Origin of the sequence: Bordetella flabilis (genome assembly GCF_001676725.1) — a bacterium.
In the GTDB taxonomy this organism is placed as follows: domain Bacteria; phylum Pseudomonadota; class Gammaproteobacteria; order Burkholderiales; family Burkholderiaceae_B; genus Bordetella_C; species Bordetella_C flabilis.
This window is the reverse complement of sequence record NZ_CP016172.1, coordinates 2,914,168-2,971,048: the sequence shown is the minus strand read 5'-3', so window position 1 is coordinate 2,971,048 and position 56,881 is coordinate 2,914,168. Positions and strand designations below refer to the sequence as shown.

The following is a 56,881-nucleotide window of genomic DNA, read 5'->3' as shown; positions in this document are numbered from 1 at the left end:
GAAACCGCCGGTGTAACGGTGGGCCGCTGCGCCGTGAAGGCGCTACCCATCGAGGCGGCCACGATCAAGGCGATCGCGATCCACTGCGTCGCGCCCAGGTGCTCATCCAGCAGGGCCAGGGCCAGCAGGGCGGCCATCGCGGGTTCCATGCTGAGCATGATTCCGAACGCCTGTTTGGGCAGCCGCTTCAGCGCCACCATTTCCAGCGATATCGGAATGGCGCTGGAAAGAGCCGCCACGCCCAGTCCCACAACCAGGACGGTGGGCGACAACAGCGCCGCACCCGCCTGCGCCACGCCTATGGGCACGGCCACCAACGCGGCCACGGTCAGCCCCAGCGAGACGGAGTGGCCGGCGTGCAAATGCCCCACACGCTTTCCGGCGACGATATACGTCGCCCACAAGACTGCGGCCGCCAGCGCGAACATGACGCCGGACGGATCGAGCGTGCTGACGCTGTTCACCATGGGGAGCAACAAGCCCAGTCCGGCGACGGCGAGCAATACCCAGACGAAGTCGAAGAGCCGGCGCGAAGCCAGCAGCGCGACCATCAATGGTCCGGAGAACTCGATCGCCACGGCGATGCCGAACGGAATCGTGCGCAGGGCCAGGTAAAAACACAGATTCATCGCGCCCAGCGCCGCGCCGTAGCATAGGATCCCTATGGCATCCCTGGCCCGCAAGCGCCAACGCCATGGACGCCACAATACGAGCAGCAGCAAGGCCGAGAAACCGACACGTACCGCTGTCGTGCCCTCGGCTCCCACCAGCGGAAAAAGCGTGTGCTTCGCCCAGGAGGTTCCCAGCGCCAGGAAGGTCACGGAAGCCAGGACAGACAATAGCGGTACCAGGGGAGTGCGGGCGGCGAGCATGGGGAACCTGTCTACGGGACCGCGATTTTGCCGCATTTTCGCGGTGATGTGGCGCCTTCTGGCGTGGCGATCTTGCGGGAAGGCGGCGTCATGCACACCTGCACGGGCTACGCCGCCTTTCATCGCGGCCTGGGCGCGTTATGGCGGACGTCATGGCGGGATCAGAACAGCTTGCGCCAATCTTCCGCTTCGTCCTCGCGCGTATTCACCTCGATCATCACACCCTCGGGCGTGCGGCAGAAGAAGCGTGAGCCCCGCGAGTTATTGAAGACCTCGGTCTCCATATGGACGCCTTCCGTTTTGAACGCCTGTTACAGCGCCTCGACCTTCCGCAGCGTCGGCAGCTCGAAGCGGAAATGGAAGCGGCCCGGCCATGCGACGGCTTCGCTCGTGCTATCCAGCACGATGTCGCAGCCGTCGCGCTTCCGGGGCGGACTGTTTTTCTCGGGTTCGGATGGTCATCGATCTGGATTCATGGCGGCGAATATTTCCTCGTAGCGCCCGTCGCGCTCTGCCCAGCGTTTACAGGCGTCAACACCGCGCCTCCGTTGCCGGGCCTGTTGCCTGTGGCCCGCTGCCCCTTGCCATGCCTTTAGAAAACACTACAGGCGGCATCGGCTGCTTCGGCGCGAAGCGCTTTCGGCAGGTGCTGCGGTCAGTGGCGCCGCCGCCGCATACGCTTGCGCCAGCGGCTCACCCACAAGGCCGCTTCAATAACCCACGGGGTATCCGTCCTTGCGGTGATCCGAAGCCGCCAGGTAGCTGTCGCCCAGTCGCATCGCCATCTGCGCGCTGCCGAATTCCAGGTTGAAGCGCGGCGCGAGTTCGATGTCGTGCCCCATCTCGCGCAACTGCGCCACCACTTCCGGCGGCGTGTTCCACTCCACGGCTACGCTCAGGTTGTCGTCCGTGATCCGCCAGCGCGGCGCATCGCTGGCCGCCTGGGGATTCTGGCCGAAGTCGGCGATGCGGCTGACCACCTGCAGATGGCCTTGCGCCTGCATGGACCCACCCATCAAGCCGAAACTCATCAATGGCTGGCCTCCCTTCATCAGGAAACCCGGAATGATGGTGTGGAAGGGCCGCTTGCCGGGCGCGACGACGTTCGCGTGCCCGGGGCGCGTGCTGAAGCCCCAGCCGCGGTTATGCAGGGCGATGCCGGTATCCGGCACCACGACGCCCGAGCCGAAGCCCTTGAAGTTGGACTGGATGAACGACACCATGGTGCCATGGCGATCGGCCGCCGTCAGGTACACCGTGCCGCCGCTATGGGGCGATCCCGGGCGCGGCGCGCCGGCGCGGGCGGGATCGATGAGCCGGGCCCGCTCGGCCAGGTAGGCGGGATCGAGCAAGTGCTCCGCGGTGATCGGCATGTGGGCGGGGTCGCCGACGTACTCGTACATGTCGGCGAAGGCCAGTCTCATCGCCTCGATCTGCAAATGCAGGGTCCGGGCCGTGTCGAGCCCCGATTCCCGCAGATCGAAATGGCTCAGCATGCCCAGCGCCATCAGGGCGCCGATGCCCTGGCCATTGGGCCCTATCTCGTACAGCTCGTGGTCGCGGTATTGCACGCGGATGGGCTGCACCCAATCCGCCGTATGCGCCGCCAGATCCGCCTCGGTCATCAGGCCGCCGGTATTGCGCGCATGGGTCGCGATCGCCGCGGCGAGTTCACCGCGATAGAAACTTTCGCCCTTGGTCCGGGCGATCGATTCCAGGGTGGCGGCCTGCCCGGGGCAGCGGAAGCGCTCGCCGGGCAGCGGCGCACGCCCATTGGGCGCGAAAGCCTCGCGGTAGCCGGGCTGGCCGCTGAGTTCGGGCACCTGCTTCTGCCATTGCCGGTGGACCGTGGGGGAAACCACGTAGCCGTCGCGCGCATAGCGGATCGCCGGTTCGAACAGATCCTCGAAGGGCAGCGAACCGAACTTCTCCCAGATGGCGCGCCACCCCGATACCGTGCCCGGGACCGTGACGCTGCCCCAGCCGATCTTGTCCATGCCGTCCATGCCCGCGAAGCGCGAGGTTTCCCACGCCGCCGGCGCACGCCCGGAGGCGTTCAGTCCATGCATTTCGCCCTTGTGCCAGACGATGGCGAACATGTCCCCGCCGATGCCGTTCATGCAGGGCTCGACCACGGTCAGGGCGATGGCCGTGGCCAGCGCGGCGTCGATGGCATTGCCTCCTTTCGCATACATCTGCAAGCCCGCCGAGCTGGCCAGCGGTTGGGAGGTGCTGACGACGTTGTCGGCCAACAGCGGCATGCGTTGGGAAGGGTAGGGGAGTTTCCAGAAGGGATCGGCGAAGGGCATGGCGGCTGATGGCAAAAAGGAGGTTGATCGGTGGCCTGTCGGCCCTATTGGGCGGCGCTGATATGCAGACTCTGCACCTTCTGCTTCCAGAATGCACGTTGGGCCTGGATGAAGCGTGGCGTATCCGCCCCCGAAATCTCGCTGATTTCGAAGCCCGGACCCTCGATGGCTTTCTGGAATGCCGGGTCGGCCTGGACCGTCTTGAGGGCCTTGGCGACGATCGCGACGCGATCGGCCGGTGTCCCCTTGGGCACCATCAGGGCAAAGAGGTTCTCCGACTCCAGCCCCTTGATGCCCAGCTCGCTCAGCGTGGGCACGTCCGGCAACGAAGCCAGGCGCTCGGCGGAGGCGACGGCCAGCACATTGATGCGGCCGGCCTTCTGCTGGGGCAGCGAACTGGAGGGGCTGTCGAACATGAAGATGGATGATCCGGAAATCACCTCGGGCAGCGCCTGGCTGCTTCCCTTGTACGGAATCTGCACGGCCTGGACACCTGTCTGTTCCTTGAAAATCTCGGCCTCCAGGTTCGACAGCGTACCGGCGCCCATGGACGCATAGTTGGCCGCGCCCTGTTTGGCCTTCAGATGCTCGACCAGGCCTTTGACGTCCCGGATGCCCGACTGGGCGGGCGTGACCAGGATGTGCGGCGCGCTGGCGATGCCGCCGACAGCGTCCAGATCGTCCAGCGTGATACGTTGAACGCCGTTGATCGCTTCGTTGATGGTGGTCGAGCCGACGGACGAGATGTAGAGCGTGTAGCCGTCCGGGTTGGATCGCGCGGCCGCCTGCATGCCGATCAACCCGGCGGCGCCGGGGCGGTTCACCACGACGATGCTCTGGTCCAGCACCGCGCCCATCTTGATCGCCAGTTCGCGCGCCAGCACATCGGTGGCGCCGCCAGGCGGAAAGGAAATGATGAGCTGGATCGATTGGCTGGGATAGTCAGCCGCGGCGGCGCGGCCAGCCATGGCGATGCCGATGGCGGCTGCGAGGGACGCGAACAAGCGGCGGCGGATGGAAAACCTGCGGTCGCCGGCGTCCTGACGAGCACCGAGTGGTGAGCACTGCACTGTTAATCCCCTTGAGTGTTTGTACGCGGCATCCTCAGGATTCTCGTCCCTGCCTTGTTGGCATGCCGCCGAAAATTCTACGAATTGCGATTTCAGCAATCAAATTCTATATTTCGAATCCCTATTGCTTTTTTGTGAACCGGCCGCGCCGCTCGGCCGACACTCGCCTTCGCCATGCTGGACACCGCCCATCGCTATTTCCTCGAAGTGTTCAGAACGGGCAGCGTGAAGCAAGCCGCTGCCAACCTGCATGTGGTGTCCTCCGCGGTCAGCCGCCAGATCGCCAAGCTGGAGGAGGAAAGCGGAACGTCCCTGTTCGAGCGACGCCCCAACGGCATGGTGCCGACGCGGGCTGGTGAACTGCTTTTCGACTACGCCCAGCGCACCGCGATGGACGCACAGCGGGTGCGCCATGAATTGCGCAGCCTGCGCGGGTCCGAGTCCAGCACCATCCGTATCGGCGTCAACGAAACCGTGGGCCGCAATGTGCTGGCCGGCATTCTGGCGGCATACCGCGCCGACCATCCTGACGTCGTGTTCCGGTTGCGGAGCGGCTCGTCGGCCAGCGTCGCCCAGGCCGTGGCCGACGGCAGCGTCGATATCGGCCTGGCGTTCCGGATCAAGACGGGCGGCGTCAAGGCCAGCGGGATCGAGGTGCGCCATGAAATAGATTCCCCGCTGAGCGCCATCATGGCGCCCGGCCATCCCCTGGCCAGTCGTACACGCGTGTCGCTCGATGACTTGAAGCCTTATCCGATCGCGCTCACCGATTCCGGCGCGACCGTGCGCCTGCTGTTCGACGCCTGCGTCCGCAACGGTGAAGGGCAGCCCTTCGACGTGGCGTTCTCCAGCAACTCGTCTTCCATCAGCTATTCGATCGTAAAGACGGGCCATGCGATTACCCTGGGCGGCGAGATAATCTTGCGCGGCGAGATCGAGCGGGGAGAACTGCTAGCCGTACCGCTGGCTGAACCGCAATTCGCCCGCCGCACCCTGCAGGTCCAGACGGCGGCTGACCGGCTGTTGCCCGAGGCCGCGGAACGGTTCATCGCGGCATTGATCGCCGCGTTATAGCCTCCCTGCCTGACGCGCTGGCCGGTGCCGGGGCGATTCCGATGCCGCTGTGTATTTGTTGCATGAGGACCGCGTCGCGCCGGACGATCGCGAGGACACAGGCCGTCTCGCGCGAAGCGCCTGCGCCGGCTTGCGGCGATCCCGAAGAACCATTACTTTGTGCCTGGACCGAACGCCGCCCGGCGACTGACTGGAGGTTGAAATCTTGAAACTCGCCATCGTGCTGTTTGCCGCGTCGACCTTCGTGTTGGCGTCCTGTGCGCAGGCGCCGCACGCGCCCACGCGCTCCGCCATTGCCGCGTCCGTCGCCTCGCCCGACCGGCCCGCCGCGGACGTACAGCGCGATGCCGCGCGCAAGCCCGCCGAACTGCTGTCCTTCGCCGGCATCAAGCCGGGAGACCGCGTGGCGGACCTTATTCCGGGAGGCGGCTACTTCACGCGTCTCTTCAGCAATGCCGTCGGCCCGACCGGCCATGTATATGCCGTGGTACCCGCCGAGATCCTGAAGCTGGCGCCCAAATCGCTGGACACCGCCCGCGCCATTCCCACCGGCACCGCGTTTACCAACGTCACCGTGATCAGCGCGCCCTTGGCCGCGCTGGCAATACCGGAACCGCTGGATGTGGCCTGGACCTCGAACAACTACCACGACGTGTATGGGTTCGTGGGCGCTGACGCCGCAGCGCAAATGGACGCCGCCGTCTACAAGGCATTGAAGCCGGGTGGCGTGTTCATCGTCATCGACCACGTCGCCAAGGCAGGCAGCAGCGACGCCAGCGCGCATACCCTGCACCGTATCGATCCGGAAACCGTGAAGCAGCAGGCGCTGGCAGCGGGCTTCAGGCTGGAAGCCGAAAGCAGCGTGCTGCGCAACACGCAGGACACGCATGACATGGCCGTGTTCGCGCCCGCGATTCGCGGCCATACCGACCAGTTCGTGCTGAAGTTTCGCAAGCCGGATTGAATAACGAGGGCGCCGCCTGTCGCCTGCGGCATCGCCATGTCGCCGCAGGGCGCCTGGCCTGCCGGGCCTGTCCCTTACGGTAGGCGAGGGCGCAGGCACATCGAGCGCGAGGACTCCTATGCTGGATCTTATTCTGCACGATTGCAGCCTCCCGGACGGGCGGCGGGGCATCGACATCGGTATCCAGGATGGGCGGATCGCGGCCATCGCGCCGGGACTCGCGGCAAACGCGCACCAGAGCCTGGACGCTGCGGGTCACCTGGTGACGCCGCCGTTCGTCGATGCGCATTTCCATATGGACTCCACGCTGTCGTACGGCCTGCCGCGCGTCAATCGCAGCGGCACGCTGCTGGAGGGCATCGAACTGTGGGGCGAACTGAAACCTACCCTGGCACAGGACGCCCTGGTCGAACGGGCGCTGGCGTATTGCGATTGGGCCGCCGCCAAGGGCCTGCTGGCGATACGCAGCCACGTGGACGTCTCCGATCCACGCCTCCTGGCCGTGGAGGCATTGCTGCATGTGCGCGAGCGGGTCAAGCCCTATCTCGATCTGCAATTGGTGGCGTTCCCGCAGGACGGCGTGCTGCGCGCGGCGGGGGCCCTGGACAACCTGCAGCGCGCGCTGGACATGGGCGTGGACGTGGTCGGTGGAATTCCGCACTTCGAGCGGACCATGCAGCAGGGCGCCGAATCGGTGCGGCTATTGTGCGAGCTCGCGGCCGACCGCGGTCTGCCGGTCGACATGCACTGCGACGAAAGCGACGATCCCCTTTCGCGCCATATCGAGACCCTGGCCTGCGAAGCGCACCGCCTGGGACTGCAGGGCCGGGTTACGGGCTCGCACCTGACGTCCATGCATTCGATGGACAACTACTACGTGTCCAAGCTGCTGCCGCTGATCCGGGAAGCCGGTGTGTCGGTGGTCGCCAACCCGCTGATCAACATCACGCTGCAGGGACGTAGCGATACCTATCCCAAGCGTCGCGGCATGACCCGCGTGCCGGAGCTGATGGCGGCCGGCGTGCCGGTGGCCTTCGGGCACGACTGCGTGATGGACCCGTGGTACGGATTGGGCAGCGGCGACATGCTGGAGGTCGCCCACATGGGCTTGCACGTAGCGCAAATGACCAGCCAGGACGCCATGCGGGCCTGTTTCGACGCGGTGACCGCCACGCCCGCGCGCATCCTGGGATTGCGGGATATCGGCCTGGAGATCGGCAAGCGGGCCGACCTCGTGCTGCTTCAGGCGGGCGACCCTATCGAAGCGATACGCCTGCGCGCAACCCGCCTGCTGGTGCTTCGTGCCGGCCGCGTCATCGCCCGTACGCCGCCGGCCACGGCTGAACTGTTCCTGGAGGGCAGGCCCGGGTCTCTATCGTTCATGCCGCCGCGGCCGGCATGACGACGGCCGCCGCAGGTCCGCAAAAGGGGCGCGCATTCCGCGGCGCATGGCTCAGCGCGGCCGGTCGCCCTGGAGGGTGATCCGGTGCATCACCCGGCGGAAGCCGTGATAGTCGTTGATGGGATTGTGCATGGCGCAGCGGTTGTCCCAGAACGCGATCGCATTGGGCGTCCAGGCGAAGCGGCAGGTAAATTCCGGCTTGACCTGGTGCTCGAACAGGAACGATAGCAGCGGCGCGCTTTCCTGTTCCGTCATGCCCTTGATGCCGGCGGTGTGGGCCACGTTCACATACAGGGCCTTGCGTCCCGTTTCCGGATGCGTGCGGACCACGGGATGCTCGGCCACATAGTTGCGCGGCGCTTCCTGCTTGCCGTCCGACTTCATGCGGTCTTCGCGTGTCTTCGACACGTCTGCCTTGGCCGAAGTGCTGATCCCCACCAGGCCGTCCAGCAGGCGCTTCATCGTATCCGACAGCGCCTCGTAGGCCAGGTACTGATTGGCGAACATCGTATCGCCGCCATACGGGGGAATCTCGCGCGACAACAGCATCGACCCCATGGGGGGCACTTCCAGGTACGTTGTATCGGAATGCCAGATGCCGCCGAAATTCAAGCGCTCGTTCTCCAGCTTCTTTACTTCGATGATTTCCGGAAAGCCTTCCAGCCCTTTGACGAAGGGGTATTCGATCGGCGTGCCCATCGCACGCGCGAAATCCAGGAACTGCTGCGGCGTCAGGTTCTGGTCGCGCAGGAAAATAACCTGGTGATCCAGCAGCGCCTGGCGCACCTCGGCAGCCTGGGACGCATCGAGTTTCCTCGTCAGGTCGATGCCGCTGAGTTCGGCGCCCAAGGCACCCGCGATTTTCCGGCTTTTCATGTCGTCTCCAAGATGGGGCCACTGGGCGGCGCCAGCCATTCGCCGGCCGTGGCCCGTGTGTATGATATTAAACAACGATAAATTAAAGATAAATCAAAGATAATTATCCGGAGACATGATGCGAATCTTTCCCTGCCTGGCGGGCACGATGCTCGCCGCTGCCTGTGCTTTGTCGACTGCGGTCGCCGCCGAGAATTTTCCCGACAAACCCGTGCACCTGGTGGTGCCGCAAGCGCCTGGCGGCGCTTCCGACACCCTGGCGCGGATCCTCGCGCAATATCTTGGGCAAAAATGGAAGCAGTCGGTGGTCGTGGAGAACCGCGCCGGCGCCGGCGGCAACATCGGGATGGAATACGTCGCGAAGTCGGGCACGGACGGCTATACCCTGCTGATGAGCTATGAGGGTTCGCATGCGATCAATCCCGCCATTTATCGCCGTCTGCCGTTCGACGTCAAAACGGATTTCTCGCCTGTCGCCACCGTGGCCACCTTGCCCTTCGTCGTGGTCACCAGCCCCAAGTCCGGCGTGAAATCCCTGCAGGACCTGGTGCAGGCGGCGAAGGAAAGACGCATGACCTTCGGCTCGGCGGGCAACGGCTCGGTCAACCATCTGTTGGGTGAGATGTTCAACGACGCCGCCGGCGTGAAGATGGTCCACGTGCCTTACCGGGGCGCCGCGCCAGCGATACAGGATCTGCTGGGCGGGCAGATCGACGTGGTCTTTACCAGCTTCCCCTCGGTCAAGGGTTATATCGACGCCGGTACGCTGTTGCCGCTGGCGGTGACCAGCGCCAAGCGGTCGGCCAGCGCGCCGGCCATTCCGACGATCGCGGAGCAGGGTTATCCGTCTTTCGACGTGAACCCGTGGTTCGGATTGTTCGCGGCCGGCGGTGTCGATGCGGCCAGAATCGACCTGATGAACCGCGATATCAATGCGCTGCTGGCTACCCCGGAGATACGGGAGAAGTTCGCGGCGCAGGGCGCGGTGGTATATGCCACGACGCCGCAGGAATTCGCCACGCAGGTGAATGCAGCCTTGGCGAAATGGGCGGAAGTGGTGAAGACGTCAGGCGCGCAGGTCGAATAAGCGGAGCGGGCTGCGGACCTGGCCGTGGCGCGTGCGCTATCTTCCGCGGGTCCTTTGTATCATCAGGGCTGATACGCCAGAACCGGGCCAGAGGCCGTGACTACGCAAGACCGAGGAAGGGTGTTGCGCGGATCAACGGGAATGGCGCGCCGATACCGCCACCCCACGGAAGCCCAAAGCCCTGCCGCTGGCGACCGCATCCAGCGCGGCGATGCAATCCCGGACGATGCGCGAAGGCCGGCGGTCGGTGGGATAAAGCAGCAGGCTGCGGAAATAGACGGTCGGCGCGAATGGCTTGAGGATCAGCCCCAGCTTGAGGTAAGGGTGGGCGGTCAGCGGGTTCACCAGCCCGCAACCCAGTTCGGCGAGCACCATGGCGCACACGGTGGCGGAGAACGGTGTCTCCAGTATCACCTGCGGCTCGCACTCGTGCTCGCGCAGGATCTGGTCGGCCATGCGGCGGGTGGTGTCCTGCGGCGCCAGCGCGATGAAAGGCAACCCGTGCAGGTCCCGGGGCGTAATGCGTTCGCGCTTTTCCAGCGGGTGCCCGGGATACAGCGCCAAATGCGCCCGGTACTTGCCGTATTCCCGGTGGTCCACCCCCGTCAAGTCGATTTCGTCGGCGGCCAGGCCCAGGTCGAACTGGCCTGTGGCGACCAGGTCGCGCACCTCGGAAGACATGCGCGACTGGAAGCTGATGGCGACGTTGGGATGGCGGCCATGGAAGTCGCGCAGCGCCAGCGGAACCAGGGTGTTGGCCAGCGAAGCGAGCGACGCCAGCTTCAGCTCGCCCGCGCCGAAGTCGCGTATGCGTGCCGCGGCATTGCGCAACTGGTCCATGCCGGTGAAACACCGCTCGACCTCGCGATGCAGCAGGTGCGCTTCCGCCGTGGGGACCAGGCGGCTCTTGATGCGTTCGAACAGAGGGAAGCCGACCTTGCGTTCCAGTTCCTGGATGGCCTTGCTGACCGCGGGTTGCGAAATGCGCAGCACTTCGGCGGCGCGCGAGGCGGTGTGATTGGTCATCAAGGCATGGAAGGCCTCGACCTGACGCAGGTTCATGGATGCGGTTCCGTATTCGGGGGGCTGCGGACGCGGCCATCTTCCGCCAGAAGTGTATAACCTGGGAGAATAGACTTGGCCTTTTTCAATATTAGACTGGATAGAGTACGCATGCTGTAATTTTCGCCATCCGAACCAGGCACAGGCAGCGAAATGAACAGCGATTGGACCCAATGCGCGATAACACCGGCCGTGAGCCATGAGGGCTACGCCAGCCTCGGGGTGGCGGTGTACCGGGCATCGACCATTCCATTCGAGAACGCCCACGCGTATGCGACGCGCCGGGAACGCGGCAGCGAAGGTTATTCGTACGGCCTGTACGGCACGCCGACCACCCGCACCCTGGAGCGCAAGATCACAGTGCTGGAACAGGGCGCGCGCACCCTGCTGGCGCCATCGGGGCAGGGGGCGATCACCACCGTCATGCTGGCGCTGCTGAAGACGGGCGACCAATTGATGCTGCCGGACACCGTGTACCCGCCCGTGCGGGACTTCGCGGATCGGGATCTGGCGCGCCTGGGTATACAGGTCAGCTATTACGATCCCCTGGATACGGCGGACCTCGTCGAGCGCATGGGCGATCGCGTGCGGCTGGTGTGGGTCGAGTCCCCGGGTTCCACGACCATGGAAGTACAGGACCTGCCGCGCATCGCGACCCTGGCACATGCCCGCGGCGCACTGGTCGGCTGCGACAACACCTGGGCGACGCCGCTGAACTTCAAGCCCCTGGCGCATGGCGCCGACATCGTAGTCGAAGGACTCACCAAATATTTCTGCGGCCATTCGGATGTGATGATGGGTTCCATCACCGTGCGCGACCTGGCGCTGGGCGATTCGCTGCGCGCTTTCCTTGGACGGCAGGGCCTGGGCGTGTCCGCGGACGACGCGGCGCTGGTGCTGCGCGGGGTGGAAACCATGGCCTTGCGGCTGGCCTACAACGCGCGCGTGGCGACAACCCTCATCGACGATATCCGCCGCCAGCCTGAAGTGGCCCGGGTCCTTTATCCGGCGTTGCCGGATTCGCCGGGCCATGCCTTGTGGCGGCGGGATTTCCAGGGGGCCAGCGGCGTTTTCAGCGTGGTGTTCACGCCGCAGGCCGCGCCCCATGTCGCGGCAGCCATGGACGCACTGCGCATTTTCGTGATCGGTGCATCCTGGGGCGGCACCCGCAGCCTGGTGGCTCCCATGCCGGTGCGCGCGCACCGCACCGTGCGGCCCTGGGAAGGCGACGACATGGTGCTGCGCATCAGCATCGGCATCGAAGGCGAGGCCGACCTGGCGCACGACCTCAAGACCTTCTTCGAGGCGCTGCGGCGCGAAATGGTTCGCCATGGGACCGCATAGCGGCGGCTGACAGCCACCGGGTCACGGCGGCATCGGCTTTATTTCACCAGCAACAACATCACAAGGGAAAAATCATGACGCAACGGATGGGCAAGACATGGTTGGGCCGACTGTTCGCCCTTGGCGCGCTTGCATGCTCGGTCGCGGCGGCGCCCGCGGCGGGCGCGGCGTCCACCAAGGACACGATCCTGCAAAGCGGAACGGTGACGATAGGCATACACAACCGCGCGCCGTGGGGATTCCGCGATGCGGACGGCCAGGCCACGGGATTCCACGCCGACCTGGTGCGCGCCGCGTTTGCGCCACTGGGCGTCAAGAACATCAATTTCATCATCACGGAATTCGGCGCCCTGATCCCCGGCCTGACGGCACGTCGCTTCGATATGGTGGCGTCCGGACTGGCCATCACGCCGCCGCGTTGCAAGGTCGTACTGTTCAGCGAGCCGGACCTGGCGGTCGGCGACGGCTTGATCGTCGCCAAGGGAAATCCGCTGAAGCTGCACAGCTACGCGGACATCGCGGCGAATCCCAAGGTGCGTTTGGCCGGCGGACGCGGCACGCTGAACTCGAAGAACGCGCAGGATGCCGGGGTGCCGGCCAGCCAGATGGTATTCCTGGATAGTCCCCAGTCGCAGCTGTCGGCGCTCATCGCCGGACGCGCGGATGCGGTGACGCTGTCCGCGCCCAGCGTGGTGTCGCTGCTGCAGGATCCTAACGTACAGGGCGTCGAACGGGCGCGTCCCTTCCAGGGCCTGGTGCGCAATGGCGTGCCGGCGGCGATGTACACCGCGATCGGTTTTCGCCAGGAAGACGCCGATCTGCGCGACCTGTACAACGCACAGCTCGCGAAGCTGAAGGCCGACGGCACGGTCGACAAACTGATGGCCAGGTATGGCTTCACGCCCGACGACGCGCCGCCCTCGGCGGTGACCACGGCGCGGGTCTGCGCCGGCGAATACTAAGGCAATGGACTTTCCCGGTATCCTGGCCGGCATTCTGCAGGGATTCCGCGTGACCGCGCTGGTCACGTTGTACGGAATGCTGTGGGCCGTCCCCTTCGCATTGTGCTTTGGCGTGCTGCAGTACCTCACGCGCGGCGTGACCCGCGCGGCCGTCACGGCGGTGATCGAGTTTTGGCGCAGTTCGCCGGTGCTGATTCTGCTGTTCATGTTGTACTACACGCTGCCCAGCTTCGGTATTTCGCTGTCGGGCATGACGGTCGGCGCCATGGCCCTGGGCTTGAATATCGGCGGATATGGCAGCCAGGCCGTGCGGGCCGCGCTGCAGGCGCTGGACCGCGGCCAGGTCGAAGCCGGCCTGGCGCTCGGCCTGCGCCGTGTGGACGTACTGGCGGCCATCGAGTTGCCGCAGGCGCTGGTGGCGATGCTGCCCACCTTCGTCAACCAGTTCATCCAGTTGGTAAAGGGCACCGCCGTGGTGTCCTTGATCACGCTGACGGACATGACGTTCCGCGCCAAGGAGATCGCCGAGCTGACCTATAACCCCGTCGGTATCTACACGGCCCTCCTGGTGGCGTATCTGATGGTGTGCTATCCGGCGACCCTGCTGGGCCGCTGGCTGGAGAAGCGGGTAGGTATCGCGAGTAGGGGGGCCCGTGAAATTTGATGCCGATTTCGCGCTGTCGGTGGCGCCCGTCATCCTCTCCGGCCTGGGAGCCACGCTATGGGCCGCGGTCATCGCCAGCATCGGCGCGGCCGCGCTGGGCTTCGTGCTGGAGATGCTGCGCCGATCCAATCGCGTGCTGGGCTACGCGATGCGCTTCCTGATCGACGTCATACGTTCCACGCCGGTGCTGGTGCAGCTGTATTTCATCTACTTCGTGCTGCCCGTGACCGGGCTGACGCTGCCGGCGATGACGTCCGGCATCATCGGCCTGTCGATCTACTACAGCGGCTATCTGGCGGAAGTATTCAAGGGCGGCATCGAGAGCATCGACACGGGCCAGTTCGAGGCCGGCAAGGCACTTGGCCTGACCCGCTTCGATGTGATGGCGTTCGTCATCGCGCCGCAGATGCTGCGCAACGTCGCGGCGCCCATGGGTAACTACTTTATTTCCGCGCTGAAGGCCACCCCTTACCTGGCGGTTATTTCGGTCCCGGAAATGCTGGGGCTGGCGCTGGAGGTCGGCTCGAACTCCTTCCGCTATGCCGAACCCGTGGTGGTCGTGGGGGTGATCTTCCTGATACTGGCCGTGGCCATCGGGCAGCTCGTGCGCGTATTGGAAGTCAGGCTGCTGGCTTCCTCCAAACGATAGGATCCAGGACGTCCATGCATAAACAACGGGACCAGGGGGCCAAGGCGCCGCATGCCGGCGGCGGCGCGCTTGCCGTCGAGATCGATGGCCTGAACAAGTGGTACGGCGATTTCCAGGTGCTGCACGACATCCGACTGACCGTGCGCGCGGGTGAAAACATCGTGATCTGCGGGCCGTCGGGCTCCGGCAAGTCCACGCTGATACGCTGCATCAACCAGCTGGAATCGCACCAGTCCGGCCGCATCGTCGTCAATGGGCATACGCTGGGCGCAGACGGGCCGAAGCTGCACGAGCTGCGGCGCGACATCGGCATGGTGTTCCAGCACTTCAATCTGTTCCCGCATATGACGGTGTTGCGCAACTGCACGCTGGCGTTGACGCGGGCGCGTGGCATGGGCCGGCGCGAGGCCGAGGAGATGGCGCGACATTACCTGGCGCGCGTGCGCATCCCGGAGCAGCAGGATAAATACCCCGGGCAACTATCGGGCGGACAGCAGCAACGCGTGGCCATCGCCCGCGCGCTGTGCATGAACCCCAAAGTCATGCTGTTCGACGAACCGACCTCGGCCCTGGATCCCGAGATGATCAAGGAAGTACTGGACGTCATGGCGGATCTGGCGGGCGAAGGCATGACCATGTTGTGCGTCACGCACGAGATGGGTTTCGCGCGCAGCGCGGCGGACCGGATCATCTTCATGGACCAGGGTCGCATCGTCGAGGAATCGACGCCCGACGTCTTCTTCACCCAGCCTCGCCATGAACGCGCGCGGCAGTTCCTGGGCCAGCTGCTTTGATCGGCGCGCGCGCCGGAAAGGGATAACCGCATGACGCATTCCACGAATTCCGTCCAGCCTGCCCATGTCGCGCCGGCCGCCGCGCCTGCGGCAGGCGGCGCCATGACCAGCCGCGTCTGGACCGGCCTGGACTACGAGCGCGACGGCAAGCAGGTCGACGCACTCTACATTCCCCATTCCACGGATTTCTCGGCGTACGGAACCGTGGCCATTCCCATCGTCTGCATCCGCAACGGCGACGGGCCGACGGCCTTGTTGACAGCGGGCAATCATGGCGACGAATACGAAGGCCAGATCGCGCTGTTGCGGCTGGCGCGCGCCCTGCAGACGGAGGACATCCAGGGCCGCGTCATCCTGATCCCCGCGCTGAACTTTCCGGCGGTCCGGGCGGGCCGCCGTGCCTCGCCGCTGGATGAGGGCAACCTGAACCGCTTGTTTCCGGGCGACGCCAACGGCGGCCCCACCGCGATGCTGGCGCACTACATCAGCACGGTGCTGTTCGGCCTGAGCGATCTGGTAATCGATCTGCATTCGGGCGGACGGTCGCTCGATTACGCGCATTGCGCCCTGGCCCAGCATGGCCGCGACGAAGCGCAGCGCGAGGCGGTCGATACGCTGCTGCGCGTGTTCGGCGCACCGCACAGCATCCTGACTTCAGGGCAGGGAGGCGGCGGCGCCACCACGCTGTATGCGGCCGCCGCCCAGCGCGGCTTGCCCGCCCTGACCACCGAACTGGGCAAGGGCGCCACGCTGGACCCCGCCGGCCTGCACACCGCGGAGCAGGGGGTGCGACGGGTACTGCGGCATTACGGTATCGCGCCGCGACTCGACGCCGAAGCCGCGCCGGCCACACGGCTGCTGCGCTCCCTGGGCCCGCGCGCCGGCATTTATGCGCCGTGCGACGGCCTGTTCGAGCCGCATGTCGAAGCGGGGCGGGAAGTGAAGACCGGACAACTGGCGGGATACCTGCACAGTTACGAAGACCCGTTGCGCGATGCGCACCCGCTGTATTTCAGCGCCGACGGGGTGGTGTCCTGCCGGCGCTTTCCCACGCTGACGCGGCGCGGGGACTGCCTGTATCACCTGGCGGCGTAGGGCTGGCCCAGGGTAGGTCGGCGCACGCCGCCCATGTCTCAGCGCCGGCCTCCGCTGGCGTAGAGGATCTCGCCAGTCAACCATCCCGCATCGTCCGACGCCAGGAAGGCGGCGATCGTGGCGATGTCCCTGGGCTGCCCGATTCGGCCTAGCGGAGTCTCGGCGACTGCCGCGGATTCAAAGTCCGAGCCCGACATGCCGGCGCTCTGTATTCCTTCGGTGAGCACCATGCCCGGAGAGAGCGCGTTCACGCGGATTTTGCGCGGGCCCAGCTCGCGCGCCAGCACAGCCGTGATGGCGTCCACCGCGCCCTTGGTGCCGCTATAGACGGCGGTGTCGGGCGATGGGCTGCGGGTGACTACGGAGCCGATGTTGATCACGCTGGCGCCTTCGCCAAGATGAGGGGACGCCGCCTGGGTCATGAGCAGCACGCCCAGCACATTGATGTCGAACTGCTTGCGGTAGTGCTCTTCGGTTATTTCACCGAGGGGGGCGAACTCGTAGACGCCGGAATTGTTAACGAGAATATCCAGCCGGCCGAATTCCGCGAGGGCGGCATCGACAATGGCCCGGGCGTCGGCGGCCTTGGAGACGTCGCCGCCCACCGCGATGGCCCTGCCCTTGGCGTCGGCGATCTCCTGCACGACGGCTTGCGCGCCAGCCTTGCTGGACGCGTAATTGACAACGACGGAGGCGCCATCGGCCGCCAACGCCTTCGCGATGGCCGCGCCTATGCCCTTGGACGCGCCCGTTACGACCGCGACCTTTCCTGCGAGCTTGCTCATGATCGGTTTCCTATTAAAGGATGAAGGGGGACGCGGTAGCAAAGCGGCAGGACGCCGCGTCTCGTCCGGATCACCACGATAAGCGAGCCGCGCGGGCAGATAAACGCCGGCAGATGGGAATGAGCGGACGGAATTTCGGAACAGTACCGGCGGCGCTGTTGGCAGCATCCGCCGCGGGTCCCTCGCGCACCCCTGCGGCCGCTTCCCATTGACCGAGGCCCGCGGCGCATCGGGTACGGTCCACAATGGTAAAGTTTTTGCCCGGCATCCCACCCACCATGAACCGAGCCTATCCCGACATGACTACGGCGCTCGTTGCCGAGAACGACCACAGCTCCGCCCCGGCTGATTTTCCAACGTTCGAATCCACGGACTTTGCGGGCGAGGGGTCGTTTTACTTCGACCTGGTCAGATTGCAGAATCGGCCGGAAATCCCGCGTGCGTTTCCGCACCGGCATGCCTACTATCACATCCTGTGGATGACGCGTGCGCAAGGCACGCATATGCTGGACTTCCAGAACCTGGATGTGCGTGACCGCTCCGTATTCTTTTTGACGCCGGGCCAGCTGCATGCCTGGAGTTCATCGGTCGCGCCCCAGGGCTATGTCATGAACATCAGCACGGCGTTCTTCACGCACATGTTCCCCCGTGCCGATGATATTGCGAAGTTCCCCTTTTTCCATCCTACGCGGGGCAATCCCGTTCTATATCTGAGCACCGGGCAGCACGACGGCATGCTGCCGCTGTTGCGGGCGATGGAAAAGGAAATGCAGGAGCGCAGGCTAGGGCGCTACGACGTTGTGCGGTCCTATCTGCTGATCCTGCTGACGCAACTGCGCCGACTCTACCCGGTGGACGAACGTACCCTGGCTGCGGGTCCGAGTTACTCCCTGGTGAAGCGCTTCACCCTCCTGGTGGAAGAGCGCTACCTGTCTTTCGGCAGTATCCGCGACTATGCGGATGCATTGCATGTAAGCGAGCGGCAACTCAATGAAGCGGTAAAGCGGACCATGGGGCGCACGGCCGGCCAGCTCATCCAGGACCGCGTGGTGCTGGAAGCCAAGCGGCTGCTTAGCAACACCCAGTCGGGGGTGGCCGAGATCGCGTTCCAGCTCAATTTCGAAGACCCCGCCTATTTCACCCGTTTCTTCAAAAAGCATACGGCGCTGACTCCCGGCGAGTTCCGCAGGAACTGCCTGAATCTGCTGGACTGAAGCGCGTGGCGGGGTAGCCCTGCAAGGGGCCGCCGCGTTCGGCAGCCAAGGGAGCGGGCGCCGGGTGCCGGCGAAGAGGCGCGCCGGGCCGCGGCACTGGTGCGGCACAGAGGGTGCGGCAAACAGCGGGGAGGCAACGGACGCTAGCCGCGAAAAAATCCAATTCAAGCACCGATCTGTCCTAACGGTTGCCGGCGCACTCCACATACAGTGTGGTTTCAGGGGATGGCGGCAAGACCCGCGTCAGCCGCCATCCGCGAATACTGATAACACGGTCGCCAAGAAGCGGCCGGATACCGGAGACCGGGATGAAGATCATCCTTGCACGCCTGCTGTCCCCCCGTTCGCGGTCCCGCGCGCTATCCCTGTGCATGCCGCTGGTAATGGCTCTCGCCAGCACCATGGCGATGTGCGGCACGGCTGCCGCCGCGGCCTTCCCCGACAGGCCCGTGCGCATCATCGTGCCTTTCGCGCCCGGCGGTGCAACCGACATCATTGCCCGTACCGTCGCCCAGGAGATGGCCGGCAAGCTGGGACAGCCGGTCATCGTCGAGAATCGCGCCGGGGCCAATGGCAACATCGGCGCCAGCGCCGCCGCGCGCGCCGAGCCGGACGGCTACACACTGCTCATGGCGACATCCAGCCATGCCATCAATGCCACCTTGTATCGGCACCTGGATTACAGCCTGACCCAGGACCTCACGGGGCTGTCCAATCTGGCCTCCGTGCCCCTGCTGCTCGTCATCAATCCGCAGGTTCCGGCCAGCACGGCGGCCGAGATGTCGGCATACATACGCGACAACGGCGGGCGCCTGGCCTATGCGTCGGGCGGTACTGGCACGGCCGCGCACCTGGCTGGCGCCCAGTTCGTATCGCTGTCCGGCGGCCGTGCGACCCACGTCCCTTACAAGGGCGGGGCGCTGGCGCTGAACGATTTGATCGGCGGCCAGGTCCAGTTCATGTTCGCCAACCTTCCGGAAGTGCTGTCGCAGGTCCAGGCCGGTCGTCTCAAGCCCATCGCCGTCACCGGCCAGCAACGGCATCCCGCTTTGCCGGACGTGCCCGCCTTTTCGGAAACGCCGTTCGCCGAGTTGACGGCGCGCTCATGGTTCGGGCTATTTGTACGCACCGGTACGCCGCCGGAACGCGTGGAAATCCTCTCCCGGGCGATTGCCGACAGCGTGGCCGCTCCGGCGGTGCAAGCCAAGCTCAAGGAGCTCGGCGCCCATCCCGTAGGCAGCGGCCATGTCGAGTTCCAGCAATACGTTGTCCAGGAAGTCGAGCGCTGGCGCGCACTGGTTCAAGCCTCCGGCGCATCGGTCGATTGAGCTTCGACCGAGCCACGTGCGCGCTTCTGGCGTGACGCAAGGCGTGCCTTGCCGGCTCCCCGGCGATGGCCCGCACGACATGTCCTGGCGCCCCGGGTCCACAACAAATACGGCGTTCGCCAAATGAACGATCATTCCAATCTCCGCACGGGCGGACAATTGATAGTCGACGCGTTGCTGGCGCAGGGTACGGACACCGTATTCTGCGTACCCGGCGAAAGCTATCTCGATGTGCTCGACGCCCTTTATGCGCAGCAAAGCGCCATACGCGTAGTGGCCTGCCGCCACGAAGGCGCCGCGGCCTTTATGGCCGAGGCCCATGGCAAGCTCACGGGAAGGCCAGGGGTTTGCATGGTGACGCGCGGGCCCGGCGCCACCAATGCCAGCATCGGCGTGCATACGGCCTTTCAGGATTCCACGCCCATGATCCTGCTGGTGGGACAGGTCGGCCGCGACATGATGGAACGCGAGGCCTTCCAGGAAATCGACTACAGGCGCATGTTCGGCCCCTTCGTGAAATGGGTCGCCCAGATAGACGAGGCGGCACGCGTGCCTGAACTGATGGCGCGCGCCTTCGCGGTGGCGCAGTCAGGCCGCCCGGGACCGGTGGTGCTGGCGCTGCCCGAGGACATGCTCACGGAATCGGCTTTCGCCATCCAGACCCGCGTAGTCGAGGTCGCCGAGGCCCATCCCGCGCCCGAGGCGATGCACCGTCTGCAGGCATGCCTGGCCAACGCGCAGCGGCCCTTGATGTTATTGGGCGGCACGGGCTGGCGGCGCGAGGGTCGAGAGGCCATCACGCGCTTTGCCGAGCAGAACGGCTTGCCCGTGGCCTGCGCGTTTCGCCGCCAGGATCTCTTTGACAACCGGCATCCCAACTACGTCGGCGAGGTCGGCATAGGCGTCAATCCGACGCTTGCCAAGGCCATCGGGCAGGCAGACCTGTTGCTCGCCGTTGGCACGCGCCTGGGTGAAATCGTCACCAGCGGCTATACCTTGCTGGACGTCCCCGTGCCGCGCCAGCGCCTGGTGCACGTGCTGGCGTCACCGGAAGAGCTGGGCCGGGTGTACCAGGCCGAAGTCCAGGCCCTGAGCCACATGAATGCCTTCGCCCTTGCGGCGGCGGCGCTGGCCCCGGCGGACCATGCGCCACGACAGGCGTGGCGCCAAACGCTGCGCGGCGACTACGAACGCTATGTGACGCCAGCGCCTCGCAAGGCGCTCCTGGATCCGGCCGACGTAATCGTCACCTTGCGCGAAACGCTGGCTCGGGATGCCATCCTGACCAACGGCGCCGGCAACTACAGCGCCTGGGCGCATCGCTACTTCCAGTTCTCGCATGCGCATTGCCAGCTTGCGCCTACCAGCGGCGCCATGGGCTACGGCGTCCCGGCCGCCATCGCCGCAAAGCTGCGCCATCCGGAGCGCCAGGTCGTCTGCCTGGCGGGCGATGGCTGCTTCCTCATGACTTCGCAGGAACTGGCGACCGTGCGGCGTCATGGCCTGGCCATTGTTTTCATCGTGTTCAACAACGGCATGTACGGCACCATCCGCATGCACCAGGAAAGCAATTATCCGGGCCGGCCCATCGGTACCGACCTCTGCAATCCCGATTTCGTAATGTATGCGGAGTCCTTCGGGCTGCAGGCCGAACGGGTCTGCCGTAGCGCGGATTTCGCGCCGGCATTGCAGCGGGCGCTGGCTGCCCCCGGCGCGGCGCTCATCGAGCTGCAAATCGACCCGGAGATATTGACGCCGCGCAGCACCTTATCCGAACTGCGCCAACGGGCCATGCGATCCGTGGCGTAGGAGCGATACGCCGCAGGCCATGCCGAACGGCAATTCACCACAAGAGGAAGGAGACAACCATGAATCCGATAACGTACCGTCCGCTGGCGCGCCTGGCGCTGCTGGCCGCACTTGCCTTGGGGGGCCTTACGGGAGTCCAGGCGGCCACCACACTGAAATTGGCCCATTTCGCCGCGGAGTCGCACCCCGCCCAGACGGCAGGGCTGCAGTTCAAGAAGAACGTCGAGGCCCGCACCGGCGGTGAAGTGCTGATCGAGCTGTATCCCGCCAACCAGCTGGGCTCGCCTCCGGACCAGCTCGAGCAGACCGTGCTGGGCGTGATCGACATGAACCTGCCGACCCAGGGGGCCCTGGACAAATACGAGAAGGCCTTCGCGACGGTCATGACCCCTTACGCGTTTTCCAGCTACGACGAAGCGCACCAGGTATTGGACGGCCCTTTTTACGATTGGGTCGCGCCTCGCCTGGAAAAGAAGGGGCTGGTGCTGCTTTCCACGTGGGAATACGGCTTTCGCAATGTGACCAATTCCAAGCGTCCGATCAATACCCCCGCGGATATGAAGGGGCTGAAGCTGCGCACGCCGCCGGAACTGCAGATCATCGCGGCGCTCGAAGCAGCCGGCGCCACGACGGCGCAAATCGCCTTTCCCGAGCTGATCGCGGCCCTGAACCAGGGCGTCGTCGATGGTCAGGAGAATCCCATTGGAGTCATGTATCACTTCAAGATCTATGAGGTGCAGAAGAACCTGGCGCTGACACAGCACGTATATAACAGCATGACGCACGTGATCAGCCTGGCCAGTTGGAAGAAGCTGACACCAAGGCAGCAGGCCATCGTGCGCGAGGAAAGCCGCTCGGCCGGCCTGTTGATGCGCAAGCTCGTAGCCGCGCAAGAGGCCGAGGAAGTCGGCAAGATGGAGGCGGCCGGCGTGAAGGTGACTCGCCCCGACATCGCGCAATTCCGTGCGCTCATGCAGCCTGCCTATGACCGGGTGGCGCAGTACGCCGGCAAGGAAAACATGAAGACCTTCCTGGACATGCTGCCGAAATAACCGCGGGGGCGGTCGGCGCTTGGGCGCCGGCCGCCGCGCGGCAATACGGAGAAATTGCTATGCAAGCGGTTCTAGTCGTGGGAGGGTTGGTCGCCCTTATCCTGTTCGGCGTGCCCATCGCCGTGGCACTCGGCATAACGGCCATCCTCGGCTATCTGATAGCCGGCGAAACGCAGGCCCTGACCATGATGGCCCAGCGCATGTTCTCGGCCTCGTCGGGCTTTACGCTGCTTGCCATTCCCTTCTTCATCCTGGCGGGCTCGCTGATGAATACCGGCGGCATCACCGACCGGATTTTCCGTTTCGCGCATGCCCTGGTCGGTCATTTCACGGGAGGACTGGCCCAGGTCAACGTCGTGGGCAGCCTGATTTTCTCCGGCATGTCCGGTACCGCCGTCGCGGATGCCGCGGGCATGGGCCAGGTCGAAATCAAGGCCATGAACGACGCCGGGTTCGAACCCAGGTTCTCCGCGGCGGTGACGGCGGCTTCGGCCACCATCGGGCCGGTCTTTCCACCCAGCGTCCCCATGGTGATCTTCGGTGGACTGACCGGTGTGTCGGTAGTGCAGCTTTTCATCGCCGGCATCGTGCCCGGGTTGCTCCTCACCGGTGCGCTGATGGCCGCCATCTGGGTGATTTCGCGGCGCCGGCGCTATCCCGTGGAACGCCGTGCCAGCCTGCGGGAATTGCGCGAGTCGTTCGCGGGAGCGCTGCTTCCCATGCTGGCGCCGGTCATCATCATCGGCGGCCTGGTCAGCGGCTTGTTCACGCCTACCGAGGGCGGCGTCGTCGCGGTGTTGTATTGCCTGGCGCTGGGCATGTTCGTCTACAAGGAAGTACGGCTGTCCGACTTGCCCGGAATACTGTGGACGACGCTGCAGCACACGATACGCGTGTTGTTCATCATTGCGTCGGCTGGCTTCCTGACCTGGTTCCTGGTCCACAAGCGCATCCCCGACGCCATGATCCAGGCCATCATGTCGGTGTCGACGGTGCCCTGGCAGGTCATCGCGCTGATCATTCTCGTCCTGATCGTCGTGGGCCTGTTCCTGGAAGGGGTGGCAGTCATCATCATCACCGTCCCGATCTTCATGCCGGTTGTCACTCAGATTGGCATGGACCCCGTGCAGTTCGGAATGTTGATGGTCATGTGCTCCATGATCGGACTGCTCACGCCGCCCGTCGGCATCCTGCTGTTCGCAGTCAGCAGCGTATCTGGCGTCAAGGTGGGTGAAATAGTCCGTGAACTATGGCCGCTGTTGATCGCGATCGCGGCGATCACGTTGCTGGTCGCCTATTGGCCTGCGGTATCGCTCTGGCTTCCCGGGAGCCTCCTATGACGGACACTTTGCTTTGCCGACTGGACAGGGCGCTGGGCGCGCTGCTTCGGATCTTCACCATGGCCTGCATGGTGGGCCTGACCGTGCTGCTTGCCCTGAACATCGTCAACCGCGCGGTGGGCATGTTCGGCATGAACTGGTTCGACGAGGTCGTCACCACGGCCTTCGCATGGATGGTCTTCATAGGCGCCAGCGCGCTATGGCGCGAGCGGGACCATTTCATTATCACGCTGGTGTCCGACTGCCTGGCAGGCAGGCGACTGGAGAAGCTGCACCAACTGCTCGTTGCCCTGGCGGGCCTGCTGTTCGCCGTCGTGCTGCTGGTATACGGCTACCGCTTCGTCTCGCTTACCTCGGCGACCACGCCCGTGCTGGAGCTGCCGCAGTCCTGGGCTTATGCCTGCCTGCCCATCGCCGGCCTGCTGATGACCCTGTATGCGACGCGAGATGTCTGGTCGGTATTGCGTTCGATGTGCGTCCGCGAGCCGCACGGCGCCCCCGAAACCCTGGTGCGGTGAGCCAGCCATCGTGCTGGCTGGCACGCGCGACGGTGCCGTGTGCCAGCCGTTGCGTGCCGTCTTCCGCGCGAATGAATCTTTCTTCAACCCCCAGATAGGAGAGCTGCATGCTCTACGATGTCAGGACCTATACCTGCCACGCCGGCAAGATCAAGAAACATCTGGCGCTTTACGCCGAACACGGGTACGACGTACAACGCCGTCACCTGGGTGAGCCATTGGCCTACATGCAAACCGAAAGCGGCGACGTCAACAGCTATGTCCACATCTGGGTCTTCGACGACGCCGCCGACCGCGCGCGCAAGCGCGCGGCCCTGCAAGCCGATCCCGCGTGGGCGCAGTACCTGGCCCGCAGCAGCGATGCGGGCTACCTGCTGTCGCAGCGCAACCAACTCATGACTGCGGTGCCGTTCTTCAAGCCCAAGCCATGACGGCGAGCGAGTATCCGGCTCGTGAAGGCACTTGCCGCACATCGCCGCACATCGCCGCACGCGCTGCCCCGAGCGTGCCCACGCCCCGGCGGACGCGCCTCCCGGGCGTACCGTCCTTCAATCTTCAAGCACTGGAAGATCGACCATGCATAACTACCGCCAACTGTTCGACCTGAGCGGCAAAATTGCCGTCGTACTTGGCGCGGGGTCCGGCATAGGCCAGGCGTCGGCTCACGCACTGGGAGCCTTGGGCGCCCACGTGGTGTGCGCCGATCGTGACGAGCAGGCCGTGCAGGCTACCGCGGCGCAGATCGCCCAAGCCGGTTCCGCGGAATGGCACATCATCGACGGCGCCAGCGGCGAACAGATCGCCGATCTGGCGGCGCGCACCCTGAAGGCGCACGGCCGCGTCGACATTGCGGCCACCACGCCCGCCTTGAACATTCGCAAACTCATCGTCGACTACACCGAGGACGAGTTCGACCAGGTCATGAACCTGAATCTTAAAGGCGCCTTCCGCTTCCTGCGGGCCTTCGGTGCGCCCATGATGAAGCAGGGCAGGGGCAGCTTGATCCTGTGTTCCTCCATGCGGGCCGTTACGGTGGAACCTGGCCTGGGCGTCTATGCCGCCACCAAGGCCGGCATTGCGCAGATGATCAAGGGTTTCGCCGCCGAAGCCGGCGCCTATGGCGTACGCGTGAATGCCGTCATGCCCGGTGTCATCGAAACCCGCCTGACGGCGCCCCTGAAAGAGCGCCGGGAGATCTACGACACCTATGCGGCGCACACCGTCTTCAACCGCTGGGGCCAGGCCTGCGAAGTCGGGTCGGCGGTAGCGTTCCTGGCGTCGGATGCCGCAAGCTACATCACCGGCACTTCGCTGGCCGTGGATGGCGGGTGGACGGCGATAGACGGTCCGCCGACGGGGCTTACGGCGACACGGCCCTCGGAGTGAGGTGACCGGTGCGGTGCGGTGCGGATCGGCGAGCGCGGGCCCATCAAGGCCGCTGGCGCCGGGGACCCGCTATCCGCGCCGCGGAATACGGCGACGACACCTCGCTTGCCTCACCCCTTCGGCGCGATCCGGCCTCATCGTGCGTAGCGCAATAGGAAGCAGCCGCTGCTACATACAAAGTGCAATTGTGCATATGGGGACCCAGCCATATCCTCGTGGGGCCATCCGAGGCTTGCTTCCATCACTGAATCGGCGGGCACGCGGTCCGCGACGCGGGCGGCTTGAAGGCAGCGGCGAACCGGCGTTCATCTTCAGCGAGTGGAGGACCCAATGCAAACGTCACGCATGGATCAGAACCGGAGTCCGATACGCAGGTGGGGACCGATAGCGCTTCTCACGATAACCCTATCGGCGCTGCCCATTTTCGCGCGCGCGGACGAGGCGATCAGCGAGGATATGGCGCGTGCGATTGCGGTAGACGCCTACGTCTATCTCTATCCGCTCATCACGATGGACGTTACCCGGAAACAGATAACGAACGTCGATGCTTCGAACACCAAGCCGGGCTTTGCGCCGATGAACACGATTTCCAATTGGCCGGCGTTTCCGCCGGCCGACATGAAGATCGTCGTGCGCCCGAATTTCGACACGCTGTATTCCAACGGGTTTCTTGATATCACCAAGGAGCCCGTCGTCGTATCGGTGCCGGACACAGGCGGACGCTACTATCTCTTCCCCATGCTGGACATGTGGACGGACGTTTTCGCCTCGCCCGGCTGGCGCACTACGGGCACCCAGGCAGGACATTTCCTTGTCGCGCTCCCGGAATGGAGGCCGGATCTCCGCGATAAGTTCGACGAGTTCGATCTTCCCGAGGGAACGGTGAGAATCGACGCTCCGACGCCTTATGTCATGGTCATCGGCCGCACGAAGACCGATGGACCTGCGGACTACGGCGCGGTCCACAACATCCAGGCGGGCTATAAGTTCACGCCGCTCTCACAGTGGGGCAAGGCTCCCCAGCCCGTGACCGCGAGGGTCGATCCAACGATCGATATGAAGACGCCGCCGAAGACCCAGGTCGACACCATGCCGGCGGACCGGTATTTCGCGTATGCGGCTGAGCTGCTCAAGGTGCACCCGCCGCATCTGACGGATCAACCCATCATTGCCCGGATGAAGCGCCTTGGCATCGAGCCGGGTAAAAGCCTGGACGTGAGCACGCTCGATCCGGCGGTGCAGAAGGCGCTCGCGGCGGCGCCTGAAGCGGGCCAGCAACTGATGCTATGGAAACTCAAGACGCTCGCCCGTGTCGTGAACGGCTGGGCCATGAATACCGATACGGTCGGAGTCTATGGCAACTATTATTTGAAGCGCGCGATCCTTGCGCAGCAGGGGCTGGGCGCAAATCTCGTCGAAGACGCGATCTATCCCCTGAACCTGGCCGACAGCGACGGCAAGCCGCTTGACGGCTCCAGCAAGTATGTCATGCGCTTCGAAAAAGGAAACATGCCTCCCGCCGATGCCTTCTGGTCGGTCACGCTATACGATGCCGACGGTTTCCAGGTGGGGAACAGCCTGGACCGCTTCGCGCTAAGTAGCTGGATGGCGTTCAAGTACAACGCGGATGGTTCGCTTGAACTGTATTTCCAGAACCAAAGCCCCGGGAAAGACAAAGAGGCAAATTGGCTTCCTGCACCCATCGGGCCATTCAACCTGACGATGCGTCTATATGCACCGGCAGCCAGCGCACTGAATGGGCAGTGGGCACCTCCGGCGGTCACAAGGGCGGATTTCATTCCACCGGTGACAGCCCAGTAAATCGTATCCGGGCGGCGAGCGGGCCCGACGTCCCGGGCCTCCTCAAGCAATTCGTCCGCTCGCCGCCGGCCCCCCCAGCACGGCACTGTGCGGGACCGCCCCAAGCGTTCAGGGGCATAAGTTCTTCACGATTTGAGCGCGATATAACCCGTGCCGGCGCATCGAACCGGATCAGCGGGGGCGTTCGCCTTGCGCCTGCGTCAGGATCCACAGATTTTCGGCCACCTGCGCCATTTCGCTGGGCTGGCGAAACAGGCAGATTTCCAGCGGGATGTCCCACTCCGCGCCGCCCGCTCGTACCAGCCTTCCTTGCGCCAGGTCATCATGCACCAGCATGTCGGGCAGCCAGGCGATGCCACGCCCCTGTACCGCCATGGAGCGCAGCAGTGTGGCGTGCGGGCCGACGAACGTTGTTTGTATTCGCGCTTCGCGCATCCCCATTTGACGTAGGTGAAGAGTCACGATGCGGCCCAGGCCGGATGCCGGCCCATATGCCAGGAAGGGGACGGAGCCCTCGCCGGACAGACGGTGAGTCGGTTCGCAGGGCGGGCCGCTCACGAGAGGAGCACTTACCGGCACCAGAACGTCCGTGCCCAGGCGCACCACAGGGTAGGCGGTTTCGTCCAGGCGGCTGGCCACTTGCGGATGCCGGTGGCACAGGAGGAACTGGACGCGACGCTGCGCCATCAGGTCCTCGCAAGCCTGGAAACTATCGGACATCATCTGGATCGCACCGACCTCCATATCCGCTTCCAGACCGGCGAGCCATCTGGGAAAAAACGTCAGCGACAGCAAATGCGTGGCCGCGAAGCGCAGGCTGGCGCCTTCCTGGGCGTGCGCGGCGATCGCCTTGATACGGGCTGCCTCCAGGTCCGCCAATACTTGTTTCAGGAGCGGCAGGAACTTGCGCCCGGCGGCCGTAAGTTCGGTGGGATGGGTGCTGCGGTCGCACAGGTCCGCTCCCACCCAATCCTCCAGTGCGCGAATGTGCCGGCTGAAAGCGGGCTGCGCGATGGCGCGGGCTTCGGCGGCGCGCGAGAAACTCCCCGTTTCGGCCAGCGCGCAGAAATCCTCCAGCCAATTCATGTCCAGAGGTCGGTTTCCAGGTCCCATGAGCAGTGTGTGCAGCGCAGCACAGATAATTCTATGCAATTCGAGTATTGGACGGCCCGAAGGCGTTGCCGCAATCATAACGGCCATTCCCGCACTAACAAGGAGACCCGCCACATGGCTTCCATCTCGAATTACCGCGGCATCATCCCGGCGATTTCCTGCCCTTTCACCCCTGATTATCGTATCGACGAGCCGGCGTTGCGCCGCCTGGCCAGCTGGCTGGCCGGCCATAAAGGCGTGGTGGCCGTCATGACCAACGGCCACACGGGCGAAGTCTTTTCGCTGACGCCGGCCGAGCGCGCACAGGTCACGCGCATCGTGGCCGATGAACTGCGCGGCAGGCTGCCGGTGATTTCGTCCATTGTCTGCGAAGGCATAGCCGAGGCCGCGGAACACGCGCGCGCCGCGCGCACCGCCGGCGCCGCCGCGTTGGATGTGATGCCCCCGCACCACTGGCTGCGCTTCGGCTTCACCTCGGGCCATGCGCTGCAATACTTCCACGCTATCCACGAGGCGGCGCCCGATCTGGATCTGGTCTGCCACGTCTACCCGGCATGGACGCGGGCTTCCTACTCGTCGAACCTGCTGGCCGATCTTGCCCGGCTGCCCTATGTGCAGGCATTCAAGGTCGGCCAGCGCGACATGAACAAATACGCGCGCGACATCCAGGCGCTGCGCGACGCCGATGCATCCAAGGCCATCCTGACCTGCCACGACGAATACCTGCTGGCGTCCATGGTCCAGGGCGTGGATGGAGCGCTGGTGGGCTTCGCCACGTTCATCCCGCAGCTCATCATCGACCTGTGGGATGCGGTCAAGGCCGGCGATCTCAAGCGCGCCCAGGCGGTGCAGTCCCTCATCACTCCGCTCAAGGACGCCGTATACGGTGGCGGGGAACCTACCGGCGAAGCCCACGCCCGCATGAAGGCCGGCATGTACCTGGCGGGGGTGCTGGAAAGCGCCGTGGTGCGTCCTCCCACCGAGGCGCCCGACGCAGCCGATATGGACGCCCTGCGCGTTGCGCTGGCCAACGCAAAATTGCCGGTCCGCTAAAGGCTGTATGTGCATCTGGCGAGGCTCGCCGGAAAGTATGGCCATGCGCCATTTCCTCCCGCGGCGCCGCCAACGAAACCAGAAAGAGGAGACATAGCATGCAGAAGAAAATCCTGTTGCATACCGTCCTTGCCCTGTGCGCCGCAGTTGGCGGCAGCGTGGCGCATGCGGGGGACGACTATCCATCACGGCAGGTCCGGTTCGTCATTCCGTTTCCTCCCGGCGGCACGCTGGACATGCTCGGTCGTGACGTGGCCCAGAAGCTTAGCGAACAGACCGGGCAGGGTTTCGTCGTGGAGAACCGCTCGGGCGGCAATGGCATTATCGGTGCCGACGTAGTGGCCAAGTCCCGGGCCGACGGGTATACGCTGCTCTTCAACGCGTCGACCTTCACCACGGCCCCCATGACCATGAAGTCCGTTCCCTTCGACGTGGACAAGAACTTCGTACCGGTGGCCATGGCGGGCAAGGCGCCGCTTTCGGTCTCGGTGAAGAAGGACCTGCCCGTGACCGACCTGGCCGGCCTGCTGGCGTACGCAAAGGAAAACCCGGGCCGCCTTACATTCGCCGTGGGATCCGTCGGCTCGGCGGGCCATCTGGCCACCGAGTTGCTCAAGCGCCAAGGCGGCCTGGACTACATGGTCATCCCTTACCGCGGCACCGCGCCTGCACTGCAGGACCTTGTGGGCGGACGCATCGACGGATTCATCGACCCCGTGCTGGGCGCCGTGTCCTATTACAAGAGCGGCATGGTCAAGATGCTTGCGGTGACTTCGGACACGCGGCTGCCCAACCTGCCCGAGGTGCCTACAGTCAGCGAAACCCTGCCGGGCTATCAGTTCTACAGCTGGTACGGCCTGTGGGCGCCGGCCGGGACGCCCGCGGCTATCGTCGGGAAGCTGAACACCGAGGTCAACAAGGCTTTGTCCTCCGGCATCAAGGAAAAATACGAACAGCTCGGGATAACGATCACACCCGGCTCGGCAGCTGAATTCGCCCGCTATCAGAAAGACGATATGGCGCGGTCACGCAAGATCGTTGAAGAAGGCCGCATCCATGTCGACTGAGTATGCAGGAGGGATGGCGGTGGTCACCGGCGCCGCCGGCGGCATTGGCCAGGCCATCGTGCAACGCCTGCTGGACGCGGGCTGGAGCGTGACTGGCCTGGACCTGGGACCGGCTCTTGAGCGGCACGCCGCCTACCGGCATATCACGGTCGATCTCTGCGACGGTCAGGCCGCCCGTGAGGCACTGCGCTCGCTGGCGAATGTCCGGGCCCTCGTACACGCTGCCGGGGTACTGCGAATAGGGACGTTGGCGCAGCTGGACCCGCTCGACGGCGAACGAATGTGGAAGCTGCACGTCGATGCCGGGGTCCGGTTGGCGCAGGTCCTTGCGCCCGACATGGCCGCGCGCGGCGGCGGCCGTGTGGTGCTGATCGGCAGCCGTGTGGCCCAGGGCATGCCGGGTCGTAGCCAGTATGCGGCATCCAAGGCAGCCCTGGCGGCGCTGGCCCGCAGCTGGGCCGCCGAACTGGCCGGGCAGGGCGTCACGGTAAACGTGGTGTCGCCGGCGGCCACGCAGACGAGCATGCTGGACGATCCTGCCCGAGCCGCCAGCGCGCCGCGCTTGCCGCCCATAGGCCGGCTGATACAGCCCGCGGAAGTCGCGGCGCTGGTGGCATACCTGCTGTCGCCCGAGGCGGCCGCGATCACCGGGCAGGACATCGCGATTTGCGGCGGGGCGTCGCTGCCGCAGTAACTGCGCATATCCGCCGCCCCGTCGCAATGGCTGTACTGCGCGACGGCCATCCGGCCGGGACATGCGGCGGCCTTCCACGCGGCGGTGTGAAGCCGGTCAGGCCGCGCCGCCGAGCATCCCCTAGGGATTTTCCCGTATGACGCGGAGTATGTATTTGCAGACCATATGGAAAAGGGTACTTTAGCGCCTGTCTATACAGCACTAGCCAGATCGGTCCCGGTTGCGATTGCCGTAGCTCGCTTTTCCGTCCGTCTGCCAGGAGAGTTTCATGTCGGAGTTGGGTTTTCTGCAAGGCGCCTGTGTGTGGAAGGGGGCCGAGATGGTCGACAATCCCCGTTGGGTCAAAACGTTCCCGGGGGTCGTACTGGAGCAGATCGACGCGGCAGTCCGCAACACCGACGGCGTGGCCTGGCGTGCGATCAATCGCCAGAACTTCCCTTTGCCCGATGCCGCTTCCTTCTTCGACGACGTGCGGGAGGAGCTGGAGAACGGCTCCGGCATGGTCAAGATGAAGGGCCTGGACGTTGGCCGGTATGACCAGGAGCAGTTGCGGCGGTTGTGGTATGGCCTGGGCGCCCATCTCGGCACGCCCATGTACCAGAACTACCGCGGCGAAGTCATGCGGGAAATCAAGGATGAAGGAATGGGTGTCGGCGCCAAGCTCTACGGCGCGACGGTCGACGAATCCGGCAAACAGTTCCTGTCCTCCGGGGCCCGGACCTTGACGCCGGGCCAATTGCGCTTCCATACCGACCGGTGCGATGTCGTGGGCCTGTTGTGCGTGCGCCAGGCGGCCGAGGGTGGGGTCAGCAAGCTGGCGAGCAGCGCCACCGTCTACAACGAGATCCTTCGGCGCCGCCCCGACCTGCACGCATTGTTGTGCAAACCTATCCCGCGCAGCCGGTTTGGCGAAGAGGCAGGCGGCGAGCATATCGTCTACGACTTGCCGATCTTCGGCGTGCGCGACGGCAAGCCTACCAGCCACTTTTCCCTGACCTACATCGAGAATGCCCAGATGGTGCCCGGCGTCCGCAAATTGACGGACGCAGAACACGAAGCGATCCGGCTTTTGCTGGCGGTGGCCGAAGAGTCGTGCTTTGAAATGCGCTTCGCGCCCGGCGACATCCAGCTCTTGAACAACCACGTTATTTATCACGGCCGCACGGCATTCAAGGATCAGGTCGAAACGGGCCAGGACCGGCTTCTGATGCGCCTCTGGCTTTCTGTGCCAAACTCCCGTGCCTTGCCGGCGGATCACGCGGTGCTGTGGGGCGACGTCGGGTCGGGCAAGCCGCACGGCGGTATCGCGCAGCCCGCCGCCGCCATGAATGCCTAGGCGGCATATACACATACACGCATACAGAGATCCGCTTCAATCGCGAACCATCCGGGCTCGCCCGGACAGGCTCTGCTTCATATTCCTCGGGAGATCCCAATGAAACGGCACGCAATCAGACAACCAGGATGGTTTCGCACCGGCGCCAGCTTTCTGCTCGCGCCGCTTCTGTTCGGCTTGACCGCCGCGACCGCGGTCGCAGCCCAGTTCAGCAATTGCGAAGTCAGCGGCACGCGCGGTTCGGTCAAGCTGGAAACGGTGGTGCCGGGCGCGCTTTCCGTGCGTCCTGTGCTGCCCGCGCCGGGATGGTGGAATGGCGACTCTCCGGAAACCATCAACGGGGGCTTCGAATACTGCATGGCTGCCAATATGGCCTATCGGGCCGGGCTGGACCGTGTGATTGTCGTGAGCCGTTCGTTTGCGCAGATACTCACGGGACAGGCAAAGGGCTTTGACATCGCGCTCAGCGAAATCACCATTACCGACGAGCGCAAGAAGGCGGTGAATTTCACCGATCCGTACTTCGACTCCGACATGGGGGTCCTGGTCAGGGCCGGTGACAAGATCACCGCTGAAAATATCAAGACCAAGCGGCTGGGCGTCAAGCAGGGCACCACCACGCACCAGTTCCTGGAAGACCACGTCAAACCCACCCAGCCGCTGAAGGTCTATCCCGAGGTGGCCGCCATGTACGCTGCCCTGGCTGCCGGCCAGGTAGACGCGGTGGTCTACGACACCCCGAATGTACTGGCGCGAGCCAAACAGTCGGAAGGCCGGTTCGAGGTCGTGGGGCGCTACGACACCGGCGAAAGATGGGGCGGATTGGTCAACAAGGATTCGCCCAACATGGCGGTCTTCAACAAGCTCATCCAGGAAATGAAGGACGACGGAACCTTCGACCGCCTGGCCGCGCAATACCTTGCGCCCAGTCTGGGCATGGATCCGAACAAGGTGCCGATCTTCAAGCCGTAAGAGCACCGCAGCCATGCGCAATCCTATCGATCGAGTGTCCGGCGCGGCGGACGGGGCCGGCCGTGAACGCCGTCTGGACATGGGCGGCATGCCGTCCATGCCGACGGCGCTGTTTCTTTCCGCCCTTGTGGCGGTGGCGCTCACGATAGCGTCCAGCTGGTACACGATCGGCGCGCTGCGTGAAGTCCTTCTGGCCAGCAAGGTCGATGGCTGGTGGGTCCCCGCCGGGGTGGCGCTCCTGGGCCTGGCGTCGGCGTGGGTCGCGTTCCCCTTGTATCGCACCTTCAAACGATGCCTGGAGGTTCGGGCCGCTGCAGCCCGCGGGGACATTGTCGCGGCGCGTGTGGCCAGATCGCAGGCGCGCGTACTGGGCTGGATCGTGCTCGGGTACACGCTCAGCCAGTTCATCTGCGTGGTGGGTGTGCAGTTCCTTCTGGCGAACAACCAGGCGGTGGCCAAGACCTTCTTCCTGGTGCCGCTGATCGTCAAGACCTTTCCCCTGGTGCTGCAGGCGTTCTGGATCAACGTGAAGATCTTCATGATCGCCGAGGTTTTTGTGTTGATCTGGGGGCTGATCGTGGCCCTGGCCATGCTGGCGCCCGGAGAAGCCGGCAAGCCCTTGCGCATTCTCGCCACGGCATATGTCGACATATTCCGCGCCATGCCGGCCGTATTGGTGATCTACCTGGTCGGGTTCGGTTTGCCGTTGACCGGCGTACCCATCCTCAAGGACCTGTCCTTGACGACATATGTCGTCATTGCATTGACCCTGACGGTCGGCGCCTACGTGGCGGAAATCTATCGTGCCGGTATCCAGGGCATCCATTGGAGCCAGACCGCGGCCGCCCGCTCGCTGGGGTTGTCGCACATGCAGACGCTGCGATTCGTGGTCCTGCCGCAAGGGATCCGGAACATCATCCCGCCCTTGCTGAATGCCTTTATCGCGCTGCAAAAAGATACGGCGCTGGTCAATGTGGTGGGCGTGATCGACTCCTTCAACCAATCCATGGTGCTGGCGTCGAACTATTACAACCTGTCGGCCGCAACGACGGTCGCGCTCCTGTTCATCATCATTTCCGTGCCACAGGTCCGCCTGGTGGAACGCATGGCAAAACGCGATCGCGCCCGCATGCGCGCAAGCGGCGCTTAAGGAGCCGTGGCGTGTCGTTCATCGAAATTCGCGAGATCTCCAAGTCGTATGGGCAATTGCCGGTCATCGATCGCCTGAGCATGACGGTGGAAAAGCACCAGGTTGTCTGCCTTATCGGCCCTTCCGGGTCCGGCAAGTCCACCTTGCTGCGCTGTATCAATGGCCTGGAACCCATCGATGATGGCGAGATCCTGGTTCACGGCGACCGTATCACCGGGCCAGGGGTCGATGTCGATGCCTTGCGGCGTGACATCGGTATCGTGTTCCAGGGCTACAACCTGTTCCCCCACATGACCGTGATGGAGAACGTGACCTTGGCGCCGGTGCAAGTGCTCAAGCAGCCCCGCAGGCAGGCCGAGGAGCGGGCGATGGCGTTGCTCACGCGTTTCGGCCTGGCGCAGAAGGCGCACGAGTATCCAGACCGGATGTCCGGCGGGCAACAGCAGCGGGTAGCCATCGTGCGGGCGCTGGCGATGGACCCCATGGTGCTGCTGCTGGACGAGATAACGTCTGCACTGGATCCGGAACTCGTTTCGGAAGTCCTGAATATCGTGCGCGACCTCGCAAACGAGGGCATGACGATGCTGCTGGCCACGCATGAGATGGGCTTTGCCGCCGAGGTGGCTTCAAAGATATGTTTCCTGTGCGACGGCGCCGTCTACGAAGAAGGGCCGCCGGAGCAGATTTTCCGCGATCCGCAACGCGACCGGACCCGCGCATTCCTGCGCAGTATCCGGGAGGCCGGCCGCATATAGCCATGAATCAGCCACCCGTCGAGCGTCTCGCCATGGCCGCCGCGCCCGGGAAACAGGAATCCGCGGCGGGGAAGGGGCCCTCCGCGGGTATCAAAGGCGGCACGGCGACCACGCTACATGAACGGATCAAGACGTATGTGACTCGCGGCATCCTGGATGGCACATGGCCGCCCGGCGCGCGCCTGCCGTCCGAGCATGAACTGGTCTCTCTGTTGGGCGTGTCGCGAATGACGGTCAACAAGGCACTACGCGAACTCGCCGGCGCGGGGCGGATCGTCCGCATTCCGGGCGTGGGCACGTTCGTGGCAGAGGCCAAGCCGCAGTCGACCCTGCTGCAGATCGCCAATATTGCCAACGAGATCCGCTCCCGCGGGCACGAGCACCAATGGCGTTGTATTTCGCGTGAACGGCTCGCCGCCGCGCCGGATGTCGCTGTGTGGCTCGGCATGCTGCCGGGCCAATCGGTTTTCCACATGGTCAGTGTCCACCTGGAGAATGGGTCTCCCATCCAGCTCGAAGACCGCTACGTCAATCCCAGGATGGTTCCCGACTTCATGGACCAGGATTTCGCGCGCACCACGCCCGGCGAATACCTGCTGGCGTCGATACCTGCCGATCTTGTCGAACATGTCGTCGATGCCGTCATGCCGACGCCCAAACAGGCGCGCATACTCGATATGAAGGTCACGGAGCCCTGCCTGCAGCTCACGCGCCGAACGTGGTACGAAGATGTGCCGGTGACGTGGGTGCGGTGCCTGAACCCGGCGTCGCGGTACAGCCTGGGTAGCCGGTTCCGGCCGGGCCCCGACCAGTGAGATAAGCCCTTGCGCATGAGTGGGCTGAAGCAGCCCATGCGACTTGGTTTTCAACGCTGTATATACATGAATAGGGTTGATCATGGCGAAAGTCTCTAGCGTGCGGCTCACGGCCCAACCCATGACGCTGGCCGAGCTCCGGCGCATCCATGCCGGTGACGTCCAGCTCGCAGTGGCGGATGACCTCGTCCCGGCATTGGCGGGGGCTCACCATACCGTCCGCGATATCGTTGCCAGCGGCCAGGTGGTCTATGGCATCAATACCGGATTCGGCAAGCTCGCCAGCACCCGTATAGACAAAGACCACCTGGCCGACCTGCAGCGCAACCTCGTTCTGTCCCACAGCGTGGGCATCGGCAACATCCTGGCCGCCCCAGTGGTTCGCCTGATCCTCGCCACCAAGGCCATGAGCCTTGCCCGCGGCTTCTCCGGCGTGCGCCCCGAACTCGTGGAAGCCCTGGTCAAGCTGTTCAACGGGGGTGTGACGCCCTGCATACCGGGCAAAGGCTCGGTCGGCGCATCCGGCGACCTAGCCCCCCTGGCCCACCTGGCCTGCGTACTTATCGGGGAAGGGGAAGCGTTGCTGCCGGATGGACAAAAGGTAAGTGGGGCGCAGGCCATGCGGGCGGTGGGTTTGACTCCCTTCGTTCTGGGCCCCAAGGAGGGGCTCGCGCTGCTGAACGGCACCCAGGTCTCGACGGCATTGGCGCTTGCCGGCCTGTTCGAAGCCGAACACGTGTTCGGCGCGGCGCTGGTTGCGGGCGCGCTTTCGCTGGAAGCGATACAAGGTTCGGTCAAGCCGCTGGACCCGCGCATACACGCGGCCCGCGGGCAGCCCGGCCAGATCGCCGTGGCGCGGGCATTGCGCACGCTTTTGGCGGATAGCCAGATCGTGACATCGCATGCCGACTGCGGCCGGGTCCAGGACCCGTATTCGATCCGTTGCGTGCCACAGGTCATGGGTGCATGCCTGGACAACCTCGTATATGCGGCTCGTGTATTGGCCACGGAAGCCAACGCCGCCTCGGACAACCCGCTGGTTTTCGCCGACACAGGAGAGGTGATATCGGGCGGCAACTTCCATGCGGAACCGGTGGCTTTCGCTGCCGACATCATCGCCCTGGCAGTCAGCGAGATCGGCGCGATCTCCGAACGGCGCATTGCGCTCCTGCTGGATAGCGGGCTATCGGGCCTGCCGCCGTTCCTGGTTCGCGACGGTGGGCTCAATTCCGGGTTCATGATTGCCCAGGTCACCGCGGCGGCGCTTGCGTCGGAAAACAAGTCGCTCGCCCACCCGGCAAGCGTGGACAGCCTGCCTACCTCTGCGAACCAGGAAGACCACGTATCCATGGCTACCTTCGCGGCGCGTCGCCTGGGCGATATGGTGTCCAACACCGCGGCGATCGTGGGCGTGGAGGCGATGGCCGCCGCGCAAGGTGTCGAACTCAAGCGTTTGCCCCAGGGGCCGCGCAGTTCGGCTGCGATGGAGGACGTGCTGGCGGGAATCCGCCAACAGGTGGCCTTCCTGGACCAGGACCGCTATCTGGCCAACGACGTGGAGACCATGCGCCAATGGGCGCTGAACCCCGAGCGCCTCGAGGCGTTCGCGGACATCGTTCCCAGTTTGCAGGGCGCGAACCGTGCCCGGGAAGTCGCAATGGCGGGGGAGCGGAACTGAAAGGCGGCCAGCCGCGTGGCGTGATCACCATGCGGCCGGTCGCGCGGACCATGATCATCGGCACGATCCTCACCCCGGCCACGCGGCCGGAGCCAGGGAGATCGGCCCGGGTTTATTTGTTTTCCTTTTGCAGGCTCTTCTTCAAGCCGGTTTGCTCGGCCGCGGTGCGCGAGGTGGCCAGCTTCTTCGCGATCACCGCCTTGAATTCGCTGGGGGAATTTCCGGTGGGAATGAATCCCATGGACAGGAATTTTTCACCCAGCTTGGGATCGCGCAGGGCCTCCTGGAGGGCGGCGTTCAAGGTGGCTTTCAGGTCGGCCGACATTCCTTTGGGGCCGACCAGACCGTAGAAGAAGGTGCTCTCCAGCCCAGGGATGGCTTCGGAAAGCGTTTGGACGTCCGGCAGACCCGGCCAACGCGTGGTCGATCCCACTGCGACGATCCGCACGGCTCCGCTCTTCACGTAGGGAAGCGCCACGCCCAGGGGCAACACCAACGCGTCGACATGGCCGGCAATTACGTCCGTCAAGGCGGGGCCGGTGCCGGGGTAGCCGATGATGGTGGTTTTCACTCCCGCGGCGGCCTCGATCCGCAAGCTATCCAGATGCATTCCCCCGCCGGAGACAACCGCGAAGTTCAGTTTGCCGGGATTCTGTTTGGCATAGCTGGTGAAGTCGCTGAAGCTTTTGATCGGCAGGGAGGGGTTAACGACGAGGACCGTGCCCCCTGCGGCGATCTGGCCAATATGGTCGAAGTCTTTCACCAGGTCGTAATCGAGATCGTCACGGACCGCGGAATTGCCCACATCGGAATCCGTCCAGACGCCCAATGTGTAGCCGTCCGGTGCAGCGCTTTTCAGATCCCGGATACCGAGCACGCCCGTGCCGCCAGGGCGATTCCTTACGATGACCTGCTGGCCCCACTTGCGGGAGAAGACCTCGGCAAGGCTGCGGGCGACGATGTCGGTGCCTCCGCCCGGGGCATATCCCACGATGAGCGTGACCGGACGTGTGGGAAACTCCGCGCCCTGCGCGGCTGGCAAGAGCAATGAAATAGCCGTCCACAAGCCGGCTGACAAACGGGCAATCAGCTTCATTTTGCCTTCCTCCTCGGTGGTTTCGTGCCGCGGTATCTGCTGATGTCTGCAGCTTGCGCAAGCCGATGGAGCTCACTATACAAAAAAACGGCTGAGTGTCAACGAAAATAAGTGTCGTCTATAGAAGACGATTAGGCCCTTGATGCGCCTTTGCAGAGCTGCCAAGCAACCGAGAGGCCGCAGATATGGCGGTTTGTGCATACGAACTAGTCCGAATCGACCATATAGCGCGAGCGTCCCCGTGGGGCTATAGGCGTACAGTTCTCTATAGAAGACCCTAGTGCTATATTGCAAACGACACGTGCTTCAACTACCATGGCTCACTGACGCGATATTCCGGCCCTTGCGAGTGCACACCGTGCGTCATGTGCGCTGCCGTCATTCTGGGACCGACGTTCATTGTTCTACGAGGAGGAGACATGTCCGAGGTCACCCAATTCCAATCCCGCGCGCAATCCGCGCCCGAGCGTGTCGACGTCCTGGTCGTCGGCGCGGGTTTCGGCGGGCTTTATGGAATCTTTCGGATGCGCAAGCTCGGGTTGACGGTCCGCTGTATCGAAGCGGCCGACGGAGTCGGGGGCACATGGTTCTGGAATCGCTATCCGGGCGCACGTTGCGACGTTGAGAGCCTCGACTATTCCTATTCTTTCTCCAACGAACTGCAGCAGGAGTGGAGCTGGTCGCACCGTTATGCCGAGCAACCGGAAATCCTCGCCTACCTGAACCACGTGGCTGACCGCTTCGACTTGCGGCGATACATCCGCTTCGAAACACGCGTCACGGAAATGCGCTTCGACGAAGAACGTGCGGTCTGGATGGTCTCCACCGACAAGGGCCCCTTGGTGGAGGCCCGCTTCTGCATCATGGCAAGCGGCAATCTATCGACGCCGCGTGTCCCCGACTTTGCGGGCATCGAGCGATTCAAGGGCGAATGGCACCATTCGGCTCGCTGGCCGAAAGAGGGCGTGGACTTTACGGGCAAGCGTGTGGCGCTGATCGGCACCGGCGCGACGGGCGTGCAAATGCTTCCCAAGATCGCGGCACAGGCAAGCTGCGTCACCGTCTTCCAGAGGACAGCGAATTTCAGCGTGCCTGCCCACAATCACCCGATGCGGGATGACGAAGAGCGAGAGCAGAAAGAAAACTATCCCGCGCTTCGCAAAGCCGCACGCAAGCAATCTTCGGGGATGTCACGCGTCGCGATCCCGACCAAGTCGGCGCTGGACATTCCGCACGAGGAGCGAGTGCGGCTTTACGAGCAGTTGTGGGCAAAGGGCGGAAGCGCACGCATGATGGGCGCATTCACCGACCTGTTGCGCAATCCGGAGGCGAATGAAAGCCTGGCTTCATTCGTGCGCGAGAAGATCCGGTCGATAGTCAAAGACCCTGAGACAGCCGAAATCCTGACCCCGCGCGACCACCCCATCGGATCGCGGCGTCTTTGTGTGGATACGAACTACTACGAGTCCTTCAACCGGGACAACGTGAAGCTCGTGGACGCCCGCCGCACGCCCATCAAGGAAATCACGGAGAAGGGCGTGCGGACCACCGAGGCCGAGTACGAAGTCGACATCATCGCCTTCGCGACCGGGTTCGACGCCATGACCGGCGCACTGAATGAAGTATCGATTACCGGACGCGGAGGTGAGCGGCTCAGCCACAAGTGGCGGGCCGGGCCTGCCACCTACCTTGGACTCATGGTCCACGGCTTTCCCAATATGTTTCTCGTTACCGGCCCCGGCAGCCCGTCCGTGAAGGCGAATATGGTCACGGCGATCGAACAGCACGTCGAATGGATTTCGGATTGCCTGAGCCATCTCGACGCGAACGAAGTCGCCACGATCGAGCCCACGTCCGAAGCCGAGGACGCATGGGTCCGGCATGTGAACGAGGTCGCCAATGGCACCCTGTTCCCGAAAGCGACCAACTCCTGGTATGTCGGCGCCAACATCCCGGGAAAGCCCCGCGTGTTCATGCCCTATGTCGCGGGCCTGCCCGCCTATATCAAGATCTGCGAAGAGGTTGTCGCTGATGGCTATCGCGGTTTCGATCTGCAGAAAGCGGTCTCGGATATGGAGGCAAGGATATGACCGTCAATAGCGTGTTCGTGGTCGGAGGAGCGTCGGGCATCGGTCTGGAAGTGGCGCGTCATTTTCTTGCGCGCGGGGCGGCCACCACGATTATCGATGTCAACGCCGAAAGGGTGAAAGACGCCGAGAAAACCCTGGCCATGCCGGGAGCCCGCGTGTTGGGCATGGCTGCAGACGTCAGGGACCGTGATGGTCTTCATCACGCTTTCGCCGAGAGCGCGAACCGCCACGGCGGCATCGATGCGCTGGTGTTCACCGCCGGCGTGCTGCTTCCAGCGTCGCTGGCCGACATGACGGATGACGTCTACGATGTGACCTTCGACGTGAACACGAAAGGTTTCTGGCGGTGCGTCCAGGCAGCGCTGCCTCATTTCCCGGATAGCGGCGGATCGATCGTCGCCATATCGTCGGCGGCTGGACAGCGTCCGAAGGCGGGAAACGGTGCTTACGCGGCTTCCAAGGTCGCGCTTCAGTTCCTGGCTCGCACGCTTGCGCTTGAAGTGGCCCATAGGCAGATACGCGTGAACTGCATCTGTCCCAGCATGCTGAAAACGCCGATGACGGAAAAGATCATGTCGAGCCCTGCGCAAGGCGGGTTCCATTTATCGGCGACGACGCCTCTCGGCCGTTTGTGCACCGAGGCCGACGTCGCGGCGGCCATCGCATTCCTGTGCTCGGAAGAGGCGTCGTTCATTACCGGCACAACGATCGCCGTGGACGGCGGATCCACGGCGGGCGTGCCGTTGGCCTCTTGAGGGGATTGTCCGGATGGTGAACCTTGCAGGGCAAGGCACGGGAAGTATTATATTTCCCGGAAGCCCGGCAGTTCCCCGGGCTGTCTTATTGTGCTCGCCTGAAAGCGATGGCGTCGCGGTTGCAAACGAAGCAGTGAGAGGAATGATTCATCGTGACTACTGAGTACGAGATCGACACCGAACCGCAAACGGACAAGCCTGATCGCTCCGCAAAGTCCGAACGCGCGGGCGGCTCGGAACGGGTGCTCGGCAAACCGGTAGGTGCGATCATTTCGGGGCTGGCGGTGCTGCGTGCTCTCCATCGGGCGCAGCGTCCCCAACGGGCCAGCGAAGTTGCGCGCGAGACCGGGCTGCATCGCGGGACGGCATTCAATATTCTCCGGACCTTCCAGCGCGAGGGGCTTGTCGCCTACAACGAGCGCGACCAGACCTACAGCGTCGGAATCATGGTGCTGGAGCTGGCGCACGGGGTCCTGCGAACGAGCGGACTGCTCGATGTCATCAGGCCCGAGATGTTTTCGCTGGCCGAGCGCGTCGGCGTAACCGTCGCGCTGGCCAAGGTCGAGAAAAGCTATGACCTGGTGCTGCTGGATTTTGTAGGCGGCGGATTCCGCGTCGACAGCTATTTCAGCGTGGGCCGCCGATCGCCCCGGTTTTCCGGTGCGTCAGGCCTGGTCATGGCGGCATTTTCCGGCGCCACGCCTGAATTGATCGAAGCGGCATATGGCCAGACGGAATGGTTCCGGCAGCCTCCGTTCGAGGAATATGTCCAGCGTATCGAACTGACACGGACCCGTGGGTACGCCTTGGACTCCGGTGACAGAAGGCGGGGACTGACGCAGATTGCGGTCCCGATCTTTTCACAGGCTGGGCCGTTGGAGCTGGTCCTGACGGCAGCCAACTTCAGCTACACAATGACTGAACAGAAGATCGCTGAAGTAGCGGAGGCGATGCTGGCCTTCGCGGACCGGATGTCACCCGAACTCGGCCGCCTTCGGCTTGATTGAGGATAGCACCCAAGTGCGGCGTTGGCCGCGTGATGTCTGCATATTCCCGATTCTCACACTGGTCGGCCAAGCCGCGGAGTATCCGGCCAAAGCTTCGATGGAAGCCCCCGATTCGACGGAGACCTGGCCGCCTGTGTCTACATGGGCGAGGCCATCCCGCTCACCAGGGTTCGGCGGGTTCCGGCAGCCCCAGCCCCCGTCGTAAAGCCGCACACAAAAGGTGGAATTCCGCGTCGACCGCAGCACTGAGCCGACGCGCCCGCAGAAAGCCATGGATCATGCCTGCGCCGATGCGCATCTCCACCGCAACACCGGCGGCCCGTAGTTTTTCGGCGTAGCGTTTGCCGTCGTCCAGCAAGGGGTCGTGGTCGGCCAGCAGCAGATATGCCGGCGGCAAGCCGGCGTGGTCCGCCGCCCGCATGGGCAGTGCATAGCCATCGTCGCGCATGGCCGCCACCGCAGGCGGCAGGAACGATTCCAAGGCGAAGGCCATCGCCTCGCGGGTCAGGAAGGCGTCCTGGGTATTGTGCAGGTAGCTGGGCGTATCGAGGTCGGCATCCAGCGTCGGGTAGATCAGGGCTTGCATGCGCACGGAGGGACCGTCGCGGTCGCGCGCCAGTAGGGCGCAGGCCGCGGCCAGGTTGCCACCGGCGCTGTCGCCCGCAACGGCAATACGCTGCGGATCGATGCCGAGCATCTGCGCCTCGCGGGCCGCCCACATCAGGGCCTCGTAGGCATCTTCGGTTGGCGCAGGATAGGGGTTCTCGGGCGCACGGCGGTAATGCACGCTGAGCACCTGCGCCCCGGTATTGCAAGCCAGGCTGGCGGTGATGAAATCATGTCCTTGCGGGCTGCCCGCGACGAAACTGCCGCCATGCAGGTATACGATGGCCGGCAGCGGCCCGTCTCCGCGCGGCCGATACACCCGCACGAGGATTTCGCGTCCCGGCAGCACGATATAGGTATCGTTGACGGCCAGCGAGGCAGGGTAGGGCTCATTGATCAGCGCGGCTTGACGGTCGGCGCGTGCGCGCCGCTGCGCCAACGTCAGGCTGCCGAGGTCGCCCATTTCCCCCAATGCCTTGCGCGAACGATCTACATACTCCTGGATGCCCGGATCGTAAGCCATGGATTGATTCCTGCGCTGAATCTTGAAGGGGGAATCCGACTGTACAGAATGTTCAGATGGATGCCAATACAGGATCGCCCGGGGCTCACAAGGCGGCCACGCTACCTTAGCGACTTCTTGAGCCCGCCCTTGTGAGGCCATCATTTTCGATGATGCCCCCTCGCATCAATTCCTATTTCCGCTGCGGCAACGATGTCTCTAATATCGCTCCGCATAAGCACGACAACGGCGGAGACAAGCATGTTGAAGGCAGACAAGTACGCGGATGCACCGCCTCGCGGCGGCACGGGGGCGCGGCGTACGGCGGCAACGCCGGTACAGGACGCCTGGACGCGGCGGGACTTCATCGGAGGCGCGCTGGCGGGCCTGGCGGCGGCGCTTCCCATCTCCTCCCATGCCGACGGGGCCGCGGCCGGATGGCCGCAGAAGCCTATCGACGTGGTGATTCCCTTCGCGCCCGGCGGCCCCGTCGACATCGCCGGCCGTACGGTCGGCGTGCCGCTGGGACAGGCATTGCGGCAGACCATTGTGGTGGTCAACAAGGCGGGCGCGGGCGGCAATATCGCCGCGGCCGCCATGGCAAGGGCGCCGGCGGACGGCTATGAGTTCATGCTGGTGCTGGATTCCATTCTTACGGTCAATCCGACCTTCTACAAGGATGCCGGCTTCAAACCGCAGACAGACCTGTCGCCGGTGGCCCAGCTTGGCGATCTTGCCAGCGTCCTGGTGGTGAACGAGAACGCCGGCATCGCGACGGTGGACGAGTTCATCAAGCGCGCCAGGTCCCAGCGACTGACCTTCGGATCCGGAGGAAACGGCACGGCGGGGCATTTGTACGGTGAGTGGCTCAAGTACGACTTCGGCCTGAAGGTGGAGCACGTGCCCTACAAGGGGCTGGCTCCGGCGGTGCAGGGGCTGCTGGCCGGCGACATCGACTTCATCGTGGCGCTGATCCCGGGCGTATTGCCGCAGATCCGCTCAGGCCGCCTGCGAGCGCTGGGCCTGACCTCGACGAGCCGGCAGACGCTGCTGCCGGACGTCAAGCCGTTATCGTCTTTGGGGCTGGTCGGCTTCGAGGGTAGTTCCTGGCTGGGCGTGGTGGGACCACGTGGCCTCTCCGCGGATGTGGTGGCGCGTTTCGCCGTGGCGCTGCGTACCAGCCTGGACGACCCGGCGACGGCCGAGCGCCTGCGCGGACTCGGTATCGAACCCGCCTTCGCCGACGCAGCCGCATTGCAGGCGCGCATCGAGCGCGAGTCGCGCATGTGGGCACGTCTGCTGGACAAGATGAACGCTTCTGCCTCTTGAAGAGATCATGGCTCCGAACTTCCTGTTCCTGATGGCGGATCAATTGACCGCCTTCGCGCTGCGCCTCTACGGCAATCCCGTGTGCAAGACGCCCAATATCGACAGACTGGCTGCGCGCGCGACCCGATTCGAACGCATGTATTGCAACTTTCCGCTTTGCGCGCCATCCAGGGTCGCGATGCTTAGCGGACGGCTGCCCAGCGCAGTCGGCGTGTATGACAACGCCTCGGAGTTTTCGGCGGAAGTGCCGACCTTCCTGCATTACCTGAAGCTCGCGGGCTATACGACCTTGCTCTCGGGCAAAATGCACTTTGTCGGCCCCGACCAGCAGCATGGCTTCCAGGAGCGCCTCACCACCGATATCTATCCCACCGATTTCGGCTGGACGCCGGACTGGCGCGAAGCCTTGCCTGTTGCGCCGACGGGAATGAATATGCGCGCGGTGGTAGAGGCGGGCGCTTGTCGCCGCAGCATGCAGCTGGACTACGACGACGACGTGGTCAACAAGGCGATCCAGCGCATCTACGATGTGGGCCGACTACACCGCGACAAGCCATTCTTCCTGGCTGTGTCCATGTCGCATCCGCACAATCCGTATGTGTCGACGCCTGACATGCTGGACCTGTATCGCCGCCAGGATATCGACATGCCGGTAGTCGGCCCGATTCCCGAGGAGGAACGCGACGCCCACAGCCGGCGCCTGTGGCATATGTTCCGCCAGGACGAACACATCGTCACGGACGACCACGTGCGGACGGCGCGCCACGCCTATTACGCGATGGTGAGCTACGTGGACACGCAAGTGGGCCGCTTGCTGGACGCGCTGGACCTGATGGACCTGGGCAGTAATACCGTCATCGTTTTGACGGCCGACCACGGCGATATGCTGGGGGAGCGGGGGCTCTGGTACAAATGGACCCATTTCGAGGGCGCCGTGCGCATTCCGCTGCTGGTAAGCCTGCCTGGGCAGGTGCAAGGCGCATCCTGCAAAGCCCTGGCTTCGCTGGTCGATCTGTTTCCCACCATCGCGGAACTGGCCGGCATCTCCCTGCCGCAGGCGCAGCGCCAGGAACTGGATGGACGCAGTCTGGCGCCCTTCCTGCGAGCGCCTGGACAGGAGGACGGCGATGATGTGGCGATATACGGCGAGATGAACGGGGAGGGGGCGAACGCGCCATGCCTTATGGTGGTCAACGGTCCATGGAAGCTGATCGTTGCGGCCGGCGATGCACCGCAGCTATACAGGCTGGACGAGGACCCGCATGAATTGAACAATCGCGCTGGCGATCCCTCGGCGGCATCCGTCTTTGCCCGGCTGCTTGAGTTGGCGGAGCAGCGCTGGGACGCGCCGGCGTTGCATCGCGCCATCCTGGACAGCCAGCGGCGGCGGCTATTGATCCAGCAGGCCTTGCTGACCGGCGATTACCGGCCATGGGACTACCAGCCCACGGTGGATGCCTCGCGCCAGTATGTGCGGTCCGGGGCGCAATCCAGTCCGTCGGTCGTCAAGGGCAAATTGCGCTATCCGCCTGTCGCGCCGGTTGCGCCCGATCATCCCAGGCCGGAGGGGGAAGCCCTAGGCCGGATCGACATCCAGGATGCCCCGATTTCATGAATCATGGCATTCCTTTACAGTGAGCTCTATGGTCGAAAGTCCGCACTCGCCGGGTGAGCCGATGGCTCGACCGCTATCGCGATTTTTCCTCGAACACCGTTGTTGGGTGTCTCCAGCAGGGCATGGGCGAGCGGAATGTCGGCAAGCGAGTAGACGGCGCCCACGTGAGGCCGCAGCTGACCGCGCTCTACCAATGCGCTCAACTCATCGAGCTTGCCGCGGTTTTGTCTTGTGAACACGAAGTGATAACTCGCGTTCTTGCCCCAGGCCTGAACGACGTTTTGTGGCTGCGCAATGTCCACGATCGTGACAACGCGGCCAAGTTGTGCGAGCACGTCGGGGCTGCGCGTCAACGTGTTACCGCCAATGGTGTCGAACACGACATCGACTCCGCGGCCACCCGTTTCGCGCATGACGGCGTCGACATAATCTTCGTTCCCGTAGTCGATGACCACATCCGCACCCAAACTTCGTGCGAAGTCAAAGTTTGCTTCACGCACGGTCGTGAACACTCTTGCCCCCATGGCTTTTGCCAGCTGGATCGCCACATGACCGACCCCTCCGGCGCCGCCGTGTACCAGAATGCTTTCCCCCACTTTCAGCGCCGCACGAACGACCAATGCTTCCCACGCCGTCCCGCCAACCAGGGTCAAGCTTGCGGCCTCAAGATGGCTCAGCGAGGGAGGCTTCTTGCCGATAATCCCTTCCGCAGCAACGTGGTACTCGGCATAACTCCCAGGCCCCCCAAATATTTGCGGGGTGTACCAGACTTCGTCCCCTGGAGAGAAAGTCGTCACACCCGGTCCGACCGCCTCGATAACGCCAGATATGTCGTGTCCGGTAATAGCCGGTAGTTGCACCAAGTCGGAATAATCGCCACGTCGGACTTGGTAATCCAACGGATTGATGGAGGTTGCATGTACCCGGACCAGGACTTGTCCCGTGTCCGGCACAGGCTTGGGCACGTCGCCAAGTTCAAACGCTTCCGGGCCTCCAAATGATTTAAGTCTTAACGCTTTCATTGCACATCCTCGTTTCGTTAAAAAGGAATATCGGGAATTACCGATATATTGCGGTAAAAAAAATCACAGCTCTTTGCCTATGATCTCGGCAAGCGCACTGATGGTTGCTTCGTTCCGCTTATAGTAGGTCCACTGGCCGATGCGCCTGACTTCGACCAAGCCTGCGCGTTGCAGAGTGGCTAGATAATCGGACACCGTCGACTGCGACAGTCCGACGCCTTCTTGAATACTGCTGACGCAGACTCCTACTGTTAGAACGTCACCTTCATCCTGTGGAGGGAAGTTCTTCGCGGGATCCTTCAAACCTTTCAAGATTTCCAGGCGCGTGCGGTTTGAGAGGGCTTTGAATATTTCGAGCAATTCCATACCCGCAGTATATCGAGATTTACCGATATGTCAATGCGGAACGCGACGGCCACGCCTGCGGCTTCGGTAACGGGATACCCGGTGGCGGCGCGGCGGCGAGCCGTCAACTCCTATCGCCGCGACAGCGGCTTGGTTCCCTCCTGGATGTCGATCCGACTAGGCCGCCCTCAAGCGGGGCGTTTGCATGTCGAGCTCGTGGATCAGGTTACGGACCTGGGCGGCCGCGCTTTGCGGGTCCAGCTTCTTCAGCGTGGCGGTAACGAGTACGCGGGGCATGCCAGGGTTGCGGATCGGCGCGCTCGATAGTGCGCGCCGGGCGAGTTCAGCCTGCATGGCGAGAGGCGCAAGTATCGAATAACCCTGGCCCAGCCCGACAAGATGCTTGATCTCGGTAACCGAGTCCACGGTGGTCTGGATGTTCAAGCGCACACCATATTCGCGGGCGTGCATCCTGACCAGCTTGCCCAGGCCGTGGCGTGCGCTGGGCAGGATCAGGGGATAGCTTCCCAGATCACCCATTTCGACCGGCCGGCGCACCCGCAGGGCGCCGGGTGGGCCGGCCAGGTGCAAGGCTTCCTGGAGCAGCGGACGGGTGTCCAGCCCGTGCGCCGCCTGGCCGGCGAAGAGCAGGCCGACATCGATGCGCTGACTCTTGAGCCATTCGAGCAAGAAGCCGGACATGCTTTCGACGATTTCCACCGCTACACCAAGCTCCTGGCGGGCGGCCTGGATCAACTGGCCCGCGAAGGCGCCCGTCATCGCGTTGGGGATTCCGACCCGCACCACGCGGGACTGGGTGGAGGCGGGGCGGCCGCGCGCATCCTGAAGCAGGCGCCCGACGCGGGCGAGGATGTCATTGGCCTGTTTCAGCACCTTGGCGCCGGCGGGCGTCAGGCTCACTCCCATTGGGCTGCGATCCAGCAGGCGCACCCCCAGTTCTTCCTCCAGCGCCTTGATCTGCGCCGTCAGTGCCGGTTGCACGATATGCAGAGCCTGCGCCGCCTTGGAGATGCTGCGATCCTGCGCCGCTTGCGCGAAATAACGGAGTTGTCGCAGTTCCATGGTTGAACGGGAAAGGACGCGGGCACCCATTGTGCCGCTTCCGCGACCCTGCGTACAAGCCGCCGGCCCGCACCACGACGGTCACTACGCCGGCACCGTCCGCCACCTCGCAAGATCATCGGAGCGTCCCTGATGCGCACGAATTCAACCGGGGCTCGGCTAACCAAGAAATCAATCGCGCACTCCAGCTCATCGATGGGGCATGCGGAGATTCGGTTGGGTGGGGTGTGGGCTAAAGGGAAGGGGACGGGACGGCCGGCAAATCGGCTAAAAGGACGGATGCGTGTACTGCGCGTACTTAAGCTGGTAAGCAGCTTACCGGCGCAATGCCCCAGAGGGTAGATTCAACGATGATGATAATCCTGTGTCACTCGAGCGCTGATCCAATCGACCTGGCGGTGGCAACCGCATATTGGTCACGGAGCCCAGGGAACGGTTGGACGCAAAAGGTCCGAGAAATCGAAGAGGAATTCGCGCTGCGACGCAGTACCGCACAAAAGCTGACTTCGGCAGCCGCTGTGGCCTATCTCCCGGAGCTGCGCTGTGCGGAATGTGCCCTACCGATTCAAGTCATTTCCCGCCCCGATTACGAGGATGTCGTCCGTACACTGCATGACCGCTCCGGCCGGCGCAAACGACGCTTCTGTAGTGTGTGCGCGAGTGCGGCATTGGAGGCGACGATTCGGTCCCGGGAGGAGGCGGAGGCAAATAGAAAACGTGACGTTGAACGATGGCTAGGCGATCAGCGAGGCAGAAGATCTAATAAGTCAGTAAGGACAATATGTCCTAGGGCGTTATGTCCAATGTTGATCGCTGTTTGCTCAAACTACAATAGACCGACTTCGATTGAGATGTCATACAGCGTTTTGAGGGAGCGCTCCTCACGATAGATAGTGTCAAGTAATAGCCTGGAAATACTCAAACAGATGGATTGGACCCCTATAGTCTTCGGTACGTTCAAGGTTCTCGTGTTCGGCACGGGCGTGTTCTTCGCCATCAAGTGGCATTACGATCAAGGGAAGAAAGAAAAAGAGATGCGCGCGGTGCTACCTGCGCTCGGCAAGGTGGCCGCAGTCTTCATGCTATCGCTCCTGGGCCTGCTGGTCTTCACCTTCGTCCTTGGCAGGAAGCTCGGTTTGGACTTGACCTTCCCATGATGGCAAAGGATAGTCGGCCGATATCCAGTGATGCGGCGGCAATTCGGCGATCTGGTGGTTCTTCTGTGTCGGCAGCCGCGTAGGCAGGTCCTTCAGATAGGCATACGGATCATGCCCGTTCAATCGCGCCGACTGGATCAGGCTCATGATGGCGGCTGCGCGCTTGCCACCGCGCAGCGAGCCCGCGAACAGCCAGTTCGAGCGCCCGCTCGCCCAGGGCCGGATCTGGTTCTCGACCCAGTTGTTATCGATCGATGCATCGCCGTCATCAAGATAGCGTATTACCGCCTTCCAGCGATTGAGGCTGTAATCTATGGCGCGTGCGGTACACGAGCCGTCCGGCACGCGTTGCGTTGCGCGATCAACCACCGATGCAATGTCTCAGTGATCGGCTTGGCACGTGCCTGCCGTATTTGCCTGCGCTCGTCGGCAAGCAGATCGGCCACCTCTCTTTCCACGCCGTACAAGGTGCACCGTGCGACAGCGCCACCCCGGCAATGGATTTCCCCGCTTGGCTGGACAGACGCCGTGACAAAGTCGCATGGCGTGGCGGATCGGCTGATGGCAGGTCGCCCACCAGTTCAATGATCTGTCGCCGGCTGCCTTAAAGTGACGAATTCTTCCGCCACGGTGGGATGAACCCCTATGGTGCTATCAAACAGCGCCTTGGTCGCGCCGGCGCGCAACGCGACTGCGAAGCCCTGGATCACCTCGCCCGCGTCCGGGCCCACCATATGCAAGCCGATCACCCGGTCGGTTGCCTTGTCCACCACCAATTTCACCAGCGTTCTTTCCCCGCTGCCCGAAAGGGTGTGTCGCAGCGCGCGGAAGTCGGAGCGATATACGATCACCCCATCCTGCCCCGAGGCGGCGCGCGCTTCTGCTTCGGTCTGTCCCACGGTGCCGACATTGGGATGGGTGAAGACTGCCGTCGGGATGAAGTCGTAGTCCACGGAAAGCCGGCCAGCGCCGAACAGGCATTCGACCAGCGCCATCGCCTCAGCCAGTGCCACCGGCGTAAGTTGCTTGCGCGATGACACGTCGCCGATGGCATGGACCGACGTGAGATTGGTTCGGTAGTTTTCATCCACCACAATCGCGCCCTTGTCGTCGAGCTGTACGCCGGCCGACTCCAACCCAAGATTCGCGGTATTGGGCACGCGTCCGGTGGCGAACAAGACGACGTCGGCATCGCACGTCGCCCCCATGCCGCTAGTCAAGGTAAGGCCGCCGTCATCCCCGCGGGCGAGGGACTCCACGGTCCAATTCAGCTTGATATCGATGCCTTTACGGCCCATTTCTTCGGCGAGGAACCGGCGCACATCCGCGTCGAAGCCGTCGAGCAGGTGGTTGCCGCGGTGCACCAGCGTGACTTCCACGCCTAGGCCGCGGAAAATAGAGGCGAATTCGCAGGCGATGTAGCCGGCGCCGACCACTGCCAGCCGGCGCGGGATGCGCGGCAGATCAAACATGCGATCGGACGTCACCGCAAGTTCGCGGCCGGGAAGGTCTGGCACGTAGGGCACACCCCCGGTCGCCACGACGATGTGCCGCGCGGTGTATCGGTTTCCGCCCACGACCACCGTATGGGGACCCTCGAGCCGGCCCCGGCCCGCGATCACCTGCACGCCGGACGAGGCAAGCAGCCTGGCGTAGACGCCGTTCAGGCGAGCGAGCTCGGCGGCGCGAGCCGCCTTCAGCGCCTCCCAGTCCAGCACCGGAGCCTGGCCGTGCCAACCGTATCCGGCCGATTCGTGAAAGGCCTCCGCATAGCCGGCCGCGTAGCTCAGCAGCTTCTTTGGAATGCAGCCGGCGTTGACACAGGTCCCGCCAAGCGCGGCGGCCTCGGCCACGGCCACGCGCACGCCATGCTGTGCCGCCATGCGCGCGGCCCGGACGCCACCGCTGCCCGCGCCGATCAAAAACAGGTCGTAGTCGAAACGTTCCGGTTTCATTCACAGGGTCCCGGCATGCACTGCCTTGATTCGCGCAACATGGAAAGCGGCGGGCAAATTAATGTCGCGAGGCTCATCAATGCTTGGCCGCCGCAGTCTTGGGCGGCCGCGCACGTATGGCTTCCTCGACCGGCTCGGTGCCCCATCCGGGACGGCTGGGAACGATGAGGTGACCGTCCTGGTACTCGGGTTCATGGGTGAACAACTCCTTGTCCCAGGGAAGCCGGTCTACGTCCGTTTCCATGATGCGGAAGTTGGCCACCGCGCAGGCGAAATGCGCATTCATCATCGTGCACAGATGCCCGTAAAAATTATGCGGGGCTATATTGACGTCGTGGATGTCCGCCAAAGCCGCCATTTTCATGGACTGCCATACGCCGTTCCACACCGCATCGATGATGGCCACATCCACGGCCTCCTCTTGCAGGAAGGGAAGGAGCTGCCGGCCGCCCAGCAGGGTCTCGCAAGAACTGATGGGATGCCTGCTTTGGCTGCGCACGTATGCCAGTGCCTTGGGATTCTGCGAGTCGATTTCCACCCAGAACAGGTCGTGGGAGGAAGTCTCGCGAAGAATCCGCAGCAGTCCTTCCGTCCTGGCATTGAAATTCAGGTCGATAAGGATATCCATATCGGGACCGGCGCCGTCGCGCAGCGCGTCCAGATGTTCGCGCAAATTGCGCAGTACTATCCGGTCGACGTTAAGCTCGGGGTAGAAGGGCGACGAGATGCCGGGCCGCCATTGCCGCAGCGGGCCCCCTTCGTGCAGAAACAGGTTGGTCTTGAGTGCGGTGAATCCGCTCCTGCGTACATGGGCGCCCATTTCGCGCACGCCGTCGAGGGAGGTTATCGGGTTTCCGTAATACTCGGGATACCTGACCCGCCACGACATCGCGTGTGACCAATAAACTCGCACCCGGTCGCGGATCTTGCCGCCCAGTAATTCGTAGCAAGGGACATTCAGCCATTTCGCCTTGGCGTCGAGCAGCGCGTTCTCGATGGCGCCGATGCCCTCGGACACCACTCCGCCAGCAGCGGGCCGCGTCCGGCCGAACGCATCGGCATAGAACTCCTCATGGTTGGCGGGCGATCGGCCCATGAGCAGCGGCTTGAAATACTCGATGACACTGGTGACCCCCGGCGAACCGTAGCCCTCGTCGTATTCGCTCCAGCCGACGATACCCGTGTCAGTCGTGATTTTCAGGAAATGGTAGTCGCGCCATCCTGCGTCGCATGCCATTGTCTCGATATTCGTTATTTTCATTGCTAGCTCCGGAAAGGCGTTTGATCCACTTGCGACGGAACCCTACGCCGCCTGACTTCAATATGCACGCTGGTACAGCGCCAGCGCATCGGCCAATTCGACAGTGCGAGGATTATTGACGAGCAGCCGCTGCTGCTGCATGGCTTGTTCGGCCAGTGTCGGGAGGTCGGCTGCGGAAATGCCAACGTCACTCAGGTGCACAGGCAATTTGAGGCGGGTGATCAGCGCCTCGAAGTAATCTGCCAGGGCGAGTGCCCGATCCGTATCACTGCCTATGGCGTTGGGAATGAGAAGGGCGGCCAGCTCGGCATAAGGCCGCGCGGCCGCCTCGGCGTTGAAACGCAGGACCGGGCCAAGCATGAGCGCGTTGGAGACGCCATGCGGGATGTGAAATAGTGCCCCCACTGGATAGGCCAGGGCGTGTACGGCTGCGACCGGCGCGTTGGCGAAGGCCTGTCCCGCCAGCATGGCTCCGAGCAGCATGTCGGATCGGGCGTGCAGATCCGCGCCGTCTTCGCAGGCGCGCTCGATGGCGCGGCCGAGCAACCGCAGCGCCTCGCGCGCGGCCTGATCCGATAGCGGATTCTTGCGCAGCCGGCTGGTGTACGCCTCGACAGCATGCACCATGGCGTCCACGCCGGTCGCCGCGGTGACGCCGGCGGGCAGACCCAACGTCAGGCTCGGATCGAGCAGCGCAATGTCGCACAACAGCAGCGGCGACACGACACCCATCTTGCTTTGCGCGCCTGTCGTGACGATAGCTACCGGCGTGGCTTCGGATCCGGTACCGGCGGTCGTGGGCATTTGCATCAACGGCAGGCGCGGACCCGCCAGGCGGTCGATACCGTAGGCGTCGGAAATATCCTGCCCCGTGAGGGCGAGCGCGGCCACCAGCTTGGCCACGTCCATCGAGGATCCTCCTCCCACGCCCAAGACCACGTCGCAGTCCGCGTCCCGGCAGCAACGGACGGCGTGCTGCACAACCTCAGTGGGCGGATCGGCGACCACACCGGTGAAAAGCGTCACTGTGAATCCGGCTTCGCCGAGCGAGTCCAGCGGTTGCCGAAGCAGCCCGGTCCCATGAAAGCCCGCGTCGGTTGCCACGAAGACGCGACGGCCTTTGCACCGCCTGGCCAGCACGTCCCCAAGACGGCGAGCGAGCCCGGCGCCAAACAGGATTTCCGGCACGCTGCGAAATTCGGTCAGATTCATACGGAGGTCATCCTGCATTTGCCGCAAGGTAAGGTTCGCCAGCGTCGCTCTATTTGCTCGCGGGCAGGAACGCGGCGTCCTCTTTCTCGAGCTGCGCGACCAGGCCCACTTCCCATGACAGATACGCCTGCATCGCGCCGGCCCGGTCGTCGAAATCGTAGGGACCGTACCACACGTCGTCGTTGTCGTCGGCCATGTGTTCGAACCCCTGCTCCAGTGCAAGGCCCGCCTGCTCCCAGGCGGCCGTACCGCCGCGCAGCACATACACCTCGCGCGCGCCGACGGCACGCAGATCTTGCGCTGCATAGTAGGCCAGGCTGCCGTCATCCGACGTCACGATGATGCGTCGTCCGTCCGACACGCCTGGCAATGACGCGCGGATACGCGATCGAACGGCGAACCACGCCCCCGGGATATGGCCGCGGCGATACGACAGGCTATTGCCGAAGTCGAGGATGACGGCGTCGCCCGATCGCCAGATCTCGTAGGCCTCGGCAACCCCCATTTCGTTCTCTTCGCGCGGCGCGTCGCGCAGCCGCGCAGCGCGTTCGGGCCCACGTTCGAGGCAGGATGCGGCGCTCAGGCCTTCCGCCAGGACATAGACGTCCTTCCAGCCCATTTGGACAAGCCATGACGCTGTCATCCGGGCGCGTACGCGATTGTCATCCACTAGCACGAGACGCGCGCGCAGCACGCCCGCGTAGTGCTCGGTGGACTGTATGAGCTGACCGCCAGGCGCGCTGCGAGAACCGGGAACGTGGCCCGCGGCGTATTCGTCCGGCGACCGTACATCCAACAGGAAAAGCGTGCGGTCCTTGTCGGCACGCAGCCTTTCCAGTTCATTGCCGTCGATTTCCCGCACGCCGAAACGCCGAGCCACCCGCTCCGATGCGGCGATGGCACGCGCCAGGCCCTCCGCTGTGGGCGGGGGGGCAACATCGCTGGAGCCTTCGCGCAATTTCCCGCCATTCAGGTACCAGCCGGCAGTCCCGTTTTTCAGCGTAACCACGCGGTTGGAAATGCCGGCGTTGATCAGCGATTGCGCGCCGATGATACCGCGCGTGCGCCCGGCGCAATTGACGACGATCGTGGTATCGGGGTTATGCGCCATGCTGAATGCCCGATAGACCAGCTCCGCGCCCGGGCAGTTGATGCCGCCCGGCAGGCTGAACTGCCGGAACTCTTCATAGGGCCGGCTGTCGAGAATGATGATGTCCTTGCCCTCCTGCTTCCATTGCTGCAATAGGGCCGCGTCGATGCAGGGCGTGTCGTACTGATGTTCTATGTACTCCCCGAACGCCTTGTTCGGCACAAAAACCCCGGAGAAAAATTGGTAGCCTGCCTGTTCCCAGCCGCGCAGCCCGTCCTTCAGCAACGTTATGTCCGTGTAGCCGCAAGCGCTCAACAGGGCGGCAGCGCGTTCGGCCAGTTTTTGCTCGTCGCCTGCGTCCACCAGCACAATCGGCGTCGCCTTGCGTGGAACCAGCGCCGCGGCTCGCTGCTCCATGTGGCTCAGCGGAAGCGATATCGAATAGAAAATATGCCGAGCTGAAAACGCACCGGTTTCCCGCACATCCAGCAGCGCAAGCTCCGATTCGCCCGCGATGAGCTGCTTGAGTTCGCTCGCCGTAACGGCGGCCGGCTGTGGCTGGTCCTTCTTCGACCGCATCCCAACTGACGCAACACTGGATTGACTCATGATTCCCTCGGTGTGGTTGACCGGGAATCTAGCACGC

50 protein-coding genes and 1 pseudogene (1 of these 51 cut by a window edge) are annotated in these 56,881 nt (G+C 63.9%); 34 read left to right on the top strand and 17 right to left on the bottom strand.

What is annotated here, in order from left to right:
* A protein-coding gene (locus BAU07_RS12945) for an EamA family transporter (protein ID WP_066658272.1) crosses the window boundary here: on the bottom strand, positions 1 to 872 show its 5' portion. The gene continues 13 nt to the left of window position 1, outside the view; only the first 872 of its 885 coding nucleotides appear in the window; it begins with the start codon at positions 870 to 872; the stop codon falls past the left edge of the window.
* A 90-nt stretch (positions 873 to 962) separates the two neighbouring features.
* Between BAU07_RS12945 and BAU07_RS27145 the strand changes: the two genes are divergently transcribed.
* Positions 963 to 1,370: a hypothetical protein gene (locus BAU07_RS27145; RefSeq protein ID WP_157122211.1), complete on the top strand. Its 408-nt coding sequence runs from the start codon at positions 963 to 965 to the stop codon at positions 1,368 to 1,370.
* Between the two features lie 212 nt (positions 1,371 to 1,582).
* Here the strand turns inward: BAU07_RS27145 and ggt are convergent, their stop codons facing one another.
* Together ggt and BAU07_RS12935 are read right to left on the bottom strand one after the other, a co-directional pair.
* Entirely contained in the window at positions 1,583 to 3,181 is a 1,599-nt protein-coding gene (gene ggt / locus BAU07_RS12940; protein WP_084025695.1) for a gamma-glutamyltransferase, read from the bottom strand.
* Between the two features lie 44 nt (positions 3,182 to 3,225).
* Positions 3,226 to 4,149, bottom strand: coding sequence for a Bug family tripartite tricarboxylate transporter substrate binding protein (locus BAU07_RS12935; RefSeq protein WP_066665408.1), 924 nt, complete (start codon positions 4,147 to 4,149; stop codon positions 3,226 to 3,228).
* A gap of 276 nt (positions 4,150 to 4,425) precedes the next feature.
* Here BAU07_RS12935 and BAU07_RS12930 point away from each other — a divergent pair, with 276 nt between their 5' ends.
* The 3 genes from BAU07_RS12930 to BAU07_RS12920 all read left to right on the top strand — a co-directional run bounded on the left by BAU07_RS12930 (position 4,426) and on the right by BAU07_RS12920 (position 7,691).
* Positions 4,426 to 5,325, top strand: coding sequence for a LysR family transcriptional regulator (locus BAU07_RS12930; protein ID WP_066658266.1), 900 nt, complete (start codon positions 4,426 to 4,428; stop codon positions 5,323 to 5,325).
* A 205-nt stretch (positions 5,326 to 5,530) separates the two neighbouring features.
* A complete protein-coding gene (locus BAU07_RS12925; protein WP_066658263.1) occupies positions 5,531 to 6,289 on the top strand; it encodes a class I SAM-dependent methyltransferase in 759 nt (252 codons plus the stop codon).
* A 118-nt stretch (positions 6,290 to 6,407) separates the two neighbouring features.
* Complete coding sequence (locus BAU07_RS12920; RefSeq protein ID WP_066658260.1) at positions 6,408 to 7,691, top strand: amidohydrolase family protein; 1,284 nt, start codon at positions 6,408 to 6,410, stop codon at positions 7,689 to 7,691.
* 51 nt (positions 7,692 to 7,742) lie between these two features.
* Here the strand turns inward: BAU07_RS12920 and BAU07_RS12915 are convergent, their stop codons facing one another.
* The gene (locus BAU07_RS12915; RefSeq protein WP_066658256.1) at positions 7,743 to 8,567 is read right to left on the bottom strand and encodes a TauD/TfdA dioxygenase family protein; all 825 of its coding nucleotides are present in this window, start codon (positions 8,565 to 8,567) and stop codon (positions 7,743 to 7,745) included.
* A gap of 115 nt (positions 8,568 to 8,682) precedes the next feature.
* Here BAU07_RS12915 and BAU07_RS12910 point away from each other — a divergent pair, with 115 nt between their 5' ends.
* Positions 8,683 to 9,654: a Bug family tripartite tricarboxylate transporter substrate binding protein gene (locus tag BAU07_RS12910; RefSeq protein ID WP_066658254.1), complete on the top strand. Its 972-nt coding sequence runs from the start codon at positions 8,683 to 8,685 to the stop codon at positions 9,652 to 9,654.
* 132 nt (positions 9,655 to 9,786) lie between these two features.
* Here the strand turns inward: BAU07_RS12910 and BAU07_RS12905 are convergent, their stop codons facing one another.
* Complete coding sequence (locus tag BAU07_RS12905) at positions 9,787 to 10,716, bottom strand: LysR substrate-binding domain-containing protein (RefSeq protein ID WP_066658244.1); 930 nt, start codon at positions 10,714 to 10,716, stop codon at positions 9,787 to 9,789.
* Positions 10,717 to 10,869: 153 nt separating this feature from the next.
* Between BAU07_RS12905 and BAU07_RS12900 the strand changes: the two genes are divergently transcribed.
* From BAU07_RS12900 to BAU07_RS12875, 6 genes are all read left to right on the top strand, one after another.
* Complete coding sequence (locus BAU07_RS12900; protein ID WP_066658241.1) at positions 10,870 to 12,060, top strand: trans-sulfuration enzyme family protein; 1,191 nt, start codon at positions 10,870 to 10,872, stop codon at positions 12,058 to 12,060.
* A gap of 74 nt (positions 12,061 to 12,134) precedes the next feature.
* Positions 12,135 to 13,022 carry an ectoine/hydroxyectoine ABC transporter substrate-binding protein EhuB gene (gene ehuB / locus BAU07_RS12895; protein WP_066658238.1) on the top strand — a complete coding sequence of 296 codons (888 nt, stop codon included), beginning with the start codon at positions 12,135 to 12,137 and terminating at the stop codon, positions 13,020 to 13,022.
* Positions 13,023 to 13,026: 4 nt separating this feature from the next.
* Positions 13,027 to 13,686 (top strand): amino acid ABC transporter permease, encoded by a 660-nt coding sequence (locus tag BAU07_RS12890; RefSeq protein ID WP_066658235.1) that lies wholly within the window; start codon positions 13,027 to 13,029, stop codon positions 13,684 to 13,686.
* Positions 13,676 to 14,335 carry an amino acid ABC transporter permease gene (locus BAU07_RS12885; protein ID WP_066658232.1) on the top strand — a complete coding sequence of 220 codons (660 nt, stop codon included), beginning with the start codon at positions 13,676 to 13,678 and terminating at the stop codon, positions 14,333 to 14,335. The genes BAU07_RS12890 and BAU07_RS12885 overlap by 11 nt, the downstream gene beginning before the upstream one ends.
* Before the next feature lie 14 nt (positions 14,336 to 14,349).
* Complete coding sequence (locus tag BAU07_RS12880) at positions 14,350 to 15,129, top strand: amino acid ABC transporter ATP-binding protein (protein ID WP_066658230.1); 780 nt, start codon at positions 14,350 to 14,352, stop codon at positions 15,127 to 15,129.
* A 30-nt stretch (positions 15,130 to 15,159) separates the two neighbouring features.
* On the top strand, positions 15,160 to 16,224 hold the full coding sequence (locus tag BAU07_RS12875; protein WP_232338118.1) for a succinylglutamate desuccinylase/aspartoacylase family protein: 1,065 nt from the start codon (positions 15,160 to 15,162) through the stop codon (positions 16,222 to 16,224).
* 38 nt (positions 16,225 to 16,262) lie between these two features.
* Here BAU07_RS12875 and BAU07_RS12870 read toward each other — a convergent pair whose 3' ends face one another.
* Positions 16,263 to 17,009 carry a glucose 1-dehydrogenase gene (locus BAU07_RS12870; protein WP_066658228.1) on the bottom strand — a complete coding sequence of 249 codons (747 nt, stop codon included), beginning with the start codon at positions 17,007 to 17,009 and terminating at the stop codon, positions 16,263 to 16,265.
* Between the two features lie 278 nt (positions 17,010 to 17,287).
* Between BAU07_RS12870 and BAU07_RS12865 the strand changes: the two genes are divergently transcribed.
* The 9 genes from BAU07_RS12865 to BAU07_RS12825 all read left to right on the top strand — a co-directional run bounded on the left by BAU07_RS12865 (position 17,288) and on the right by BAU07_RS12825 (position 27,477).
* On the top strand, positions 17,288 to 18,223 hold the full coding sequence (locus tag BAU07_RS12865) for a helix-turn-helix domain-containing protein (RefSeq protein ID WP_269465832.1): 936 nt from the start codon (positions 17,288 to 17,290) through the stop codon (positions 18,221 to 18,223).
* Between the two features lie 308 nt (positions 18,224 to 18,531).
* Positions 18,532 to 19,551: a Bug family tripartite tricarboxylate transporter substrate binding protein gene (locus tag BAU07_RS12860; protein WP_084025689.1), complete on the top strand. Its 1,020-nt coding sequence runs from the start codon at positions 18,532 to 18,534 to the stop codon at positions 19,549 to 19,551.
* Between the two features lie 123 nt (positions 19,552 to 19,674).
* Positions 19,675 to 21,360, top strand: coding sequence for a thiamine pyrophosphate-binding protein (locus BAU07_RS12855; protein WP_066658226.1), 1,686 nt, complete (start codon positions 19,675 to 19,677; stop codon positions 21,358 to 21,360).
* A 59-nt stretch (positions 21,361 to 21,419) separates the two neighbouring features.
* On the top strand, positions 21,420 to 22,412 hold the full coding sequence (locus BAU07_RS12850; protein ID WP_066658223.1) for a TRAP transporter substrate-binding protein: 993 nt from the start codon (positions 21,420 to 21,422) through the stop codon (positions 22,410 to 22,412).
* A gap of 59 nt (positions 22,413 to 22,471) precedes the next feature.
* Complete coding sequence (locus tag BAU07_RS12845) at positions 22,472 to 23,752, top strand: TRAP transporter large permease (protein ID WP_066658220.1); 1,281 nt, start codon at positions 22,472 to 22,474, stop codon at positions 23,750 to 23,752.
* Entirely contained in the window at positions 23,749 to 24,270 is a 522-nt protein-coding gene (locus BAU07_RS12840; protein ID WP_066658217.1) for a TRAP transporter small permease, read from the top strand. Before BAU07_RS12845 ends, BAU07_RS12840 begins: the two co-directional genes overlap by 4 nt.
* Positions 24,271 to 24,377: 107 nt before the next feature.
* On the top strand, positions 24,378 to 24,701 hold the full coding sequence (locus BAU07_RS12835) for an NIPSNAP family protein (RefSeq protein WP_066658214.1): 324 nt from the start codon (positions 24,378 to 24,380) through the stop codon (positions 24,699 to 24,701).
* Positions 24,702 to 24,846: 145 nt separating this feature from the next.
* Complete coding sequence (locus tag BAU07_RS12830; protein WP_066658211.1) at positions 24,847 to 25,656, top strand: SDR family NAD(P)-dependent oxidoreductase; 810 nt, start codon at positions 24,847 to 24,849, stop codon at positions 25,654 to 25,656.
* Positions 25,657 to 25,986: 330 nt separating this feature from the next.
* The gene (locus BAU07_RS12825) at positions 25,987 to 27,477 is read left to right on the top strand and encodes a DUF1254 domain-containing protein (RefSeq protein WP_084025685.1); all 1,491 of its coding nucleotides are present in this window, start codon (positions 25,987 to 25,989) and stop codon (positions 27,475 to 27,477) included.
* Between the two features lie 171 nt (positions 27,478 to 27,648).
* Here BAU07_RS12825 and BAU07_RS12820 read toward each other — a convergent pair whose 3' ends face one another.
* Positions 27,649 to 28,563: a LysR family transcriptional regulator gene (locus tag BAU07_RS12820; protein ID WP_232338117.1), complete on the bottom strand. Its 915-nt coding sequence runs from the start codon at positions 28,561 to 28,563 to the stop codon at positions 27,649 to 27,651.
* Between the two features lie 141 nt (positions 28,564 to 28,704).
* Between BAU07_RS12820 and BAU07_RS12815 the strand changes: the two genes are divergently transcribed.
* The 9 genes from BAU07_RS12815 (at position 28,705) to hutH (ending at position 38,110) form a co-directional block, all read left to right on the top strand.
* Positions 28,705 to 29,643 carry a dihydrodipicolinate synthase family protein gene (locus tag BAU07_RS12815; RefSeq protein WP_066658206.1) on the top strand — a complete coding sequence of 313 codons (939 nt, stop codon included), beginning with the start codon at positions 28,705 to 28,707 and terminating at the stop codon, positions 29,641 to 29,643.
* 98 nt (positions 29,644 to 29,741) lie between these two features.
* Complete coding sequence (locus BAU07_RS12810) at positions 29,742 to 30,710, top strand: Bug family tripartite tricarboxylate transporter substrate binding protein (RefSeq protein WP_066658205.1); 969 nt, start codon at positions 29,742 to 29,744, stop codon at positions 30,708 to 30,710.
* Positions 30,700 to 31,404, top strand: coding sequence for an SDR family NAD(P)-dependent oxidoreductase (locus BAU07_RS12805; protein ID WP_066658204.1), 705 nt, complete (start codon positions 30,700 to 30,702; stop codon positions 31,402 to 31,404). The genes BAU07_RS12810 and BAU07_RS12805 overlap by 11 nt, the downstream gene beginning before the upstream one ends.
* A 268-nt stretch (positions 31,405 to 31,672) precedes the next feature.
* On the top strand, positions 31,673 to 32,740 hold the full coding sequence (locus BAU07_RS12800) for a TauD/TfdA family dioxygenase (protein WP_066658203.1): 1,068 nt from the start codon (positions 31,673 to 31,675) through the stop codon (positions 32,738 to 32,740).
* Positions 32,741 to 32,839: 99 nt separating this feature from the next.
* On the top strand, positions 32,840 to 33,712 hold the full coding sequence (locus BAU07_RS12795; RefSeq protein ID WP_084025683.1) for an ABC transporter substrate-binding protein: 873 nt from the start codon (positions 32,840 to 32,842) through the stop codon (positions 33,710 to 33,712).
* 13 nt (positions 33,713 to 33,725) lie between these two features.
* Positions 33,726 to 34,862: an amino acid ABC transporter permease gene (locus tag BAU07_RS12790; RefSeq protein WP_084025681.1), complete on the top strand. Its 1,137-nt coding sequence runs from the start codon at positions 33,726 to 33,728 to the stop codon at positions 34,860 to 34,862.
* Between the two features lie 11 nt (positions 34,863 to 34,873).
* The gene (locus BAU07_RS12785; RefSeq protein WP_066658194.1) at positions 34,874 to 35,617 is read left to right on the top strand and encodes an amino acid ABC transporter ATP-binding protein; all 744 of its coding nucleotides are present in this window, start codon (positions 34,874 to 34,876) and stop codon (positions 35,615 to 35,617) included.
* 2 nt (positions 35,618 to 35,619) lie between these two features.
* Positions 35,620 to 36,432: a histidine utilization repressor gene (gene hutC, locus BAU07_RS12780; protein WP_084025679.1), complete on the top strand. Its 813-nt coding sequence runs from the start codon at positions 35,620 to 35,622 to the stop codon at positions 36,430 to 36,432.
* Between the two features lie 82 nt (positions 36,433 to 36,514).
* Positions 36,515 to 38,110, top strand: a complete 1,596-nt coding sequence (hutH, locus tag BAU07_RS12775) for a histidine ammonia-lyase (protein ID WP_066665401.1) — start codon at positions 36,515 to 36,517, stop codon at positions 38,108 to 38,110.
* A 112-nt stretch (positions 38,111 to 38,222) separates the two neighbouring features.
* On the opposite strand, the gene BAU07_RS12770 is transcribed toward hutH, so the two are convergent.
* Positions 38,223 to 39,206, bottom strand: coding sequence for a Bug family tripartite tricarboxylate transporter substrate binding protein (locus BAU07_RS12770; RefSeq protein WP_066658192.1), 984 nt, complete (start codon positions 39,204 to 39,206; stop codon positions 38,223 to 38,225).
* A gap of 419 nt (positions 39,207 to 39,625) precedes the next feature.
* On the opposite strand from BAU07_RS12770, the gene BAU07_RS12765 reads away from it, so the two are divergent.
* The 3 genes from BAU07_RS12765 to BAU07_RS12755 all read left to right on the top strand — a co-directional run bounded on the left by BAU07_RS12765 (position 39,626) and on the right by BAU07_RS12755 (position 43,058).
* Positions 39,626 to 41,296, top strand: a complete 1,671-nt coding sequence (locus BAU07_RS12765) for a flavin-containing monooxygenase (RefSeq protein WP_157122207.1) — start codon at positions 39,626 to 39,628, stop codon at positions 41,294 to 41,296.
* Positions 41,293 to 42,051, top strand: a complete 759-nt coding sequence (locus tag BAU07_RS12760; RefSeq protein WP_066658190.1) for an SDR family NAD(P)-dependent oxidoreductase — start codon at positions 41,293 to 41,295, stop codon at positions 42,049 to 42,051. The genes BAU07_RS12765 and BAU07_RS12760 overlap by 4 nt, the downstream gene beginning before the upstream one ends.
* A 152-nt stretch (positions 42,052 to 42,203) precedes the next feature.
* Positions 42,204 to 43,058, top strand: a complete 855-nt coding sequence (locus tag BAU07_RS12755) for an IclR family transcriptional regulator (protein WP_066658188.1) — start codon at positions 42,204 to 42,206, stop codon at positions 43,056 to 43,058.
* A 160-nt stretch (positions 43,059 to 43,218) separates the two neighbouring features.
* Here the strand turns inward: BAU07_RS12755 and BAU07_RS12750 are convergent, their stop codons facing one another.
* Complete coding sequence (locus BAU07_RS12750; RefSeq protein WP_066658187.1) at positions 43,219 to 44,187, bottom strand: alpha/beta hydrolase; 969 nt, start codon at positions 44,185 to 44,187, stop codon at positions 43,219 to 43,221.
* A gap of 240 nt (positions 44,188 to 44,427) precedes the next feature.
* Between BAU07_RS12750 and BAU07_RS12745 the strand changes: the two genes are divergently transcribed.
* Both BAU07_RS12745 and betC read left to right on the top strand, forming a co-directional pair.
* The gene (locus BAU07_RS12745; protein WP_198168790.1) at positions 44,428 to 45,495 is read left to right on the top strand and encodes a Bug family tripartite tricarboxylate transporter substrate binding protein; all 1,068 of its coding nucleotides are present in this window, start codon (positions 44,428 to 44,430) and stop codon (positions 45,493 to 45,495) included.
* A gap of 7 nt (positions 45,496 to 45,502) precedes the next feature.
* Positions 45,503 to 47,110, top strand: coding sequence for a choline-sulfatase (betC, locus tag BAU07_RS12740; protein ID WP_066658184.1), 1,608 nt, complete (start codon positions 45,503 to 45,505; stop codon positions 47,108 to 47,110).
* Between the two features lie 26 nt (positions 47,111 to 47,136).
* Here betC and BAU07_RS12735 read toward each other — a convergent pair whose 3' ends face one another.
* The 8 genes and pseudogenes from BAU07_RS12735 to BAU07_RS12700 all read right to left on the bottom strand — a co-directional run bounded on the left by BAU07_RS12735 (position 47,137) and on the right by BAU07_RS12700 (position 56,844).
* Positions 47,137 to 48,132 carry a zinc-dependent alcohol dehydrogenase family protein gene (locus BAU07_RS12735; RefSeq protein WP_066658182.1) on the bottom strand — a complete coding sequence of 332 codons (996 nt, stop codon included), beginning with the start codon at positions 48,130 to 48,132 and terminating at the stop codon, positions 47,137 to 47,139.
* 63 nt (positions 48,133 to 48,195) lie between these two features.
* Positions 48,196 to 48,498: an ArsR/SmtB family transcription factor gene (locus BAU07_RS12730; protein WP_066658179.1), complete on the bottom strand. Its 303-nt coding sequence runs from the start codon at positions 48,496 to 48,498 to the stop codon at positions 48,196 to 48,198.
* Between the two features lie 156 nt (positions 48,499 to 48,654).
* Positions 48,655 to 49,560: a LysR family transcriptional regulator gene (locus BAU07_RS12725; protein ID WP_066665395.1), complete on the bottom strand. Its 906-nt coding sequence runs from the start codon at positions 49,558 to 49,560 to the stop codon at positions 48,655 to 48,657.
* 1,181 nt (positions 49,561 to 50,741) lie between these two features.
* Positions 50,742 to 51,184, bottom strand: a pseudogene (locus BAU07_RS12720) (IS66 family transposase); the annotation flags it as partial.
* A 114-nt stretch (positions 51,185 to 51,298) separates the two neighbouring features.
* Positions 51,299 to 52,672, bottom strand: coding sequence for a glutathione-disulfide reductase (gene gorA, locus BAU07_RS12715; RefSeq protein WP_066658173.1), 1,374 nt, complete (start codon positions 52,670 to 52,672; stop codon positions 51,299 to 51,301).
* Positions 52,673 to 52,748: 76 nt separating this feature from the next.
* Positions 52,749 to 53,933, bottom strand: a complete 1,185-nt coding sequence (locus tag BAU07_RS12710) for a mandelate racemase/muconate lactonizing enzyme family protein (protein ID WP_066658169.1) — start codon at positions 53,931 to 53,933, stop codon at positions 52,749 to 52,751.
* A gap of 57 nt (positions 53,934 to 53,990) precedes the next feature.
* Positions 53,991 to 55,145 carry an iron-containing alcohol dehydrogenase gene (locus tag BAU07_RS12705; RefSeq protein WP_066658166.1) on the bottom strand — a complete coding sequence of 385 codons (1,155 nt, stop codon included), beginning with the start codon at positions 55,143 to 55,145 and terminating at the stop codon, positions 53,991 to 53,993.
* A gap of 49 nt (positions 55,146 to 55,194) precedes the next feature.
* Positions 55,195 to 56,844, bottom strand: coding sequence for a rhodanese-like domain-containing protein (locus tag BAU07_RS12700; RefSeq protein WP_084025673.1), 1,650 nt, complete (start codon positions 56,842 to 56,844; stop codon positions 55,195 to 55,197).
* Positions 56,845 to 56,881 lie beyond the last annotated feature (37 nt).

Excerpts from the sequence above, each read along its gene's own strand:
- BAU07_RS27145 (WP_157122211.1), top strand. The coding sequence starts at position 963 with ATGCACACCTGCACGGGCTACGCCGCCTTTCATCGCGGCCTGGGCGCG.
- ggt (WP_084025695.1), bottom strand. The coding sequence starts at position 3,181 with ATGCCCTTCGCCGATCCCTTCTGGAAACTCCCCTACCCTTCCCAACGC.
- BAU07_RS12935 (WP_066665408.1), bottom strand. The coding sequence starts at position 4,149 with ATGGCTGGCCGCGCCGCCGCGGCTGACTATCCCAGCCAATCGATCCAG.
- BAU07_RS12930 (WP_066658266.1), top strand. The coding sequence starts at position 4,426 with ATGCTGGACACCGCCCATCGCTATTTCCTCGAAGTGTTCAGAACGGGC.
- BAU07_RS12920 (WP_066658260.1), top strand. The coding sequence starts at position 6,408 with ATGCTGGATCTTATTCTGCACGATTGCAGCCTCCCGGACGGGCGGCGG.
- BAU07_RS12915 (WP_066658256.1), bottom strand. The coding sequence starts at position 8,567 with ATGAAAAGCCGGAAAATCGCGGGTGCCTTGGGCGCCGAACTCAGCGGC.
- BAU07_RS12910 (WP_066658254.1), top strand. The coding sequence starts at position 8,683 with ATGATGCGAATCTTTCCCTGCCTGGCGGGCACGATGCTCGCCGCTGCC.
- BAU07_RS12905 (WP_066658244.1), bottom strand. The coding sequence starts at position 10,716 with ATGAACCTGCGTCAGGTCGAGGCCTTCCATGCCTTGATGACCAATCAC.
- BAU07_RS12900 (WP_066658241.1), top strand. The coding sequence starts at position 10,870 with ATGAACAGCGATTGGACCCAATGCGCGATAACACCGGCCGTGAGCCAT.
- ehuB (WP_066658238.1), top strand. The coding sequence starts at position 12,135 with ATGACGCAACGGATGGGCAAGACATGGTTGGGCCGACTGTTCGCCCTT.
- BAU07_RS12890 (WP_066658235.1), top strand. The coding sequence starts at position 13,027 with ATGGACTTTCCCGGTATCCTGGCCGGCATTCTGCAGGGATTCCGCGTG.
- BAU07_RS12880 (WP_066658230.1), top strand. The coding sequence starts at position 14,350 with ATGCATAAACAACGGGACCAGGGGGCCAAGGCGCCGCATGCCGGCGGC.
- BAU07_RS12875 (WP_232338118.1), top strand. The coding sequence starts at position 15,160 with ATGACGCATTCCACGAATTCCGTCCAGCCTGCCCATGTCGCGCCGGCC.
- BAU07_RS12870 (WP_066658228.1), bottom strand. The coding sequence starts at position 17,009 with ATGAGCAAGCTCGCAGGAAAGGTCGCGGTCGTAACGGGCGCGTCCAAG.
- BAU07_RS12865 (WP_269465832.1), top strand. The coding sequence starts at position 17,288 with ATGAACCGAGCCTATCCCGACATGACTACGGCGCTCGTTGCCGAGAAC.
- BAU07_RS12860 (WP_084025689.1), top strand. The coding sequence starts at position 18,532 with ATGAAGATCATCCTTGCACGCCTGCTGTCCCCCCGTTCGCGGTCCCGC.
- BAU07_RS12855 (WP_066658226.1), top strand. The coding sequence starts at position 19,675 with ATGAACGATCATTCCAATCTCCGCACGGGCGGACAATTGATAGTCGAC.
- BAU07_RS12850 (WP_066658223.1), top strand. The coding sequence starts at position 21,420 with ATGAATCCGATAACGTACCGTCCGCTGGCGCGCCTGGCGCTGCTGGCC.
- BAU07_RS12845 (WP_066658220.1), top strand. The coding sequence starts at position 22,472 with ATGCAAGCGGTTCTAGTCGTGGGAGGGTTGGTCGCCCTTATCCTGTTC.
- BAU07_RS12840 (WP_066658217.1), top strand. The coding sequence starts at position 23,749 with ATGACGGACACTTTGCTTTGCCGACTGGACAGGGCGCTGGGCGCGCTG.
- BAU07_RS12835 (WP_066658214.1), top strand. The coding sequence starts at position 24,378 with ATGCTCTACGATGTCAGGACCTATACCTGCCACGCCGGCAAGATCAAG.
- BAU07_RS12830 (WP_066658211.1), top strand. The coding sequence starts at position 24,847 with ATGCATAACTACCGCCAACTGTTCGACCTGAGCGGCAAAATTGCCGTC.
- BAU07_RS12825 (WP_084025685.1), top strand. The coding sequence starts at position 25,987 with ATGCAAACGTCACGCATGGATCAGAACCGGAGTCCGATACGCAGGTGG.
- BAU07_RS12820 (WP_232338117.1), bottom strand. The coding sequence starts at position 28,563 with ATGAATTGGCTGGAGGATTTCTGCGCGCTGGCCGAAACGGGGAGTTTC.
- BAU07_RS12815 (WP_066658206.1), top strand. The coding sequence starts at position 28,705 with ATGGCTTCCATCTCGAATTACCGCGGCATCATCCCGGCGATTTCCTGC.
- BAU07_RS12810 (WP_066658205.1), top strand. The coding sequence starts at position 29,742 with ATGCAGAAGAAAATCCTGTTGCATACCGTCCTTGCCCTGTGCGCCGCA.
- BAU07_RS12805 (WP_066658204.1), top strand. The coding sequence starts at position 30,700 with ATGTCGACTGAGTATGCAGGAGGGATGGCGGTGGTCACCGGCGCCGCC.
- BAU07_RS12800 (WP_066658203.1), top strand. The coding sequence starts at position 31,673 with ATGTCGGAGTTGGGTTTTCTGCAAGGCGCCTGTGTGTGGAAGGGGGCC.
- BAU07_RS12795 (WP_084025683.1), top strand. The coding sequence starts at position 32,840 with ATGAAACGGCACGCAATCAGACAACCAGGATGGTTTCGCACCGGCGCC.
- BAU07_RS12790 (WP_084025681.1), top strand. The coding sequence starts at position 33,726 with ATGCGCAATCCTATCGATCGAGTGTCCGGCGCGGCGGACGGGGCCGGC.
- hutC (WP_084025679.1), top strand. The coding sequence starts at position 35,620 with ATGAATCAGCCACCCGTCGAGCGTCTCGCCATGGCCGCCGCGCCCGGG.
- hutH (WP_066665401.1), top strand. The coding sequence starts at position 36,515 with ATGGCGAAAGTCTCTAGCGTGCGGCTCACGGCCCAACCCATGACGCTG.
- BAU07_RS12770 (WP_066658192.1), bottom strand. The coding sequence starts at position 39,206 with ATGAAGCTGATTGCCCGTTTGTCAGCCGGCTTGTGGACGGCTATTTCA.
- BAU07_RS12765 (WP_157122207.1), top strand. The coding sequence starts at position 39,626 with ATGTCCGAGGTCACCCAATTCCAATCCCGCGCGCAATCCGCGCCCGAG.
- BAU07_RS12760 (WP_066658190.1), top strand. The coding sequence starts at position 41,293 with ATGACCGTCAATAGCGTGTTCGTGGTCGGAGGAGCGTCGGGCATCGGT.
- BAU07_RS12750 (WP_066658187.1), bottom strand. The coding sequence starts at position 44,187 with ATGGCTTACGATCCGGGCATCCAGGAGTATGTAGATCGTTCGCGCAAG.
- BAU07_RS12745 (WP_198168790.1), top strand. The coding sequence starts at position 44,428 with ATGTTGAAGGCAGACAAGTACGCGGATGCACCGCCTCGCGGCGGCACG.
- betC (WP_066658184.1), top strand. The coding sequence starts at position 45,503 with ATGGCTCCGAACTTCCTGTTCCTGATGGCGGATCAATTGACCGCCTTC.
- BAU07_RS12735 (WP_066658182.1), bottom strand. The coding sequence starts at position 48,132 with ATGAAAGCGTTAAGACTTAAATCATTTGGAGGCCCGGAAGCGTTTGAA.
- BAU07_RS12730 (WP_066658179.1), bottom strand. The coding sequence starts at position 48,498 with ATGGAATTGCTCGAAATATTCAAAGCCCTCTCAAACCGCACGCGCCTG.
- BAU07_RS12725 (WP_066665395.1), bottom strand. The coding sequence starts at position 49,560 with ATGGAACTGCGACAACTCCGTTATTTCGCGCAAGCGGCGCAGGATCGC.
- gorA (WP_066658173.1), bottom strand. The coding sequence starts at position 52,672 with ATGAAACCGGAACGTTTCGACTACGACCTGTTTTTGATCGGCGCGGGC.
- BAU07_RS12710 (WP_066658169.1), bottom strand. The coding sequence starts at position 53,933 with ATGAAAATAACGAATATCGAGACAATGGCATGCGACGCAGGATGGCGC.
- BAU07_RS12705 (WP_066658166.1), bottom strand. The coding sequence starts at position 55,145 with ATGAATCTGACCGAATTTCGCAGCGTGCCGGAAATCCTGTTTGGCGCC.
- BAU07_RS12700 (WP_084025673.1), bottom strand. The coding sequence starts at position 56,844 with ATGAGTCAATCCAGTGTTGCGTCAGTTGGGATGCGGTCGAAGAAGGAC.